The sequence below is a fragment of the Pseudidiomarina atlantica genome, assembly GCF_000753735.1.
Taxonomy (GTDB): Bacteria; Pseudomonadota; Gammaproteobacteria; order Enterobacterales; family Alteromonadaceae; genus Pseudidiomarina; species Pseudidiomarina atlantica.
In genome coordinates, this window is sequence record NZ_JPIN01000001.1 from 113,160 (window position 1) to 170,830 (window position 57,671).

The following is a 57,671-nucleotide window of genomic DNA, read 5'->3' on the forward strand; positions in this document are numbered from 1 at the left end:
ACGTACTGGCGGCCCGCAAATGGCAATTCGGTTGCGCAAGTATGTCGATCGCATTGGCTGGGCGCTAGTTGGAGTGGCGGTAATAGCTTATGTATGGACGCAAGTTTAGCGTTATCGGAACAGTCATCTTGGTGTTTGCGTTGGTCGGCTGTGCACAGCGCCAAGCGCCGGCACCAGTCGAACGCGTCTATCGCGGACCAACCATTCATGACTTTGAGGCAAATAGTTTAAGTGGCGATCGTTATACCGTTCAGCGGGGCGACACACTCTACTCCATCGCATTTCGTGCCAATATCGATGTGCGTACACTCGCACGCCTCAATAGCCTCGGCGAACCTTATACTATTTATCCCGGTCAATCATTGCGCTTGCGTGCAACAACGCGCCAAACAACTGGCGCAACCAGCACGACAAGCGTTGATTCTGGCAGCAAGAAAGGGTATGTTGAGGATAAAAGTAAAGAAAAGGTTACGAGAAGGTCAACTGAACCAGCACCCGAACGCCGTACGACAACGGCAACCGTAATACCTCCGCAACCACGTGAGGTGTTTCCGGCAAGCAATGCGATCAACTGGCGTTGGCCAAGCAAGAATCAGGTCATTAGAGGTTTCTCAACTGCTGTCGCGGGTAATAAAGGGCTTGATTTCGGTGGTAGCAAAGGCGATCCAGTTTATGCTGCAGCAGCAGGCAAAGTAGTATATGCAGGTAATGCGTTAAAGGGGTATGGTAATTTAATTATCCTGAAACATAACGATGATTATATAACTGCGTACGCCCATAATGACCGTTTACTAGTAAGTGAACAGCAGTGGGTCAGCGCAGGGGATGAAATAGCCGTAATGGGTGATACCGATGCCGAGCAAGTTAAGTTGCATTTCGAAGTGCGCTTCCGCGGCAAATCGGTAAATCCACGGCATTATTTACCACGGGGGTCACAATGAGTCGGACACATGACGTAGACGACATCGATGAACAAGAATTGATGTCGGAAATGGAAAAATCTGCGACGACCACTGATAGCAATGACGATGCAGAGTTTGAAGAAATTCTGGCGAATCGGGCGAAATATCAGAAAAAAATGGACGCGACTCAGATGTATCTCAGCGAGATTGGGTTTTCACCCTTGTTAACCGCTGAAGAGGAAGTCCATTTTTCACGCTTAGCGCTGAAAGGTGATAAGGCTGCTCGTTGTCGGATGATCGAGAGTAACTTACGCTTGGTGGTCAAAATAGCACGCCGCTATACCAATCGTGGTCTGGCACTTTTAGACTTGGTCGAAGAGGGCAACTTAGGCTTGATTCGGGCGGTCGAGAAGTTTGACCCCGAGCGCGGTTTTCGTTTTTCGACCTATGCTACTTGGTGGATACGTCAAACAATCGAACGCGCGATAATGAACCAAACACGGACGATTCGCCTGCCGATTCACGTGGTAAAAGAACTCAACAGTTACCTCCGCGCTTCACGCGATCTCGCTCACAAACTCGATCATGAACCTACCGCCGAGGATATCGCCGAGGAACTCGATGTTTCGGTGGCTGATGTCAGTCGTATGCTGCGGCTCAATGAGCGCATTGCATCGGTTGATACGCCATTGGGAGGAGATAACGACAAAGCTTTGGTCGATTTACTCACCGACGAGAGTGATCATGGCCCTGAAGGTGTGTTGCAAGATAACGATTTAAAAGAGCACATCGTTGAATGGTTAGCGAGTTTAAATTCCAAGCAACGCGAGGTCCTCGCACGCCGTTTTGGTTTGATGGGCTATGAACCCGCGACATTGGAAGATGTGGGGCGTGAGATTGGTTTGACGCGTGAACGCGTGCGACAAATCCAAGTGGAAGCCCTGCGTCGCTTACGAGATATGTTGCGACAGCAAGGCTTAAGTTTGGACGCCTTATTTCAGGCAGATTAATTGTACTTGCTATTGATTTAGCTTGCTCTGCCAGCGTGCGAGCCATTGCAATGCTTCAAGCGGTGTCAGATGATTAACTTCTAACGCCGCCAGCTCGTCAAGTAACGGATGAGGTGCTGGCGCTGTAGGTTCCGCAGTCGTTGCAACCGTTAAACCAAGCTCAGTTTGCGGCATTTCATTATCCTGACGTTCGAGTTGCTGCAAAATATTTTGTGCACGTTTTACTACCGTATTCGGTAGCCCTGCGAGTTTTGCCACCTGCACGCCAAAACTGCGATTCGCTGCGCCCTCAACCACACGATGTTCAAAAACAATGGTATCGTCATGTTCCGTGGCTTCTACATGCACATTACGACAGCCTGGCAGGCTGCCAATCGTCTGCGTGAGCTCAAAATAATGGGTAGCGAAGAGGGTAAGGGCACGATTGCGTTGCAATAGCGCTTCGGCACATGCCCAAGCGAGTGCTAAACCATCATAGGTTGAGGTCCCTCGACCAATCTCGTCCATCAGCACTAAACTGTGTTCCGTCGCATTGTGCAAAATAGTCGCGGCCTCTGTCATCTCGACCATAAAGGTTGAACGCCCCGAGGCGAGATCATCAGATGCGCCAATACGAGTAAATATTCGATCGATAGGGCCAAATACCGCGCGATCTGCAGGCACAAAGCTGCCACAGTGGGCCATGATGGCGCACAACGCTGCTTGCCGCATATAGGTCGATTTACCCCCCATATTGGGACCGGTAATGAGTAACATGGTTTGCTCAGCATCTAAGCGAACGTCATTGGCGATAAAGGGTGTTTCTAGTTGTACTTCAATCACAGGATGTCGTGCGCCAGTCAGCTCAAAGCCATGAGCCTGACGCAATTCAGGCTGGCAATAATTATAGGCAATAGCCGATACGGCAAAGCTATGCAGTACATCAAGCTCAGCCACAGCATTCGCCATGCGTTGCAAGGTGGTCAGCTCAACGGCAATGGCGTCGAGTAAATTTTCGTATAACCATTTCTCGCGCACTAGCGCGCGCGATTGCGCTTGCAGTACTTTATCTTCGTAGGTTTTCAGCTCTGGAATGATATAACGTTCAACGTTTTTAAGCGTTTGTCGACGTTGATAATCGGCTGGAATCTGGGCGGCCGCAGCGCGGCTTGCCTCAAGGTAATAGCCGTGAACTTTGTTGTAGCCGACTTTTAACGTTTGAATACCAGTGCGTTGGCGTTCGCGCAGTTCGATTTGCTGTAAAAAATCAGTCGCACCGGCCGCTAGCCGCCGCTGTTCATCAAGTTCTTCATCAAAACCATCGGCGATAACGCCACCATCTCGGATCAATAAGGGGGGCTGCTCAACCAGCGCTTGTTCGAGGGTGGCACAGATTTCTGGCAGCTCATGTAAATCCTGCTGCCAACTTGCTAATTCTTGCGCTTCTGTCAGTTCTTTTTTAAGCCTTGGCAGTGCTTGCAATGCACTACGGAGTCGCGTCAAGTCACGCGGGCGGGCACTGCGTAGTGCCACACGTGAAAGAATTCGCTCAAGATCACCTATTTGCTTCAATTGCTTATGCAGACTCTCGAGATCATAGGATTGCAAGAGCGCTACGGCACGGTAACGATGCGTGAGTTGCTGCGCATCGCGCAACGGGCGTTGCAACCAGCGCCGAAGGAGACGGCCCCCCATTGCCGTTGCGGTACGATTCAAAGTAGCAAACAGTGAGGTGGGCGCGCCACTCATTGATTGCACTAGTTCAAGATTGCGCTGGGTTGCTGCATCGAGCTGAATTGCATTGTCGGTGTGTTCCGCATGAATACTTTGAATATGCGGTAACGCCGCCCGCTGGGTAAGTTTGACATAGTTTAGAATGGCACCGGCAGCGCCGAGTGCGCGAGACAGGTGCGAAATGCCAAAACCATCCAGATGCTGTACTTGGAATTGTCGGCAGAGCAGGGCTTCAGCACTATCACTCGCAAACTCCCAATCAGGACGCGGGCGTACACAGCCGCTGGCAAACCATTGCTTTTGCCATTGCATGGTATCGGGATGCAATAGTTCGGCGGGTTGTAATCGCTGTAGCTCTGCTTGCAAAGTGGTTTCATCGGCACATTCGAACACGCTAAAACGACCGCTTGCCAGATCTAAACAAGCCACGCCGAAATGCTGCTGGTAACACACTGCCACGAGTAAATTTTCGCGCTGCTCCGATAACAGTGCCTCATCAGTAACCGTGCCTGGTGTCAGTACGCGAATCACTTTTCGTTCGACAGGGCCTTTACTGGTTGCCGGGTCGCCCACCTGTTCACAGATAGCGACTGATTCACCCATTTGCAGTAGCCGTGCTAAATAATTTTCGGCAGCGTGGTAGGGCACACCGGCCATTGGAATTGGCTTACCGTTGCTAGCGCCGCGTTGAGTCAGCGAAATATCTAACAACTCAGCTGCTTTGCGCGCGTCGTCATAAAAGAGTTCGTAAAAGTCACCCATACGATAGAACAAAAGCGTATCAGCATGTTCTGCCTTGATGCGTAAGTATTGTTGCATCATCGGTGTATGTGCAGAAAAATCGAGAGAAGCAGTTGTCGCGGTCGGCATGCCTGATAGAATCCGTATAGTCGTTATTTTTAGTGGAGCTAGTAACGAAAATGGTAACACAAACTCAGTTCGAACTGGCACAACAAATCGGTCAGTGGTTGCAAGCCCGCAATTGGCATATCGCGACAGCAGAGTCCTGCACCGCGGGAGGAATCGGTTATGCTTTAAGTGCAGTTGCTGGCAGCTCGGCATGGCTTGAAGGTGGCTTTATTACCTACAGCAATGCGTTGAAAATGCGAATTCTTGGCGTTTCTGAGGCGACGTTAACGCAATTTGGCGCAGTATCGGCCGAGACCGCCGAAGCGATGGCCTTAGGTGCACAACAACTGGCACAAACCGAGTTAGCGATTGCCGTTACTGGGGTAGCTGGTCCAACTGGCGGCACTGCGAGCAAGCCGGTGGGTTTGGTCTGGTTTGGATTGGCGCATCCGCAGGGGGTACTAAGCTGGCGTCAGAAGTTTAGCGGTGATCGAGCAGCGGTTCGCGCGGCGACGATAAGCGCAGCACTTTGCAGTTATAAAAAAATACTTGATACTGTATAAAAACACAGTATACTCATTTTCAACGCTTTCAACAGAACGGACATCATTATGAGCAACGACAAGCAAAAAGCACTCGATGCGGCACTCGGTCAAATCGAACGTCAATTCGGTAAAGGTTCTATTATGCGTTTGGGTGATAACCAAACGATGGACATAGAGTCAGTTTCTACGGGATCTCTAGGTCTTGATATTGCCCTTGGTATTGGCGGCTTGCCTTTCGGTCGTGTCGTTGAGATCTATGGTCCAGAATCAAGTGGTAAAACCACTCTGACACTACAGGTTATTGCTGAAGCACAGAAAGCAGGTAAAACCTGTGCTTTTGTCGATGCTGAGCATGCACTTGATCCAGTCTATGCTGAAAAACTTGGTGTCAATGTCGATGATCTGCTTGTCTCACAACCCGATACTGGTGAACAAGCACTGGAGATTTGTGACATGTTAGTCCGTTCAGGCGCGGTTGATGTGGTCATTGTCGACTCAGTTGCAGCACTCACTCCGAAGGCGGAAATTGAGGGTGAGATGGGCGATAGCCATGTTGGTTTACAAGCACGTTTGATGTCCCAAGCTTTGCGTAAACTGACTGCGAACATCAAGAAATCGAATAGCTTATGTATTTTCATTAACCAGATTCGAATGAAAATTGGGGTCATGTTTGGTAACCCAGAAACCACTACAGGTGGTAATGCGTTGAAGTTTTACTCTTCTGTGCGTTTGGATATTCGTCGTACAGGTGCCGTGAAAGAAGGCGACGAAGTCGTGGGTAACGAAACTCGCGTAAAAGTTGTGAAAAACAAAGTTGCACCGCCATTCAAGCAAGCAGAGTTCCAGATCATGTACGGTGCTGGTATTTCCAAACAAGGCGAGCTCATTGATTTGGGTGTGAAACAAAAAATTGTCGATAAAGCTGGTGCTTGGTACAGCTACAAAGGCGATAAAATCGGTCAAGGTAAAGCCAATGCTATTAAATTCCTGACCGAGAATGTTGAAATCGCTGATGAAATTGAAAAGCAGATTCGTGAGCAGTTGCTAGCCAAGCCGGTCAAAGCGAGCAAGCAAGGTAGAGATGCCGCTGCAGTTGCCGATAACGCGGAAATCATGGATGATGACTTGGTATAAGGTTGTTATCGAAGGAATGAAGTAATGAGTTACGTGCAAGTTGCGCTCGCTTTAGGGTCCGGAGCGGCTCGGGGTTGGTCTCACATTGGGGTGATCAACGCTTTGCAGGAAATGGGCGTAGAAATCAATATGGTTGCAGGCACATCAATCGGCTCCCTTGTGGGGGCCGGTTTTGCTTCTGGCCGTATCGCCGAAGTGGAAGAGTGGGTGCGCGATATGGGCCGTTGGCAGGTGTTTAACTTGCTTGATTTCGGTCTCAGTCATGGCGGTATCATTCAGGGCGAAAAAGTCTTCAGTCATGCACGAGAACGGTTTGGTGCAGTCTCGATTGAGGATTTACCTATTATCTATGGTGCTGTCGCGACTGACCTCTACACCGGTCGCGAGGTATGGCTCCGTAAAGGTGATATTTATCATGCGTCGCGTTCTTCGTGTGCGATGCCGGGGTTGTTAGCTCCCGCCGCGCACAATGGTCGCTGGCTGGTAGATGGCGGACTCGTGAATCCGGTTCCAGTGTCATTGTGTCGCGCGCTCGGTGCCGATTTTGTCATTGGTGTGCATTTGAACTCGCAATTGAATACCGCTGCTATCGAAGCTCGGGGTAAATTCCAGCCACCAGAACCTCACCCACAAGCAGATGTGCACAAACTGTCGAAATCGGAAACAACAGCGGTTGATACCGGCAAGCAGAGCGAAACCTCTGATTTAGTGGGTAATGAAGAGCAGGACGACGAAGGATTTTTCAAGAATTTTTTGAGTGCCTCTGGGCAATACTGGGACTCGATGAAAGAACGCTTTACTGGACAATCACATAAAGCGCCAGGTATGTTCGGTGTGATGGCAGGTTCTATCGATATCATGCAAGAGCGTATTACGAAGGCACGTTTAGCCGGTGATCCGCCCGATATCCTTATCCAACCTAAGCTCGGTCATATTGGTTTGCTGGAATTTGAACGCGGTAATGAAGCCATTGATTTGGGGTATGAAACCACGATGCGAATGAAAGATTACATTATGAGTGAACTCGAAATGTATGCCGAGCGTCGCGGTGGTGTGGGTTAGTCAGCAACTGATAAGTTAAATAAAAAAACCGCAGGTTTTTACACCTGCGGTTTTTTAATGCTTTTAGCAGCCAAACGGCACACTTGAATGAGGTGATTAAACCTCATCCATGCGTTTTTCCATTTGCTCGAAGGTATTGGTTAGATTCGTTGCCGGTGCTTCGGTCAGCAAGCTCACGACGATAATCGCAACCGTACAGAGAATGAACCCTGGGATGATTTCATAGACCACGCTACTTAGCGCCGCTCCATCTTCAAGTACAGGAGCATAGATCCAGAACAACACGGTTGCCGCACCCACTAACATACCTGATAGAGCACCTTGTAGGTTCATCCGTTTCCAGAACAAGCTGAGAATGATTACCGGACCAAAGGCAGCGCCGAAGCCAGCCCATGCGTTAGCAACGAGACCCAAAATGGTATTTTCAGGATTCCAGGCAAGGGCAATCGCAACCAGTGACACGATAAGCACTGAGATACGGCCGACTAAGACCAGCTCTTTTTGACTTGCATCGCGGCGCAAGAAAGCTTTATAGAAGTCTTCTGTCAATGAGCTAGAGGTCACCAATAATTGCGATGAAATGGTACTCATGATGGCTGCCAATATTGCAGCGAGTAAGAAGCCAGCAATCAGCGGGTGGAACAAGAACTGGGAGAAAATAATGAAAATGGTCTCAGCATCATTGAGCGTCATTTTAGTTTCGGCAACATAAGCAATACCAACGAAACCGGTTATCATGGCACCGATGATAGAAACCGTCATCCACGTGATACCAATACGACGTGCTGCAGGGATGTCTTTAACCGAACGAATCGCCATAAACCGCACGATAATGTGTGGTTGACCAAAGTAGCCCAAGCCCCACGCTAACAGTGAAATAATCCCTAAAAATGAGAGCTGATTCACGGTTGAGTCGGCGATTGACCCATCGCGGAAGAAATCAAGGAAATCCGGATTCATGGTACGAACTTGATCCGTCACCGAAGCCACACCGCCGAGATCAAAGATTGCGACAATCGGCACCAGCACAAGTGCGAGGAACATGATACAGCCTTGCACAAAGTCGGTCATGCTTACTGCTAAGAAGCCACCGAACAAGGTGTAAGCACAGACTACACCGGCCGTTACCCAGAGACCCAAACTGTAGTCCAAACCAAATGCCGAGCTGGCAAACAGCTTACCGCCAGCGACGAGGCTTGCAGAGGTGTAAAGGGTGAAAAAGACGATGATGACCACTGATGAAAAAACGCGTAACAGACGCGCTTTGTCATTGAAGCGGTTGGCAAAGTAATCAGGAATCGTGATGGAATCGTTAGCGACCTCAGTATACATGCGCAGACGGGGCGCAACGATGATGTAGTTGAGGTAAGCGCCTACGACCAAACCCACTGCGATCCATAGCTGCGAAACACCAGACATATAAATCGCACCGGGTAAACCCATAAGCATCCAACCGCTCATATCTGACGCACCGGCTGAAAGGGCAGTTACACCAGGGCCTAAACGACGGCCTCCCAACATGTAACCCGATACATCATCCGTGGATTTTTTGTACGCATACAAGCCAATCCCCAGCATTGCAATGAAATAAAGCGCTAATGAAATAAGCGTACCTGTTTCCAAAGCATTACTCCTTCGTTGTTGAGTGTAAAGGCACTTTATAGTTATTGTCCGCTTGCAACAGAGTGGCAGTTAAACTCTCTTGCGGATCGGTTATCAGTGCCTGTGTCGTTCCAAACTCGATCATTTTACCACGATGCATTATTAAGATCTTGTCTGAAACATGTTTCACGATCTCCGGCGAATGAGTGACGAAAATAAAAGAAATACCCATATCTTGTTGAAGATCAAGGATAAGATTAATGATTTGAGCTCTAATCGATGGGTCGAGTGCGGCAAAGGCTTCATCGGCGACGATGATTTGCGGTTCCAAAACAATGGCGCGCGCAATACAAACCCGCTGTTGCTGTCCACTTGAGAGCATGTGCGGGTAAAAGTGATAATGCTCTGGTAGCAAGCCAACTTTGCGTAGGGTTTCAAACACTCGCTTTTTGCGCTCCTCAAGACTCCTCCCGTCATGATTAAATAGCAATGGCTCAAGCAATTGCTTACCAACGGTAATCTGCGGGTTCAATGAGCGTAAGCTGTCTTGAAATATCATGCGTACGTAACGGCAACGTTGTTGGTCGGCCATTTTGTCGAGCGCCTGACCATTGATGAACAATTCACCGCTGCTTGGTTTCTCTGCACCTGCAATAATTTTCGCAATGGTCGATTTGCCGGAGCCCGTTTCGCCCATAATGGCGAGAGTTTCGCCACGTTCCAAACTAAAACTCAAAGGTTCAAGTGCACAAATACGGCGCCCCGGCAACCAACCGTCTTTGTGGGTGTAATACTTGCTGATGTTCCTCACTTCTAGCAGTTTACTCATGGTCATCTCCATCACGCAGCGGATAATGACAGGCGAATTGCTGGCTTTTAATTTTGCGTAATGCCGGCTGTTGCACACAGGCTTTTCGTGCATAGGGGCAGCGTGGACCGAGGCGGCATCCAATCGGCATATGTTGCAAAGTGGGAATCGCACCCGTTAGGGTAGGCAAACGCGATTTCGGCTCGCTCTGCTGATGATACAAGCTCATATTCAGCATGGCTTCGGTATAGGGATGGGCCGGCGTACTCATAAGCTGCTCGGTGGGGCCGGTTTCCATCAGTTGACCACAGTAGATGAGCGACATCTGTTTACTTTCTGGAATCACCGCGGTTAAATCTTGCGTGATCATCAGAATAGACATGCCTTGGCTGGCACTGAGCTTCGTCAACAAGCGGTAAATTTGCGCCCGGGTATTGGGTTCCATTGCGGTGGTCGGCTCGTCAGCAATCAGCAATTTAGGATTGTGCGCAATTGCCATAGCAATACTGATTTTTTGCGCCAATCCCTCTGATAATTCGTGCGGATAGGCATCCATTACTTCTTCAGTGTTTTTAATCCCGACACGATGCAAGAGTCGCTCGGCACGTGTTTGCCGGTCGGCACGGCGTTTTAAATAGATACCCGACAACTCACCCCGTGGAATACTTTCACGGAGTTGGGCGCCGACTTTATCGTTGGGGTCGAGGTAACTACTCGGGTCCTGAAAAATCATCGCCATATCGCGGCCAGTGATAATGCGCCGCGCAGCTGGATTTAAATTCAACAAATCGTATTGTCGCCACCACAAACGATCGGCAGTAATTTTCCATTTGGGATTAATAAAACCAAGAATAGCTTTGGCGAGCAAACTCTTGCCCGAGCCCGATTCGCCAACCAAGGTGTGAATTTCGCCCTCAGCCAGTTGCAAGCTAAAGCGATCGAGTACACGTACTAAGCCTGCGTCTGTCTCTAGTTCAATGGTTAGGTTGCGAATATCGAGAATATTCATGATTGACGCACCCGTTCGGCAATGGCTGCACGGACGCTATCGCCGAGAATGTTAATTGACAAAATGGTGATAAACAGAGCGAGGCCTGGCAAGATCATCATCCAAGGTGATACATAAACTTGATCAAGACTACGGGCGAGCATAGTGCCCCACTCAGGTGCAGGTGCTTGTACACCAAGACCTAGGAAGCCGAGTGCAGCAATATCGAGAATAGCAGTCGACAGGGCAAAAGTGGTTTGCATCACCAAGCGACTGGTAATATTCGGAAAGATAACCCGGCTAAACATGTACCAGCGACTCACACCATTAAGGCGCGATGCGGTGACATATTCCTTGTAACGCTCATCGTAAATCGCATTGTGAACTTCATGAATAAATTGCGGTATCAAGACTAAGGTAATAGCAAACATCACGTTAAGAAGTGATGGTCCAAGAATGGCGATAATGACCAAAGCCAAAAGCAATGAGGGAATGGATAAAATCACATCAAGAAAATGGTTTAGCGTCGAAGATTGCACCCCGCGTGACATTCCCGCCCAAGCGCCTATGCTGATACCAATAACAGCGGCAATCAATACCGCTAAAAGTGGATAGCCGAGGCTATAAACAGAACCAGCAATAATCCGCGACAGCACATCGCGACCAAGGTCATCGGTACCAAATAAAAAACGAATCTCACCCTGATCGCTCCAGCTAGGTGGTTGCAGGATAGCGTCTGCAAATTGGCTATCAGGCGCGTAGGGAACTAACCACGGCGAGAAAATCATAATCAGCAAGGCTGCGCAGAGAAAATAGAAAGCTGCAACGGCGAATGGATTGGCGTTTAAATGCAACCAGATTTGCCGCAGGGGCGAAGGTTCACGATGCTGAAAGTAAATATTAGCGTTCTGCATAGAGTTCCTTCCGTACTTGCGGATAACGCCAGGCATGATAGAGCTCGACCAGCACATTCACTAATAAAATCAATGCGGCAAAGGTAAAAAGACCAGCCTGCATAACAGGATAATCGCGCTCATAAATACTTTTTACCAGCCAACTTCCGAGCCCCGGCCAATTAAAGATTACTTCAGTGATAATGATATTACTCATCAAAATACTGAACATCAGGCCCAACTGCCTTACCACCGGCTGCATAGTATTGGGCATCACGTGCCGCCATAGAATGCGCCGGTCACTTAAACCACGGGCCCGTGCCGAACGAATATAGTTCTGTTGCATTACCTCAAGCATGCTATTACGGGTCACCCGCATCAACATGGTGGCAGGCATCATGGCCAACACCAGCACCGGTAACCACAAATGGCTGATGGCATCGGCAAAGGCAGCGCTGCGATAAGGACTGTCGCTCAAACCAATATCCAACAAAATAGCCCCGCTACTCACCTCGATATCGAACAATGGATTGATTTGTCCTGAGATAGGCGTCCATCCCAGTTTTACCGCGAACAATAAAATGAGTAACTGCGCGAGCCAAAACACGGGAATCGAGTAGGCACTCAGGCTCAGCCCCATGACGAGGCGGTCAAGTGCACCACGTCGCTGTCCTGCGGCGTACAAGCCTAGCGGTGCACCAATAACCATGGCCACAATCATTGCCAGCAGTGAAAGCTCGACGGTCGCGCCAAGGAGCGGCAGTAGTTCCTGAAAAACTGGCTGTTGGGTGCTCAACGATTGGCCCCATTCGCCACGTAAAAGATGTCCAAGGAAATTGCTGTATTGCGCGAGAATACCTTGGTCAAAAGCACGCGTGGCAGTGGCCAGTTGATAGTTCAGCGCATCACTGGCACGGACTCCACTCATATTGGTCAGCGGATCACCAGGGAAGAAGTAGTTAAGTGAAAATATGAAGACGGTAAGTAACCATAGCGTAATAAGCAGCAGCATCATCCGTCGTAGGGTGTAGCGAATCATGGCTGTACTCCGGCTGATTCGGTCGCGGCCGTATCGACATGGCGTGCGAAGCGAAAATTGACGCCGCCATAGGCGGGTACTTCAACGCCTTGAATATCTCCACGGTAGGCTTGAAAACGCATTGAGTTAGCGATAGGAATCAAGGGAACCTCGCGGTAAACCCAATTTTCGACCTCTTGATACAGCTGTTTACGTTTAGCGTTTTCTTGCTCACGAATGGCTTCAGCGAGTAATTCATCAAACTCAGCGTTACACCAGTTGGCGCGGTTGGTCCCCACAGCCTTAGCATTACAACTAAGCAGTGGCCGGAAAAAATTATCTGGGTCAGCATTGTCGGCGATCCAGCCAATCAGCACACTATCGTGTTCATCGCGTGCCAAACGCCGACGAAACGCGTTCCATTCATAGCTCACGATTTCCGCGCGCACGCCAATTTGTGCCAAGTCAGCTTGGATCAACTCAGCCATGCGCTGGGCATTGGGGTTGTAGGCACGTTGGACCGGCATTGCCCACAATTCAAAATCGAAACCGTCCGCATAGCCGGCCTCGGCTAGCAGCTCCTTCGCATAAGCAGGGTCGTAGCCGTGGGTTTGGTCAACTGGACTGAACGCCCACGAAGTTTCCGGCAAAATACCTGTCGCTAGGCGTGCATTGCCGTTATAGACATTTTGGATAATGGCTGGACGATTAATGGCATAGGCGAGCGCGCGTCGCACTCTGACATCGTCAAAGGGCGGATGCTGGGTATTAAACGCCCAGAACGCGCTATTGGGGTTGACGGTACCGCTGATACGAATCTCATCTTCGGTATCAAGTAATGCCAATTCTTCGACTAACGGGTACGGAATTACATCACATTCACCGGTAATCAGTTTTAGCATGCGCTTGTTGGCGTTTGGAGTAATGCTATAGACCAGTTGTTCGATGTGTGCCGGCGTGCGCCAGTAATTGGTGTTACGTGCGTAGCGAATCAACAAGTCTTTGCGAAATTCATCAAACACGAACGGCCCTGTGCCAACTGGCTGCTGGTCTATCAAACCTGGCGTTCCACGTTCGAGTAAAGTAGCGCCGTACTCGGCTGAAAGGATAATCGCAAAATCGGTGGCGAGATTTGCTAAAAACGAGCTGTCGCTGCGGCTCAAATAGAAATCAACGGTTTGCGGATCGACTGCAACAACGCGTTCAATCAATCGATTGAGGCCACTGGCGGTAAAGAACGGATAATTGCCGCCGTTGATATCATGATACGGATGCCCTTCGTCAAGCCAACGGCGAAAACTAAACACGATGTCTTCAGCATTGAGCGGGCGGGTTGGCGTGAACCAGGGTGTCTGGTGAAAGGCGACATCTTCACGCAACTCAAAGCGATAGCGCGTCCCGTCATCGAGTGTCTGCCATGCTGTTGCTAGGGCAGGAATAAAGTCTTGCTGGTCTTCGTCATAATCGAGCAGACGATCATAAAGTTGTGCTGAGGTCGCATCTATCGTCGTGCCTGACGTACCCAGCTGCGGATTGAAGCTCTCCGGATTTCCCTCAGAACAATAAATGAGACCTTCTTTCAGGGGCTCTACCTGATTACCTGCCGGACTGCAGGCTTGCAGCAGCAACAAAGGGGTGAGCCAAGTCAGTCGCCAGAGCGTCATTTAATTCGTCGATCCATCCAATAGGGAATATTTTTTTAAGTAACCACGTAATTGATGATAGGTCAGACCCAGCAATTCTGCGGTTTTCTTTTGATTGAATTGTGCATGTTGCAGTGCTTGTTGTAAAACCTCAGTTTCGAATTGTGCGGTAACTTCTTTGAAGTCGATCGGACCACAATCAAAATTGACGGTTTTCAAGACATTTTCAGTGTCTTGCTGCGGTTGTTGCTCGTCGCTATTAGCAGGCTTGGTTCCAACTGTATTTGCTGCGCTTGCTTTACGATGGGCTGCAGCTGCCGGCCGCCATGGACTGGCGAAGGGATCAAGGGTGATCTGATCGAGCGGAATGGCACCACTGCCAAGCCGATAAACGGAGCGTTCAACGACATTCTTAAGTTCACGAATGTTACCTGGCCAGTCGTATTCGAGCAGCGCGTTACGTGCACGCTCGGTAAAGCCACTGAATAATTCATAGCCGAGTTCGCGCGCCATTTGAATCGCGAAATGTTCGGCTAAAATTAAAATGTCGTCACGGCGTTCACGCAGTGGTGGAAGGGTAATGACGTCGAACGCCAGCCGATCAAGAAGATCGGCGCGGAATTCGCCGCGCTCGGCGAGTGCGGGTAAATCTTCGTTAGTTGCTGCAATTAAGCGGACATCAACTGAGACAGTCTTACTGCCGCCAACGCGCTCAAATTCACCGTATTCAATCACGCGGAGGATTTTTTCTTGAACTAGGGCTGAGGTGTTCGCGAGCTCGTCAAGAAACAACGTGCCTTGGTCGGCGCGCTCGAAACGTCCCTCGTGGCGTTTTTGTGCGCCAGTAAAGGCACCGGCTTCGTGACCAAATAATTCACTTTCGAGCAAACTCTCGCTAAGGGCTGCGCAATTAAGTTTTACGTAATTTTGTTGCCAACGCTGCGATAAGAAGTGCAAACGCGCCGCGATGAGTTCTTTACCGGTGCCCCGTTCGCCAATAATAAGCACTGGTTTATTGAGCGGGGCGATTTGTGAAACCTGCTCGAGCACGGCAAGGAAACTATTGGCTTGACCGATTAAATTATCAGCCTCACGAGGGCGATTCATGGCAGCGTTCCTCTATTTATTATTGTACAACTGCTGAGATTGGCGAATTTCGCTAATAATTAGTGTATTTGATAACCGCTAGCATTCAAATAAAAATTTGCAATCAGTCGTAAATGAATGAAATTCAGCAGTTTATGTAGGTTTTGAAAAGTTGGCATGGTATCTGCATTAATTTCGATGACCGTAACAGTAACAGTTTTTAAAACATAAGATGAGGACACGAACATGGGTATCTTTTCACGTTTTACTGATATCGTAAATTCGAACATCAATGCCATTTTGGATAAAGCTGAAGATCCAGAGAAAATGGTGCGCTTAATTATTCAAGAAATGGAAGATACATTGGTAGAAGTGCGTTCAACATCAGCGCGCTTGATTGCCGAGAAAAAAGACACTGAGCGTCAAATGTCACGCTACGAACTTGAAGTTGCTGAGTGGGAAAAGAAAGCTGAGCTGGCTTTAAGTAAAGATCGTGACGACTTAGCGCGCTTGGCTTTGGTTGAGAAACGTAAAGCCGCCGATGCAGTGACTAGCTTGCAGACGGATGTTGAACGTATTAATGAGCATCTGAACCGCATGAACGAAGAGGTGGGTCAGTTGCAAGAGAAATTGGCGGATGCAAAAGCACGGCAGAAAACCATTATCATGCGTCAACGCGCTGCCAGTAGCCGTTTAGAAGTGAAAAAACGTATTGATAGCGGCAAAATCGACGATGCAATGTTGCGCTTCGAGCGTTATGAGTCAAAAATTGATGACTTAGAATCGCAAGTTGAAGCCTATGACATGGGCAAAAAATCACTACGTGATGAATTCGCTGAACTTGAAGGCGAAGATAAAATCAACGACGAGTTAGAAGCTTTAAAAGCTCGCGTTAAAAAAGACACTAAAGACACCAAAGCTGAATAAGCGATGCGGCAGCAGGGTATCACCCGCGCTTGCGGGTGACAGCCAAGCCGACAAACTTAAAGGGAACAAAAGCAATGGCAGACATACTTGTACCGATGATCGCAGTGCCACTGATTCTATTCATGATTTTTGTGGCACCCATTTGGGTCATCATGCATTACCGGAGTAAGCGCAAGATTGGCCAAGGGTTATCGGCCGACGAGTTGCAAAACCTGCAGCAACTTGCGCAGCAAGCAGAACAAATGCGCGAACGTATTAAAACCCTAGAATCTATTCTGGATGCGGACGCGCCGACTTGGAGGGACCGCAAATGAGTTACAGCGACGATCCAAAACCACGACGTCAGTTGCTCCGCGATAAGCAAAACGCAAAAATCGCGGGCGTCTGTGCCGGCATAGCGAATTACTTCAATATCGAAGCTTGGCTGGTACGGATCATTGTCGTCACTGCGGTCATCTTTGGTCATGGCTTTGTGATTATTTTGTATATCGCCGCGTGGATGATCCTAGATGAGAAGCCGCTAACCGATGCACAAGGCAAAACAGAACATAAACCGATTGGCCTCAAAACCAAGGTCTATGAAGCGGGTGAACCGCCGCGTCGAGCCTTTCATGAAATCGACCATGAGTTCCGTGAACTGGAATCACGCTTACAGGCGATGGAACGCTATGTGACCTCAAACGCTTATCAAGTCGACCGCGAATTGAAGAACCTTTAATTTGTCCGAGCGCAAGTTTTTAGTGGAAAATTTGCGTTACACCTGCCACGCAACTCTGTCATTCTGACAAGTTGCGTTGCGCATGGGCAGCATGCACTCTTGAGAGCAACTACAGGAGGACATACTGCCAATGCGCGATAACCCTAATAACAAATCGCAATGGCAGCCAGCAACCATGACCATCCACGCGGGAAAGCACGCGGATGAGCATGGTGCTTTGGTTGCACCGCTTTATCAAACCGCCACCTTTGCTTTTGCAAATACGGCGCAGGGCTCTGCGCGTTTTGCCGGCGAAGAGGACGGCTACATCTACAGTCGACTCGGCAACCCCACCATTGCTCAACTCGAACAACGGGTTGCCGCTCTCGAAGGCTATCCGGCAGCGGCAGCAAGTGCGACGGGTATGGGGGCTGTCTCAGCGGCGATGCTCGCATTCTTGCAGCAAGGCGATCACGTGGTGGTGGCTGACGCCATTTACGGCTGTAGCTTTGCCTTGTTTTCGCATCTATTCCGCAAGTTTGGCATCAGCGTTGATTTTGTTGACATGACCGACCCGGCCAACGTGCAAGCGGCGATGCGAGCCAACACCAAAATGGTATTTATTGAAACGCCAGCGAATCCGCATTTAAAAGTGATTGATATTGCAGCCGTTAGTGCTATTGCAAAACAACGACAAGCACGGGTGATTGTCGACAACACTTTCATGACCCCGCTACTGCAACAGCCACGCAAACAGGGCGCGGATATTGTCATTCACAGTGCGACCAAATATTTAAATGGGCATGGCGATGTCGTCGCTGGCGTTATTTGTGCGAGCCAAGAAGATATCGAGCTGATCAAAGCAACGACGTTAAAGGACATGGGGGCTACCATGAGTCCGCATGATGCTTGGTTGATTTTACGTGGTTTAAAAACCCTCGATGTGCGAATGGAACGCCATTGCAAGAACGCGCAAGTGATCGCCGAGTTCTTGCAGCAGCACCCGCGCGTGCGTGAAGTCTATTACCCTGGCTTGCCGGGACATCCAGCGCAAGCTTTGTTGGGCACACAAATGCAAGGAGCGGGCGCAGTGATTGCGTTTGAACTAGACGGCACTATCGATGACGCTCGCAATATGCTCGATAGTCTACAATTAATAACTATAGCAGTGAGTCTTGGCGATGCCGAAACTCTGATTCAACATCCAGCGTCGATGACGCATTCGCCGTATACGCCTGAAGCACGCGCTAAAGCTGGTATCAGCGATACCTTGATTCGCATTGCCGTTGGGCTAGAAGCGGTCACAGATATTCAAAATGATTTGGCGCAAGCGCTTGAGCGTACTTTTGCGGCCACTACTAATACAGAACAACAAGGGGAAACTTTGACTTATGGGTAAACAAAGCCAATACGTTTCACGCCAGCCAGACGAACATGGCATTATCGCCTGGAGTGACGAAGACAACGCAGTATGGCGCGATTTGGTTGCTCGCCAGTTAAAACATATTCCGGGCAAAGCCTGTGACGAATATATGCATGGTCTTGAACTGTTAGACTTACCGCAGGATCGCATTCCACAACTGCATGAAATCAATCGGGTATTAGAAAGTACCACCGGTTGGCAAGTTGCACAGGTTCCAGCATTAATTCCATTTGACGAATTCTTTCGGCTATTGGCCAACAAACAATTTCCAGTGGCGACTTTTATTCGCACCCGAGAAGAGTTCGATTACTTGCAAGAACCCGATATTTTTCACGAAATATTCGGCCATTGCCCATTGTTGACCAATCCTGCGTTTGCGCACTTTACCCATCAGTACGGTAAATTAGGCCTCAATGCGACACCCAAAGAGCGGGTGTATTTGGCGCGTCTGTACTGGTTCACCGTCGAATTTGGTTTATTGAATACCAAAGATGGATTACGTATTTACGGCGGCGGTATCTTATCGTCCCCAGGCGAGACAGAGTATGCGATTCACAGTGACAAGCCTGAGCGTAAGCCATTGGTGCCACTTGATGCACTGCGTACGCCGTATCGGATTGATATCATGCAACCGATATACTACACCCTAGAATCGACCGAACAATTATTTGAAATTGCCGACTTAGACATTATGGCGCTCGTTCGCGAGGCCATGGAACTCGGCTTATTCGAACCTAAATTTCCACCCAAAAATGCAGCTTAAAAGTAGTTGGAGTAATGAATGAGTGATTTAAAACAGCAGAAATGCGAAGCCTGTAATGCCGATGCGCCAAAAGTGAGTGATGAAGAACTGGCGGAACTGATGCGCGAAATTCCAGAGTGGACACCTGTTGCACGCGATGGCGTGATGCAACTCGAGCGCGTTTTTAAGTTTAAAAACTTCAAGCAAGCGCTCGCGTTTACCAACCGTGTGGGTGAAGTTGCGGAAGCTGAGTTCCACCATCCAACTTTGGTAACCGAGTGGGGGAAAGTGACCGTCACTTGGTGGACCCATGCCATTAATGGCCTGCACAAAAATGACTTCATCATGGCTGCGCGCACGGACGACGTGCTCGACGCGGAGTGATCTAGAAACGCCGCCAATTGCGTAACTAAAGCGATGAAATGAGCCTCTGTTGGGATGACTCACAGAGGCTTTTTTATGTATACTTATGTTTACATTTTAGTCAACGATAAGAAGTTGCCATGCGCTTAGAGATCACCTGTGACGATCGCCTCGGTCTAGCCCAAGATGTGCTGCAGATCCTGCGCGATCGTGAAATTGATTTACGCGGTATTGAAGTTGACCCGAAAGGTAAAATCTTTCTCAATTTCCCCGAAATGGAATTTACAGAATTCCAGCATTTAATGCCGGAAATTCGCCGTATTCCGAACGTCAAAGACGTCAAAACCGTTGCCTTTATGCCATCCGAGCGAGAGCACTACGAGTTTAGTTTGCTGCTCAACAAATTACCTGATCCGGTGTTATCGATAGATGCGCGTGGGCAAATCGATATCGTTAATGAAGCTGCGCACCTGTTGTTATCTGATACGCGTGAACCCTTGTCAGGAACGGCGATTGCTCACTGGGTCAGTGGCTTTAACGTGACGCGCTGGCTTGAACGGCAGCCGACAGAACCCCACACGCACCAAGTAACTATCAACGGCGCCAAGTATTTTGCCGAGTTGATGCCGATTTGGGTGGCCGGTGAAGAGAGTAATGACAGCTTTGCTGGCGCGGTTTTGACCTGTAAACCGCAGCCACTGAGTGGGCAATGGCAACGCGGTGGGCAACATGACGCATTTACCCAGATACTGGGTGAGCATGCCAGTATGAAGCGGGTAATCAACGAAGCGCGGCGGGTGGCAGAATTGAGCGTGCCGCTGCTAATCACCGGAGAAACTGGGGTGGGTAAGGAATTATTAGCGCGTGCTTGTCATCAAGCCAGTCAACGTGCCAGCCAGCCCTTTTTAGCGGTGAATTGCGCCGCACTACCGGATAACGTTGCCGAAAGTGAGCTCTTTGGTCACGGCAAAGGTAGTCTTGGTCCCCATACCGAAGCTAAGAAAGGTATCTTTGAGCAAGCCAACGGCGGCACCGTGCTGTTGGATGCAGTCGGGGAAATGTCAAATAGCTTACAAGCGAAACTACTGCGGTTCATTCAAGACGGTAAATTCCGCCGCATTGGTGAAGAGCAAGAAGTTGCTGTTGATGTGCGAATTATTTGTTCGGCCCGTGATGATTTACTTGAACGAGTTGATGCCGGTGTATTTCGAGAAGACCTCTATTACCGACTCAATGTTTTGAGTCTGCAGTTACCACCTCTGCGCGAGCGCAAAGCGGATATCCATTTACTCGCGGAACACTTTTGTTTGCAGGCATGCCAACGCTTGGGCCGTAGTTTGGTGTTGTTGACCCGTGATTGTCGCGACTTATTGCAGCGCTATCAATGGCCGGGCAACGTGCGGCAACTAGAGAACGTGCTCTTTCGCTCAATCTCCATGCTTGAGGGCGACCGCCTCACTGCCAGTGATATTTATCTGCCAGAGACCGAGGCTTTGCAAGAGAACCTTGCTGTGGACTTAGAAGAAGGAAGTTTGGACGAAGCCGTGAAAAAATTCGAAGCAACCATTCTGCGACGCTTGTATCCAAGTTATCCCAGTACTCGGCAACTCGCCAAAAAGCTAGGCCTTTCACACACTGCGGTAGCGAATAAGCTGCGCGAGTATGGGATTGGTAAGCAGCGCAAAAAGCCTCGTGTAACCACGGTGAGTAAATAAAAGTTTACACTATAACTCGTTGTTGTATGCAAAACGCTACAACAACGAGCCGCTAACGCCACAAATCTTGATCTGTATCAAATTCTTTACGATTTGCTTTGTTTTTCACCATCCCGTTGAATAGTGGGCGCCTCTAGCCGAATCTGCAGCCGCATAGTAGAACTATGGTAAGCATTGTTCTAACTACAGCAGCAAAGGATCTGATAACTATGACTGACATCAACTACAACCCATTACAAACCAACGGCTTTGAATTCGTTGAGTACACAGCTCCGAATGCCGAGGGTATTGCGGCACTCAAAGACTTGTTTGTGAAGTTAGGCTTTACTGAAGTAGCCAAGCACAAGAGCAAGGAAGTTTGGCTTTATAAGCAAAATGATATCAACTTTATCGTTAATGCCGAAGTTGGCGGTCACGCTGAAGAGTTTGCTAAAACGCATGGTGCGAGTGTCTGCGGTATGGCTTGGCGCGTTAAGGATGCGAAGCATGCATTCAATCACGCGGTAGAAAATGGTGCGAAGCCGTTCGAGCGTAAGCTAGGTGCTGGCGAGGCTGATTTTCCAGCCGTTTACGGTATTGGTGAGAGCGTGTTGTACTTCGTTGATAACTACGAAGGTCTTGGCGTTTACGCACAGGATTTTAACTTTTACGATGACTGGCAAGCAAAAATGAAAGATCATGCTGCGGGCCTCTATGAAGTCGATCATCTGACTCACAATGTCTTCCGTGGCAATATGGATACCTGGGCAGGCTTTTACGAACGTATCGGTAACTTCCGCGAAATTCGCTATTTCGATATCGAAGGCAAGCTAACTGGTTTGTTAAGCCGCGCAATGACAGGTCCATGTGGCAAAATTCGTATTCCGATCAATGAATCGCACGATGACAAATCACAAATCGAAGAATATTTACGCGAATACAACGGTGAAGGTATTCAGCATATCGCCTTGACCACTGACAATATTTACAAAACCGTCCGTGATTTGCGCGCCATCGGTATGGACTTTATGCCGACACCAGATACTTACTACGCGAAAGTTAACGAGCGTGTTGAAGGCCACGAAGAAAATTTGGACGAACTTAAAGAGCTACAGATTTTGATTGATGGCGCCCCAATGAAAGACGGTATTTTGCTGCAAATTTTCACTCAGACCGTAATTGGCCCAGTATTCTTTGAAATTATTCAGCGTAAAGGCAATGAAGGCTTCGGTGAGGGCAATTTCAAAGCCTTGTTTGAATCAATAGAAGAAGATCAAATCCGTCGAGGAGTTCTCAGCGATGCGTAAATGGATTAGCTTTCCGAAGCAAGTCGGTGTGACCTCAAAGCAGGCACATGCAGATTTTCCGGAGCAGGCGATCTATGAGCGCGAAGTTGGGCGTAGTGGTTTTTTTGGCCCAGCGACGCATTTTCATCATCGTCATGCGCCCACTGGTTGGAGTGAATGGGAGGGCGATTTACGTCCGCGTAACTTTGACTTCAATAAACTCGATAATGTTGCCACGGTATCACCGTGGCAAGTGCCATTGTTATTGCATAATGCACAATGCAAGTTTCGCATTTGGCATTGCCGTGAAAAAATGGATTTCTTGGTGCGTAACGCCGATGGTGATGAACTGCTGTTTATTCACGAAGGCCGTACCGAGTTATTCTGTGATTATGGCCATATCACCCTCGAAAAAGGTGATTATTTTAGCATTCCACGCTCCACATCGTGGCGTTTAGAGCCTCTGGAACCGCTTCAAATCGTAATGATTGAAGCGACCAATAGCGCTTATCAGTTACCGGAAAAGGGACTGGTGGGTAATCACGCGATTTTCGACCCAGCCTGCTTAGATACCCCAGATATTGACGCTGCATTTCAGGCGCAATACAGCGAAGAGCAGTGGGTGGTTGAAGTGAAACGGCACGGTAAAGTGTCGCGCATTACTTATCCATTCAACCCGCTTGACGCTGTGGGCTGGCATGGTGATTTGGCACCGGTGCGGATCAACTGGCGTGACATCCGCCCACTGATGAGCCATCGTTATCACTTGCCACCATCGGCGCACACGACCTTTGTGGCGGATGGTTTTGTGGTTTGTACTTTTGTGCCACGGCCCATTGAATCGGACCCCGGCGCACTGAAAGTACCCTTCTATCACAACAACGATGACTACGATGAGGTGTTGTTCTACCATGAAGGTGACTTCTTCAGTCGCGACAATATCGACAAAGGCATGGTAACCTTTCATCCGGCAGGATTTACCCACGGGCCACATCCAAAAGCCTTTCAGGCAGGCCGTGAATACAAGAAAAAATTCACTGACGAAGTTGCCGTGATGCTCGACACTCGCAACGCGCTGACCATGGGTGAGGTGTGTGCAAGTGTTGAAAATCCAGACTATGTGTATAGCTGGCAACCGAAAGATTAAAAGGCGAACTGATTTATGAAATTTGCGACGTATCGAAATGGAACCCGAGACGGCCAATTGATGGTTGTCAGCCGCGACTTAAAACAAGCGGTTGCTGTACCTGCATTGGCAGAAACCTTGCAGGAAGTATTGGATGACTGGGACGGCATCGCTCCGGAGCTCGAGAAAGTTTACGCGGCACTTAATAGCGGTGAACTGGATGATGCGGAAGCGTTCGATGAAAGTCTCTGTGAATCACCGCTCCCACGCGCATATCAATGGGCTGATGGCAGTGCCTATGTGAATCACGTGGAATTGGTACGAAAAGCGCGTAATGCGGAAATGCCACCGAGCTTTTGGACCGACCCGCTGATGTATCAGGGGGGCTCTGATGATTTCCTTGGGCCGAAAGATGCCATCGCGATGGCAGATACCGCTTGGGGCATCGACTTTGAAGGCGAAATCGCTGTTGTTACCGACGATGTCCCGATGGGTGTGAGCGCTGACGAAGCGGGGCAGTATATTCGTTTATTGATGTTGGTTAACGACGTCTCGCTGCGCGGTTTGATTCCAAATGAATTAGGTAAGGGGTTCGGCTTTTTCCAATCCAAGCCATCGTCGGCATTTTCGCCAGTCGCCGTGACACCGGATGAGTTGGGCGCAAAATGGCAGGACAACAAGGTGCATTTGCCACTTCTGAGCTATTATAACGGCAAGCCATTTGGCAAACCGAATGCTGGCGAAGATATGACTTTTGATTTTGCCCAACTCGTTGCCCACGCTGCCAAGACGCGTCACTTAGGTGCAGGCGCCATTATTGGCTCGGGCACGGTGTCGAACAAGCAAGGTACCGACCACGGCAGTGCGATTGCAGAAGGTGGTGTGGGTTACAGCTGTATTGCTGAAGTGCGAATGATTGAAACCATTCGCGATGGCAAACCAAAAACCGGTTTTATGCAGTTCGGCGATACCATAAAAATCGAAATGGTAGACGAAACAGGGGCAAGTATTTTCGGCAGCATTGATCAGAAGGTGGTGGAGTACCACCTTGAACAAGATTAGTCCTGCGGAGTCGGTTATGGAGTTATACGGATACTGGCGCTCAAGCGCCAGTTATCGGGCGCGCATTGCCCTTAATTACAAACAGCTTGATTACAATTATATCCCGGTACATTTATTGAGGGACGGCGGTCAGCAACATCAGCAAGCGTATCGGCAATTGAATCCCAATGGGCTGGTTCCTACCTTGGTCGATGGTCAAGTCATCTTGCACCAATCGCTCGCGATTATTGAATATCTTGAGGAAAAATATCCAACGCCTAGTCTTTTGCCTGGAGCGCCTCGACAACGTGGCGCGATACGGGCTATCGCTTTAGACTTGGCGAGTGAATTACAACCACTGATCAATTTACGCGTGCAACAGTATTTAAAGCAGGAGCTGCAGGTCAGCGATGCCCAAAAACAAGCATGGCTTGATCATTGGTTCCAACAGAGTTTTACCGCGCTCGAAAAAAATCTTGAAGAAGTGTCAGGCACTTATTGTGTGGGTGATGAATTTTCTCTTGCCGACGTGTGTTTGGTACCGCAAGTGTTCTCGGCCGAGCGTTTTGGTATCGATTTAGGCGGTTATCCATTGCTGCAAAAAATTTATAAGGGGTTGCTCGAATTACCCTGGGTCGCGGCTGCGCATCCCACTCAGCAACCGGATGCCGAAGCCTGATCGCAAGAAAGTTTAATTTCATCGCAAGCGTTGCATGCCCAGCTCGAATAGTGCTGGGCATTTTGTTTTAATAACAAAGTACTTTACAACTAGGAAGCATAAGAATGACAACAAAATTTACTGTTTCTTTGCTTGCCGCATTGGTCGCTGCTTCATGTGCTGCAACTACAGCGCCGATGGCAAACCAGGCACAGCAAAACGTGACGCCTCAGGTGCTTGAATTAAATGTGGCAAGTAGTTCTGACACTCAGGGAGAAAGTTCAGAACTGACCATTAAGCAAATAATGGCAGACCAGGATTGGGTTGCTCGCTCGCCCGCAAACGCCTACTGGATGCTGGACGGTAGCGGGGTGCTTTATCAGCAAAAACGCGCCGGTAGCGTCATTAGCGACTGGTATCATCAGCCATTAGATAAAGACGCACACCAAGTACCTCTCGAGCGCATGCATCACTATGCCTATAGTGACGGTGTCTACAATGCTAACCGTGAAATGCTGGCCTATACCTTTGAAGGTAATGTTTTTGTGCGCGATCTGACCAGCGGTAACATCAAGCAATTGACGCGGGACGAAGCGCGACAATCGCAGCTGATGTTTTTAACGGACGGGCAGCTTGCTTATCGGCAAGGGAACGATTTTTTCAAAGTGGACCCAGTCACTGGCATCACGCAGCAAATTGCCTCGTTAGCCAATGCTGACAAACCTGAAGCAGTCACCGCACCAAAAGATTTTATCGCTCAAGAGCAAGTTGATCTGATTGAGTTCGTACAAAAAGAGCGTCGTGACCGGCAAGAGCGCGCTGATTATCAAGAACAGTTGCAAGCGGAAAATCCAACTTTGGCGCCGCAATCCTTCTATTTAGGTAAAAATACCCAAGTAGTTGCCGCTAGCTTATCGCCAGCCGGCGACAAAATGTTGGTGGCGATCAGCGAGCCGGCTAGCTGGCGCGACGACGGTGACATTATGCCAAATTATGTCGCCGAAGATGGCCGGGTGAAAGCTGAATCAGTGCGCCGCCGCGTCGCTGACGCTAAGCCAGTCTCGCATCGCTTAATGATGCTTGATTTGACCACGGGTCAGCAGTCGGAATTCACCTACAACACTCTACCGGGTTGGAATGAGGACGTGCTTGCTAAGGTAAAAGCCGAAAACCATGAAGCGCAGGGTAAAACCTACGAATCAAAAGAAGCACCACGTGCTATCACCTTAATGCAAGATTGGGGCTGGCAAGAAGGTGCAATTCGCTGGTCGGACAATGGTGAAAATGCGGTTGTGATGCTCGAAGCTTGGGACAACAAAGATCGCTGGATCGCCAGTGTCGACTTCGCCGGCAAGCAATTAGTGAACGAGCATCGTTTGCATGACGAAGCATGGATTAACTACACCCACAATGAATTCGACTTTGTGCCGAATAGTGCTGATCGGATTTGGTTTCAAAGCGAAGAAGATGGCTATGCCCACTTGTATACCAAACAACTCGGTGGCGAGCAGCAACAGTTAACGGCTGGAAAGTTTGTTACTGAAAGTCCAACTGTGGATGCTCAAACCGGCCATTTGTACTTCACAGCAAATGAAGATCATCCAGGAATTTATGAGCTGTATCGGGTGAGTTTAGCGGGCGGTGAAGTTGAGCAATTAACTGACCTTGACGGTATTGTTGCTGGCTTTAAAGTGAGTCCACAAGGCGATAAAGTTTTGCTGGAATACTCGAATGCCTTACAGCCGAACGAAATCTACGTGCAAGACCTTGCCGAGAATGCGACTGCACAGCGCTTAACCCATACGGTGACTGAACAGTGGCAAGCAATAGATTGGACGGTTCCAGAAATTGTGCCAGTGCCTTCAAGCCATGTGGATGATCCGATTTATACCCGTGTTTACTACCCAGAAGACTATGATCCGCAGCGCGCGGAGAAGTATCCGGCCGTGGTATTCATTCACGGTGCGGGTTATCTGCAAAATGCACATGCTGGGTGGTCCGGTTATCAGCGCGAGTTTATGTTCCATACCTTCTTAAATCGTCAAGGCTATGTTGTCTTCGATCTTGATTATCGTGGGTCAAAAGGCTACGGCCGTGATTGGCGTACGGCGATTTATCGTCAAATGGGTACACCAGAGGTTGAAGACTTGGTTGACGTCGTGAAGTGGGCTGGTGCGAACACCAACGTTGATACCGAGCGTATGGGTACCTATGGCGGTTCTTATGGTGGCTTCCTTACCTTCATGGCGTTGTTCAACGAACCGGGTTTGTTCAAAGCCGGTGCAGCGCTACGACCAGTCTCTGATTGGGCTCATTACAACACCGGTTATACGTCGAACATCCTGAATCTGCCAGATGATGATCCTATTGCCTATCGCCGTAGTTCGCCGATTTACTTTACCGAAGGTTTAGAAGACGCGCTTTTAATCAACTCGCCGATGGTGGATGATAACGTGTTCTTCCAAGACAGCGTGCGTTTAGTTCAGCGTCTGATCGAACACGAAAAAGAAGATTTCGAAACTGCGATCTTTCCAGTTGAGCCGCACGGTTTTCGCCAGCCTTCAAGCTGGCTCGATGAATACCGTCGTATCTTCGAATTGTTTGAGGAAAACCTTAAGTAAGATTATCGAGCAGGTAATAAAAAACCGTAGTCAGATGTACTGACTACGGTTTTTTTATGTACTCTTCTAGCGTTATGTTAGCTAGTCGGCGTGCACTTAGTCATTGTTGATTGCGTCTGCGCTCGCGCCTGCGTCAAACTTGCAACGCTGGTTGCCTTGTTAAACGGCTTACGCGCATCATCACTGGCGGCATGCAATGCTTGAAACGCATCAGTGCGCGGTTGTGCAGCAGCTTTCGCCATAGGTGCAGAAATCGCTACGCCAACTGTTTTACGCTGCTTGGGTGCGGCCGCAACAGTTGTTTTTGGCGTAGTATCCGCAACCGGTTGTTCGGTTTTAACTGCTGCTGTCGGTGCAGTTTCAACTGCAACCTCACTTTCCGCCTCAGCTTTCACCGGAGCTTCAGGCTCTTCAGCTGCTGGTTCAGCTTTGTCGGCTTCAGATTTTGGTTCATCGGCTTCAACTGCAGCTGCAGGTGCTTCTACTTGCTCTATCGGTGCTGTTGGTGAAGCTTGCTCCTCCACTGGCGTTTCAGCCGCTGAAGCTTCAGCTTCGATTGGCATTTCCAACTGACCCTGCGCTGCATCCGGTTCAGACTCAGCTTCAGCCTCGGCTTTGCGGCGTTGGCCGGCGGCTCGTTGATGGCGCGGACTGCGGCGCGAACGATTACGACCACGTTTTTCTTTTCCAGCGTCGGTTGCTTCGTCAGTGGCCTCGTTATCGGCACCTTCGGTTGCTTCAGGCACCGTTGGTTCAGTCGCAGTTGTTTCCGCTGCGGCTGAATCTGTTGCCTGCGGCGCGCTGGCTTCGACCGTTTCAGTTTGCTTCACTTCAGCTTCAGCAACATCTGTTGGTTTTGCCTCAGCATCAGCTGCCACCGGCTTGTTTGTTTCACTTGCTTTATCGCTGCTGATCCGTACTGATTTTTCGAGCTTACGACGCTGACGACGCGGCTTCGGCGTTGCACTCTTGGTCTCAGTCTTAGTTTCAGCTGAGGCCTTGTCATCAGCTGTCACTTCCGCAGCAGTGTTAGTCTCTTTTGCGGTGTCTTTCGCAGCAGAACGATTACGGCCACGACCACCACGACGGCTACCACCGCGTTCAGACTTTTTCTCGTTTGGCTTATTATTGCTGGTATCTTGCTGCTCAGCGTCTGGCTTATCTGTCTTCGCTTTTTGCTCATCGTCAGGCTTACGGCCACGATTGTTATTGCGACGACGTGAGTTGCCACGAGGATTGCGATTGCCGCGACGTTGGTTGTTATCGCGATTTTGCGATGAGCGACGTTGGTTTTGTTGTTGCTTTTGCTTCTCACTTTCGTCTTCATCACTGCCGAATAGACCGGCCAACCATTTACCAATGCGGGCAAAGAGTGAGGGAGCATCAGCCTTTGCTTTCTCAGCCGGTGATGGGGCTGGAGCAGGCGCTGCTGGAGCTTGCAAACCTTTCAATGCAGGTTCTTCAAATCCAGGCTTGTTTTTATTCAAGACAATCTCGGTACTGGTATCTTCTGGTTTCTCGATCAGGGTAAAGCTGTTTGCTTGTTCAAGTTCATCGTTACGCAAACGCTTGACATCGAAGTGCGGCGTTTCTAAATGTTGGTTTGGAATCACCAACACGGAAACAGAATGACGCTTTTCGATTTCAGCAATGGAGGCACGTTTTTCGTTGAGCAAATAGGTGGCAACCGTGACTGGAACCTGCGCTTGTATTTGAATCGTATTATCTTTGAGCGCTTCTTCTTCAATGAGACGCAGAATAGACAAGGCGAGTGATTCGGCAGAACGAATGGTGCCTTGACCGCTACAACGCGGGCAAACATGGTTCGATGACTCGCCTAACGACGGACGTAAACGCTGACGTGACATTTCCAGTAGGCCAAAGCGAGAAATACGCGTAACTTGAATGCGCGCGCGGTCTTGTTTCAAACTATCGCGCAGACGATTCTCAACTTCACGCTGGTGCTTCGCTGGAGTCATGTCGATAAAGTCGATGACCACCAAGCCGCCGACGTCACGTAAACGCAATTGACGGGCGATTTCTTCGGCTGCTTCTAAGTTGGTTTGGAATGCAGTTTCTTCGATATCGCCACCTTTGGTTGCGCGGGCAGAGTTGATATCGATAGAGGTCAGTGCTTCAGTAGGGTCGATAACAATCGAGCCTCCTGATGGCAACCGCACCTCACGTTGAAACGCCGATTCGATTTGGCTTTCAATTTGATAATGGTTAAACAGTGGAACATCGCCTTGATAAACTTTGACGCGATTGACAAAGTCAGGGCGAATCAATTGCACGTGGTCGCGAATCTGTTCGAATAAACTTGGATTATCGATCAGCACCTCACCAATATCACGACGCAAATAATCGCGAATGGCACGAAATACCACGTTGCTTTCTTGGTGAATGAGAAACGGAGCAGGGCGTTGCGCAGCAGCTTTCTCGATCGCTTGCCAATGATGGACAAGAACGTTCAAGTCCCATTCGAGTTCTTCCGCTGATTTACCTACGCCAGCAGTACGAACGATGAGTCCCATGCCATCTGGAATTTGTAGATCGCTCATGGCGTCTTTCAATTCGGTTCGTTCATCCCCTTCGATACGGCGTGAAATACCACCAGCACGTGGGTTATTTGGCATTAGCACTAAATAGCTACCCGCTAAAGAAATGAAGGTGGTAAGGGCGGCGCCTTTTTGACCACGTTCTTCTTTATCGATTTGGACAATAACTTCCTGTCCTTCTTTGACCACGTCTTTAATGTTCGGACGGCCCGAGAAAGTATAGTTAGCAGGGAAATAGGTTTTAGCGATTTCTTTGAGGGGGAGAAAACCATGACGCTCAGCGCCATAGTCAACAAATGCAGCCTCAAGGCTAGGTTCGATACGGGTGATTTTACCCTTGTAAATATTTGCTTTCTTTTGTTCGTGGCCTGGGCTTTCGATGTCTAAATCGTAAAGTTTTTGCCCGTCGACCAAAGCAACACGTAGCTCTTCTTGCTGCGTTGCATTGATTAACATTCTTTTCATGGTTGTGACTCTTTATCTGGTTTGCCACAACACAGTACGAAGGCGTTTGCGCCATCGCTATTTCGAGTTTGAATTGTCGTCTGCCATCGCGCTATCGCAGCGTGTGATATGGCCTCCCGTCAGTGAACTGCTGTGACGTGAAGCATGCAATAGGTTACCAAGCCGAAATACGCTTGTGTTCGTACCGTGTCGCAGCCTTATGCTTTGACTTTTATGTAACTTGGCTCGTTCTGGTTCCATGCTTTCAGTATCTCAACGTTTTGTTCGTTGTATACTGAAGTGGATGAGGTGGCGATAATGTGCACACCTGATACCAAGTTACTTCGCTAATCTGTTTGCTTTCATTTTTCGCACAGCCTGCGCTCTAATGCTGCAGCTGTGTACCGCTCTCAATGTCACCGGTGCGGCTTTTTCCGGCGGGTCATTATCCCACGAATAGGTAACTCGGCACAAGCTAAAATAAAACTGCAAATTTGCAGCGCAAAAAAACGGAAAATGGTAAACTGCGCGCCATGAGTGAACAAATTCAACAACAAGTGCGCTGGGTCACAATCGAACCTGATTATGCCGACCAGCGTATTGATAACTTTCTACTTGCGCAATTGCGAGGCGTACCCAAGTCAATGGTGTACCGCATCTTGCGCAAAGGTGAAGTGCGCGTGAACAAAAAACGCGCAAAACCAGATTACCGCTTACAAGCTGGCGATGAAGTGCGGATCCCACCGGTCCGAGTGGCCGAGAAAAATCCGCTACCATCGGCAAACTTAAGTGCAGTACAAGCGCTGAACGACCATATTTTGTACGAAGACGATGTCTTACTGGTATTAAATAAACCAGCTGGTTTGGCGGTTCATGGCGGTTCGAACTTGCAGTTTGGCTTAATCGAAAGCCTGCGTGCACTGCGTCCTGATGCCAAACATTTAGAGTTGGTGCATCGGCTTGACCGTGAGACCAGTGGTTGTATTTTGGTTTCGAAGCGCCGCTCAGCATTACGCTCATTACACGAACAGTTGCGTGAAAAAACCATGGATAAGCGTTATTTAGCGCTGGTACGTGGGCATTGGCAAGCACATGTGAAGTTCATTGCCGCGCCGTTACTCAAGAATACCTTGCAGTCAGGTGAGCGGATGGTGCGCGTCGATGCGGCGGGTAAACCTTCTGAAACGCGATTTCGCGTACAACGCGTGTTTGCCAATTGTAGTTTAGTCGAAGCTTCACCGATTACCGGGCGCACCCATCAAATTCGCGTACATGCGCTGCATGCTGGGCACCCGATTGCCGGTGATCCGAAATATGGTGATCAAGTGTTTGATCAAGCCATGCGTGACTTAGGCTTGAATCGTTTGTTCTTGCATGCGCATGAATTAAGGTTTGCACACCCGCAAACTGGCAAACCAATTCATGTCACTGCGCCACTTGATGCCGAGTTACGTGACACGCTGAAAAAGTTAGAAAAGGTTGAGTAGTGAAAAAGCCGTATCAGCTTATTATTTTCGATTGGGATGGAACCCTGATGGATTCGGTAGGACGCATCGTTTCCTCAATGCAGGCGACCGCGCAAGAATTACAATTACCGGTGCCAACGGAAGTTGCCGTACGCGATATTATCGGGTTAAGCCTGCAGCCAGCGATTGAACGTTTATTTGGTCGGCTCGATGAAGCCCAGCATACGCAGTTTCTGGACGTCTATCGCGATCAATATGTGCAGCTAGATCCAACGCCGACGCCTTTATTTCCGCATGTTCCAGAAATGCTAGTTAAGTTAAAAGAGCAGGGCGTGCGATTGGCCGTCGCTACCGGTAAGGCGCGCCGTGGTCTTGACCGTGTCTGGCAAGAAACGGGGATTGGTGATCTGTTTGATTATTCACGCTGCGCCGATGAGACAGAATCCAAGCCAAGTCCCAAAATGTTATTCGAGTTAGTTGAAGAGGCCGGTTGTCAGGTGCAGGATGCACTGATGATCGGTGACTCAATTCATGATTTGCGTATGGCGCAAGCGGCGCAAATGGACCGTATGGGCGTTGATTTTGGCGTTCATTCAGCCGCACAGTTGCAGGTATTCGAACCTTTGCAAGTTCTCTCTAGCTGGCAATCATTTGCCGAACAGGTAAAAGCGGTCAGAGCACAAGCAATTCATTGGAGTAAAGGAGAGCATGCATGAAACCTATCGTCCTTGCTTCGACTTCACCTTATCGCCGCATGTTGCTCGAGCGGGTCTTATCGGACTTCATGACCGCCGCTCCGCAAGTTGACGAAACGCCACTTGCGAACGAAACTGCACAAGCACTGGTCGAGCGCTTAGCTATCGCCAAAGCACAAGCCTTGAGTGAGCAATTTCCGAAGCATGTATTGATTGGCTCGGATCAAGTCGCCGTAGTTGGCGACAAAATATTGGGCAAACCGGGCAGTGTTGCCAATGCGATCAGTCAATTACAAGCGGCAAACGGTCAAACTGTGATGTTTTACACTGGACTTGCCGTTTATGATAGCGAAACTCAGGCGTTGCAGTCTTGTGTTGAACCCTTTGCAGTGCAGTTCCGACAGTTGAGCGATGTCGAAATTAAAGGTTATGTCGAGCTCGAACAGCCATTAAGTTGTGCGGGCAGCTTTAAAAGTGAAGGTTTAGGTATTAGCCTCTTTGAAAAGATGCAGGGAGATGACCCGAACAGCTTGATCGGCTTACCTTTGATTAAACTTTTAGCGATGTTGCGCAAGTGGCACATCAACCCATTAGTTATTCGAAAATAACTTGTTTTCACACTCTGATTCCTATAAGATTCGCGCCCTATGCAGAAGGTTCGTATACCCATTTCGGTTGATCCGGTAAAAAGTGCCAGTAAACAGTTGAGCTACGTTGGCTTAGTGCCAGGACAGAACTTAACGCGTTTACAGGAATTATTAGTCGAGCCCTGTGCTGATGTTGACGTCGAGCTTGCTTTTGCAATCGACGCGCAAGGCATCAAGCACATCAAGGGGCAGGCGAATGTTGGCGTAACTGTTGCGTGTGAACGCTGTGGCGACCCCATGGCAGTTGAGCTTGCGAGTGAGTTCATTTATGCGCCAGTAACGCGTCGACAAACGGCCACCGATATGCCGAGTGAGTATGAGCCGTTTGAGTTAGACGAGCTTGGCGAAGTCAACCTGCATCGAATTGTCGAAGATGAACTGATATTGGCAATGCCTGTTGTGGTCAAACATGATGAGCGCGAATGTCGGATTGATAGTAACGCAATGCAGTGGGGCGACATTGATGACGCGCCACAAGAAAAGGATAATCCTTTCGCGGTATTGCAAGAATTAAAGCGTAAATAAACTTAGGAGATAGCGTAAATGGCTGTACAACAGAATCGGAAAAGTCGTTCGAAGCGCGACATGCGTCGTTCTCACGATGCACTGAGCGGCCCTACACTGTCGGTTGACTCTACCTCTGGTGAAACACATCGTCGTCACCATGTAACAGCTGACGGTTTCTACAAAGGCCGTAAAGTCGTTAACAAGTAAACCAGATTTCGGAAGTGAGGCTATGGCCGCACTGACACTGGCACTTGATGCAATGGGGGGCGATCATGGCCCCTCAATTGTTATTGCTGCACTGAAAAGTGCGTTAAGCGAGTTTGCTGAAGTTCACTTTATTGTTGTCGGTGATGAAGCAGAGCTATTGCCATTGCTGCAACAACAGCAGCTTGATACCCATCCTCGTATTACCCTGAAACACGCAAGCCAAACGGTTGCCATGACCGACAAGCCAGGTTATTCCTTGCGTGCCAAACCAGATTCTTCGATGCGCATCGCGCTTGATTTAGTTGCCAGTGGTGATGCTGCTGCGTGCGTGAGTGCGGGTAACACCGGTGCGCTCATGACCAAAGCTTATTTTGCGCTGAAAACATTACCTGGTGTATTGCGCCCAGCATTGATGTCGGCGATCCCTCAGGCTTCAGGAAAAAGCTCATTTTTATTGGACTTAGGTGCGAATCCAGTTTGTGATTCCGACACCTTATTCCAATTTGGTGTCATGGGTTCACAAGCGGCGCGGCATGTTCTGCATATCGAGCAGCCGCGAGTTGCGTTGTTAAACATGGGCGAAGAAGATATCAAAGGCAATGATGTGGTTAAAGCGACCGCGCAGTTATTGCTGAATTCTCCTTCAGTGAACTATATCGGTTTTATTGAAGGCGATGACTTATTTGCGGATAAAGCTGACGTTATCGTCTGTGACGGTTTTGTTGGCAATATCGCACTGAAGAGCTGCGAAGGTCTTGCCGATTTATTGTTGAATAACATTCGTGCCAATATCAATGCACATTGGATGACACGTTGGTTTGTAAAATTGTTCTATAGTCGGTTGCAACGTTCGTGGGATTGGTTGAAGCCCGACCACTATAATGGTGCAAGTTTGATAGGATTGCGTGGCGTCGTGATAAAAAGTCACGGTGATGCGAACGCCAAAGCCTTTTTGAGTGCGATCGCACAAGCCGTAGAAGAGGCGCAACAGGATCTGCCGACGCGCATTCGCGACCAGGTAGAACACGTACTCCTAGAACAAGAATAAAGGTTCTTATGTTTGCAAGCATCGCAGGCACCGGTCATTATTTGCCGGAAACTTGCCTGACTAACGCCATGCTGGAACAACGCGTGGAAACATCCCATGAATGGATTGTTGAGCGCACCGGTATTCATCAACGACATATCGCAGGGCCGAGCGAAAACGCCGCTTCAATGGGGGTGGTTGCTGCGCGGCGCGCATTAGAACAAGCCAATCTACAAGCGCATGAACTCGATCTTATTGTCGTGGCGACCACTTCGAACGAGCGCGCATTTCCAAGTGTTGCTTGTGAAATTCAAGCAGCGCTCACCGATAAAAATATTCCAGCCTTTGATGTAGCGGCAGCCTGTTCTGGCTTTATTTTTGCGCTGAGCGTCGCCGATCAATACATTCGCAGCGGTACCTACCGTCACGTTCTGGTGATCGGCACCGATGTGCTGTCACGCTTGTGTCGACCAGACGATCGCAATACCATTGTGTTATTCGGCGATGGTGCCGGAGCTGTCGTGGTCAGTGCCAATGAAAGACCAGGTATTTTGTCGACACATTTAAACAGTGCTGGCGAGTTTGCGGATTTACTCGGGGTGCAACATCCGCAACGTCATAGCCAACAAGCACCTGAAGCGCTCAGTGAAGCCTGGATGTACATGAAAGGCAATGAGGTGTTTAAAGTTGCAGTGAGTAAATTAAGCGAGCTGGTTACCGAGACGCTGCGCGCCAATGACATGCAGGCGGAAGATTTAGATTGGCTGGTGCCACATCAGGCTAATTTACGAATTATTAAAGCAACTGCGAAAAAGTTAAAAATGCCAATGACGCAGGTGGTCACAACGCTGGCTGATACGGGAAACACTTCAGCAGCATCAGTCCCTATTGCACTGGATGTGGCCGTGCGTGATGGCAGAATTCAACGCGGACAAAGTGTATTATTGGAAGCCTTTGGCGGTGGTTTTGCTTGGGGCTCAGCACTGGTTCGCTATTAAAAAAAGGATTGAAGTATGCGTGCTTATGTATTTCCTGGACAAGGTTCACAGGCGGTTGGAATGCTCGCTGATGTAGCGGCTTCTTACCCACAAGTAGAGGCGACATTTGCCGAAGCCAGTGCGGTTCTCGGTTATGATTTGTGGGAACTGGTGCAAGCAGGTCCGGCAGAAAAATTAAACGAAACCCATCGCACGCAACCAGCTCTGTTAGCAGCCAGTGTTGCGCTTTACCGAGTACTTGAAGCGCAGGGCGTTGTTGCGCCTGAGTGGATGGCCGGTCATAGTTTAGGAGAGTATTCGGCTCTCGTTTGTAGTGGCTGCATGGAGTTTACCGACGCCGTAGCTTTAGTGGCGAAACGCGGTGAGTTTATGCAGCAAGCTGTGCCTGCCGGGGTAGGCGCGATGGCCGCTATTATTGGTCTCGACGATGCTTTAGTTGAAGAGGCGTGCGCGGCGGCTGCCGGTGACCAAGTGGTGAGTGCGGTCAACTACAATTCGCCTGGCCAAGTTGTCATCGCTGGGCATGCAGAGGCGGTTCAGCGGGCGGGTGACGCATGTAAAGAACGCGGTGCAAAGCGGGCCTTACCGTTACCGGTCAGCGTGCCATCGCATTGCGCTTTGATGCAGCCAGCAGCGCAACAACTCGCGGTTGAGTTGGGCAAAATTACGCTTCGAACACCGAATATTCCAGTGGTCAATAATGTTGACGTAAAAGAAGAGCGCGACAGTGATGCCATTCGTGATGCACTGGTGCGCCAGCTATACTCACCGGTGCGCTGGACTGAAACGGTGCAGCATTTGGTGAAGCAAGGCGTTACCGAGATTTATGAAATTGGTCCGGGTAAAGTATTAACGGGCTTAAACAAACGTATTGATAAGTCACTTGAGGGTGATGCGATCAATACGGTTGACGCAATTCAAGCAAGGGTTTAATTATGACAACGATGCAAGGACAAGTCGCCCTAGTCACCGGTGCTAGCCGTGGGATTGGTAAAGCTATCGCTGAGCAGCTTGCTGCGCAAGGCGTAAAGGTGATCGGTACTGCAACTAGCGACAACGGCGCTGCAGCAATTTCGGCGTACCTCGATGGCAATGGCGAAGGTATGCGTCTAGATGTAACGGACGCAGATAGCGTGGCCGCTGTGTTAAAAGCGGTCGATGACAATTATGGTCAGCTCGATATTTTGGTGAATAACGCAGGTATTACCAAAGATAATTTGTTGATGCGCATGAAGGACGACGATTGGGACGTGGTGCTAGATACCAACCTAAAATCGGTTTTTCGCTTAAGCAAAGCGGTGTTGCGTGGCATGATGAAACGTCGCTTCGGTCGTATCATTAATATTTCATCAGTGGTCGGTACCACGGGGAACCCCGGGCAAACCAACTATTGCGCAGCCAAGGCTGGTCTAAGTGGCTTTAGCAAAGCATTAGCGCAAGAAGTGGCTGGGCGTGGCATCACGGTAAACTGTGTTGCACCAGGTTTTATCGATACCGATATGACCAAAGCGCTGACTGAAGAGCAAAAACAAACTATTTTTGCGAATATCCCAGCAGCACGGCTTGGGCGACCAGAAGAGATAGCTGCCGCGGTGGTATTTTTAGCATCTCCAGGGGCGGCGTACATTACTGGCGAAACCATTCACGTAAATGGTGGTCTAGCAATGGTGTAAGCGGTTTGTGTAAGAAGGGGTATGACCTCTAGTGGATAGGCAATTTTTTCCTTTATTAATGCAGCCGCATTCACTACACTAAGCGCAATTTCGAACTCGATATCTAAATGAAGGGACATTGTAAAAATGAGTACTATTGAAGAACGCGTTAAAAAAATCATCGTTGAACAGTTAGGCGTTAAAGAAGAAGAAGTGAAGCCAGAAGCTTCATTTGAAAACGACCTAGGTGCTGATTCTCTTGATACTGTTGAACTCGTCATGGCGCTGGAAGAAGAATTCGAAACTGAAATTCCAGACGAAGAAGCAGAGAAAATCAAAACTGTTCAATCAGCTATCGATTACGTGACTAATCACGCTAACGACTAAACAAAGCTTAATGAAAGGCGGGATCTTTGATTCCGCCTTTTTTATATGTGGCTGAACGGTAGTTACTCTCCTGATTCTCCCCTCGATCGTGGCCTACAATTTGGTGACGGTCATTTTACTACATGTCTTGTTATTGACGGACAACCACACTGCTGGGACGCCCATTGGCAACGTCTGCAATGTGCTTCTGAGCGACTCAAACTAGGGCTTCCTCAGGCGTCGGAACTGCGCCATTGCCTTGCGCAATTTCCACTCGGCGTGTGGATCGCAAAAATCATCATCACTCGCGGCTCGGGCGGTCGCGGTTATGGTCTCTCTGACAAGCGATCCTGCAACTGGTATATCACTCAGCATTCTTATACGGCGCCGGCTGAGTCCCAAGTGCCACTCAAGGTTGACATCGCCGACATACGCTTAGGTCGTAATCCTTTTTTTGCTGGTCTAAAAACACTTAATCGCCTCGAACAAGTGATGCTCAGTGCAGAAAAAACGGAACGCCAGCTTGATGAATTAGTGGTATGTGATAGTGAGGGCTATGTGGTTGAGTGCGTTTCAAGCAATTTGTTCGCCCGTTATGGACAGCATTGGTACACCCCAAAATTAGATCAAGCTGGTATTCGCGGCGTGGTACGTGAGCTGATTATCGCGCAACAGCCGCTTGGTCAAGTCAGCGAAGTCGCAGTCAAACCAGAGAAATTGCTGCAAGCTGAGCAAGTTTTTCTCTGCAACTCGGTTTTAGGCTTGCGCCCCGTTGGTCAAATAGGCGAACATAAGTTATCTGAAGTAAGCCTTCCTAAGGCAATCAATGACTGGTGGCGCGTATTATCCGTAAACTAATTGTCTCGATAATCCTGTTCGCAACACTGGCTGGTGCAGCGCTGGCGTATTGGAGCTATGCGATAGCGCATCAGCCGCTGCAGATCAGCAAGTCTGACACTTTGTTTGAAGTGGAGCGAGGCATGCACATGAAGTCCGTCATCCGTAAGTTGCAGCAACAACATATGTTGCAGGGGGAGGTCGAGGTTGTGTACTTTGCCAGTCGCGTTTGGAGTCAGCCACAACAATTACAAGCGGGTGTCTATGCCATCCAACCTGGAATGCGACTGACAGATTTGTGGTCGTTATTCGCAAGTGGTGAGCAGCACAAGTTTCAGATTACTTTGGTCGAAGGACAAACGTTGGCTCAGTGGCTCCAGCAACTGAATGCTCATCCGTATTTGAAACCTATAAGTGATGCAGCTTGGCAGCAGTTGGAACAGCGCTTGAAACCGGAACAGTGGCCCTCTTTAGAGGGCGCGCTGGCACCGGATACCTACAGCTTTTACGCTGGCAGCAAAGTTGAGACTATTATTGAAATGGCATTTTTGGTACAACAAAAATGGCTTGAGAATGCTTGGTCACAGCGCTCAGAGCGTGTACCTCTGAAAGACCCCTATGAATTGCTGATTATGGCGTCGATGATTGAAAAAGAAACCGGCATGAAAGCGGAGCGCGAACTGGTGAGTTCGGTGTTTGTCAATCGATTGCATGCCGGTATGCGCTTGCAATCAGACCCGACGACAATTTATGGCATTAAGAATTTTGATGGTAATTTGACGCGTGCGCATTTACGTGAGCTGACCCCCTATAACACTTACCGTATTGACGGGTTACCACCCACACCTATTGCGATGCCGAGTGCGGCGAGCCTGTATGCAGCAGCGCAGCCAGCAGTGTCACCTTACTACTATTTTGTCGCTGATGGCTCAGGCGGCCATGTATTCTCCGAAACATTAGAACAACATAATCGTGCGGTAAACCGCTATCAGCGAGGAATAAGCAATTAATATGCAGGGCAAATTCATAGTCGTTGAAGGCTTAGAGGGCGCTGGAAAAAGCTCAGCCATAGCGAGTATTGTCAATCACTTGCAGGCTAAGCACATTCCGACCACCACAGTGCGTGAGCCCGGCGGAACGCCGCTGGCCGAAGCATTGCGCGACTTGGTTAAGCAGCAATGGCAAGAGCAAATTTCGCCAGAAACTGAATTGCTACTGATGTACGCTAGCCGCGTGCAGCTGGTCAATAATGTGATTCGGCCAGCGCTAGACAAAGGTATTTGGGTGGTAGCTGATCGTCACGATCTCTCCTCCCGCGCGTATCAAGGTGGTGGTCGTGAACTCGGAGATGCTAAGTTGCAGCAACTCAAACAATTAGTGCTTGGTGATTTTGTGCCTGATTTGACCCTGTTACTTGATTTAGATCCTGAAATTGGATTACAACGGGCGCAAGCACGTGGCGAGCTCGATCGTATTGAACAAGAGGCGCTTGCCTTTTTTCAACGCACGCGCGCGCGCTATCTTGAAATCGCTGCCGCGGATTCGAGTATACGCGTCATCGATGCCGAACAAAGCATGCCACAAGTACACCGAGCGCTCTTAGCGGCGCTTGAGCAGGCGCTCTTTGCTCGAGGTGCCGACACATGAGCTTACCTTGGCTGCGCGAACCATGGCGGCAAATAAGTCGTGACTATCAACAAGGTAGCTTAGCGCACGCGCATTGTTTGCCTTGGCAAGCTGATTTAGGCATTGCCCAATTCGTTGAAGAATGGATCAAACTGCTACTCTGTAATGAGCCCAATGGCAGGGCTTGTGGTAAGTGTAAAAGTTGCTTGTTATATCAAGCGAAGACGCATCCAGATTATTATCAAGTGGCGAGCATTGATGGCAAAGCAATCAGTGTTGATCAGATTCGAGAATTATTGACGAAGTTACAACAGACGCCAAATCAGGCCGGCGCGAAAGTGGTGTGGCTGCACGATGCCGAGAAGATGTCCGTAACGGCCGCGAACGCTCTGTTAAAAACACTCGAAGAGCCGACGCAATCCACTTACTTTATCGTTACACCAGAGCGCAGCGAGCGGCTGCTGCCGACATTGCGCAGTCGTATGCGCCTGCATCGCTTACCACAACCCGATGCAGAATTATTGGAGCAATGGTTGGCGCAACAGTTACAGCGCGTCTTGCGTGCAGATGAGCAACAATTGATACGCAACTATCCGCAGCGGCCTTTGGCGTTGCTTAAGTGGTTGCAAAGTGGTGAGTATCCAACCCACCAACTCAGCGAATTAGCGCAAGCTTTATTGGGCCAACAAGCCTGGCCAACCTTGGCAAAAGACAACTGGCAGAGCTGGTTGCTCGCGTCAGAACAGCTGCTCCAAGAACTAATGCGAGTGTGGCAAAATCTACCGCAGGAACATTTATTGCTCGCAAACCAACAACAAGCGTTGCAAGATTGGCTGCGACAACATAATCTCTGTATGACTAAATTAAACGAACAGTTGCATTTGTGTTACGCTATGCGTCAGCAGGTAGCTGAACAGAGCGGCTTAAATGGGCCTCTGTTATTACAAGAATTATGGATGAGGTGGCACTAGCCATGGCAGCAAAGCGCATTCACTTAAAATCAGAAGAACAACTCCGCCGCTTGTACATGCCGTTTATTAAAAGTGGCGCCTTGTTTATTGCTACAGATGAACCTTATGCCATTGGGGATGAACTCGCTTTACTGGTACAATTACCCGGCGACGCAGAAGAAACACTGGTAAAAGGTAAAGTGGTGTGGTTAGCACCGCTGCGGCCAGGGCGCGCAGACCAACGCGGCGTTGGGGTGCAGTTCATTGAAGATAAATCGCATTTACGCAACCGTATTGAGACTTTACTCGGTCACTTAGGTGAATCGAGCGCACCTACCGCCACAATGTAAACCGACACGACGTTAAGGAGTCGCTGTGTTTGTCGATTCTCATTGTCATCTTGATAAACTTGATCTCGCCGAATTTGATGGCTCTCTTGAGCGCGTCCTTGAGCGTGCGCGACAAGCAAAAGTTCAACAATTACTGTGTATTGGCGTTACTCTTGAAGACTTCCCGCGCATGCAAGAGCTTGTTGCGCCGTTCCCTCAAGTCGCTATTTCTTGTGGCGTACATCCGCTTTACATCGCTAAGCATCCACTGCAAAGTGAAACTCTCGAAGCGTATGTAAAAACCGACACTGTGGTCGCGGTCGGTGAAACTGGCCTCGATTACTATTACGATGCTGGGAGTCATTCGGTACAGCAAGAAAGCTTTGCCTTTCATGTCGAACTCGCCAACAAATATCAAAAGCCCTTAATTATCCATACCCGCGATGCGCGTGATGATACCTTGGCTATTTTGAAAAATGGCCAGGCGCAGAACTGTGGTGGGGTGCTTCATTGCTTTACCGAGTCGTACGAAATGGCCAAGCAAGCCATTGATGAACTTGATTTCTTTATTTCAATTTCCGGCATCGCAAGCTTCCGCAACGCGAGTGAGCTACGTGACGTGGTCAAACGTTTGCCATTAGAAAAATTATTGATTGAAACGGACAGTCCTTGGCTAGCACCAGTGCCTCATCGTGGCCAACAAAACCAACCTGCTTATGTTGCCGATGTCGCGAAATGTGTGGCTGATATCAAAGGCATCACACTGGCTCAAGTTGCGGCGCAAACAACAGCGAATTTCTACCAATTATTTAACCGTGTGCGACAACCTGAGGTCTTATCCTGAGGTAAATGCGAAAACTTCGTAAAAAAATTTAGCAAAAAATTTTTTGTTGACTACACTCAATTTTACCTTCGAATTTTATCGAGTTAGCGCACGGCTCAATCCCTTGAGCCATTCCCCTAGGCTCGGGACTCATCTCTTGGTCCCGAGCGTTTTTTTATGCTATAAAAATCAATCAATTAAGCTGCGGAGGGTAGGCGCATGTCAAGTCATGCAGAACGCCAGTACGATAGCGAAATTCAAGCCATTGCCGACTATGTCCTCAATTATGAAGTTGAGAGCGAACTTGCTTGGCAGACCGCCCGTCATTGCCTGAATGATAGTTTAGGCTGTGCCATGTTGGCGCTGCGCTATCCAGAATGCACCAAACATCTAGGTCCTCTGGTTTCCGGTACACAAGTACCGCATGGTGCACGAGTGCCGGGTACGCAATTTTGTCTTGAGCCACACAAAGCTGCGTGGGATATCGGTTGTTGCATTCGTTGGTTAGATTTTAATGACACTTGGCTGGCAGCTGAGTGGGGACATCCCTCGGATAATATCGGCAGCATTCTGGCGGTAGCTGATTATGTATCGCAACAACGTATGGCTGTTGGCCGTGCACCATTGAAAATGGCGCGTGTGCTCGAAGCTATGATTAAAGCACATGAAATCCAAGGTGTACTGGCACTTGAGAATAGCTTTAATCGCGTAGGCCTTGATCACGTGGTGCTGGTGAAGGTGGCATCGACAGCGGTTGCTACTTGGCTGCTCGGTGGTAATCGTGAGCAGATTATGGCGGCGATTTCGCACGCCTGGGTGGATGGTCAAGCGCTGCGTACCTATCGGCACGCGCCTGATACTGGTTCACGAAAATCTTGGGCTGCGGGCGATGCGTGTGGTCGAGCGGTGCGTCTGGCGGATATTGCGCTGCGAGGCGAAATGGGCATTCCTGCCGCGCTAAGCGCTGAAACCTGGGGGTTTTGTGACGTTAGTATGGGGGGAAAACCGCTCAAACGTGAGCAGTCTTACGCAAGTTACGTAATGGAAAATATTTTGTTCAAATTATCGTTTCCCGCCGAATTTCACGCCCAAACAGCAGTTGAAGCAGCGTTGCAATTACATCAAGAATACTCTGAACGCGCGGCAGAAATCGAGAAAGTGGTGATCACTACGCATGAATCAGCACTGCGGATTATTGCCAAAGAAGGCGAGTTAACGAATCCTGCTGACCGCGATCATTGTTTACAGTATATGGTGGCGATTGGACTATTGTTTGGCAGTCTTGACGCTGATCATTACGAGGATGAATTTCATCGCGCCCACCCAGAAATTGACAGCTTGCGAGCGCAAATGGAAGTCATCGAAGATAAGCAATTCAGCGCTGATTATCTCGATCCTAACAAACGTTCTATCGCTAATGCATTACAGTTGGTTTATCGCGATGGCACGACCAGTGACAAGATCACTGTGCATTATCCGATCGGTCATCGACAACGTCGCGATGAGGGTATTCCAGTATTGGAACACAAGTATCAGACGAACCTACGTAGCCGTTTTCCGCTAGCGCGGGCGCAACAGTTATACACTTTGGGTACGGATCCACAACGACTGTTGCAGATGTCCGTACCCGAATTTATGACCCAATGGATGATTTAGCCGCGCCAGATGACCAACAAGATAAGAATCGGGCAGATAAATTTGACGTACCAAGGCCAAATTTTCCAGAACAGCGAAGACTCGATGTCTGGGGCGCCGTCTTGTAACGCTTTAAGTAAATAGTTTTGCCGTAAGATCCAGGTCAACATAAAGCCAAAGGTTAGCCCCATCAGCGGTTGCATGTAGACCGTAGTAACGGTGATCACCAAACCAAAGAGTGCATCGAAGTTATAGATGATGACGGCTGATACCCCGGCAATCAGGCCACCTACTATCCAAGCGGTTCGTGAACGCGGCTGTCCCGACTCTTCGCGTAAGGCGTTCACCGGCGCTTCAAGCATTGAGATAGAAGAGGTGATAGCGGCAATCACCATGAGTGCGAAAAATGCCAAGGCCACCCACAAACCGGCGGCACCCATTGAATCGAACATCGCCGGTAGCACATTAAAGACTAGGGTATCTGCAGAAAGTAAGCTACCATCGGCGGCATAAATTTCTACTCCCAATTGTTGTGCGGCAAACATGGCTGGCAGGATCAATAAGCCCGCTAAAAATGCCACTGAAGTATCCAGACCTGCAACCCAACCGGCTGTTCTAGGCAGGTTTTCGTGTTTTGATAGGTAAGCGCCGTAGGTCATCATGCAGGCTGCACCAATGGACAAAGAAAAGAACGCTTGCCCCATCGCGCGGACGATGAGGTTCGGGTCAAGAACACGGTCAAAATCTGGGGTCAGATACATGCGCAAACCATCGCTGGCACCTGGCAAAGTCAGAATATAAATCACCATGCCCAGCAAAAGCACAAACAACAAAGGCATCAAACGTGTTGACCAACGTTCGATGCCCTTGGTGACACCCGAACGAATGACATGAATGGTCAGCAGCATAAACAGCACCATCATTACCAGGTTACGCTCAACACTGAAGCCGGTGAGCCATCTTGCAGCGGCTGGGAAGCCGAGTAACTCGGCTAAAGGCGCTAACATATAAGCTAGCAACCAGCCTGAGACAATAGCGTAAAAACTCAAAATGAGCGACAGCACTATGAGTGCGACAACCCCGGTGGTGGCACCAAACAGTCGCCAGAATGGTTTTTCACTGAGCGCTCTAAGTGCCTCAATGGGATTCTGCTGACGCATACGGCCTATCGTTAGCTCGGCAACCAGCATTGGATAAGCGAGCGCTAAGATCATCACTAGATAGACTAGTAAGAATGCGCCACCGCCATTGCTAGCAGCTTGGGTAGGGAAGCCCCAAATGTTACCAACGCCTACCGCAGAACCTGCGGCGGCCAGAATAAAGCCAATACGTGATGAAAATGCTGGAGATGATGCAGCCATAGTGTTTGTTCTTATTATCGTTTTAGTTGCTTACGCGGAAAGCTCGCCGCGTAGATCCGTTTGTAATTGTCGTTCCAGTTCGCTGCGCGATAAATCTTGCGCCAGCAAATAATGCAATTTCGTGAGTGCTGCCTCAATGGTCATGTCATAACCACTGACGACGCCAATTTCGGCCAAGGCATTGCCGGTCGCATAGCCTCCCATATTGACCTTGCCTTTGAAGCACTGCGTGCAGTTTAACACTGTCACGCCAGCGTCGATACCTCGTTTAATGCTTGCCAATAACTGGGCGTTTTGGGCGGCATTGCCAACTCCATAGCTTTGCATAATGAGGGCGCGTACCGGCTGTTGCAACAGTTGATCAAACAATACCGGTGCAATGCCAGGATACAAGGTAATGACACCAATTGCTTGCGCTGATACCCCGCGAACGCGAAGCGGCGTTTGCTCAATCGCTTTGATGGTACCAGCCTTAACGCTGATCTGAATACCAGCCTCGAGTAGCGGACGAAAGTTGGGAGAGTCGAAGGCATTAAAGCCATTGGCATCAGCTTTTGTGGCACGGTTACCGCGGAAGAGTTTGTTATTGAAAAACAAACCTACTTCATGAATTGGATAATTCGCCGCAATATAAAGCGCATTGAGAAGATTGGTTTGGCCATCTGAGCGCAATGCCGCCAGCGGTATCTGTGAACCGGTGATGATAACCGGCTTGCCAAGGTTCTCGAACATGAATGACAGTGCCGATGCGGTATAGGCCATGGTATCGGTACCGTGCAAAATGACAAAACCATCGTAGTCAGCGTAGTTTGCTTGAATATCATCAGCGATACGTTGCCAGTCTTCTGGTGACATATCCGATGAATCCATCAAAGGTGCGTATTCATGGATAGTGAAAAGTGGCATTTCTTCACGGAAGAATTCTGGCATGCGATTGACGCATTGGGTTAAAAAACCAGGCGCAGGGACATAGCCCTGCGCCGATTTTTGCATGCCAATGGTACCGCCAGTGTAGGCGACATAGATACGCTTACGCGTGGTTGTGGTCATCGTGATTCCTTAACTAAGTTCGCGCTAACGGACTTAGGGCATCGGGCACGTTTCGCACAACAAGTAGACACCTTGCGGGTCGTTGAAATTCGACAGTACTTGCGCTTCACGCCAGACACCCATGAGCTGCTGCTTAATCGGGTCGATGGTACGTTGAGTCGCGCTATCAGGCAAGAGAACCTGTGCTTGTCCGAACAGATCTTGCAAGAATAATTCACGCGCGCTCATATCTGGAGTGACTGTGCGCACGTCATAGTTTTCAATTTTCGCCGCCGCTGCTGCTGCTGCAACAGCTTCATCAAAGTCGCCTAGGGCGTCAACTAGACCCAGCTCTTGCGCTTTGGCACCGGTCCAGACACGACCTTGCGCTACTTCATGAACTTGTTCGTAAGTCATGTTGCGACTCTCGGCAACCATAGTTACGAAGTCACGATAGAACTTTTCGATCGAGGTTTGCACGATCAACTTACCTTCATCCGTTAACGGACGGGTAATGTCCATTAGTGGCATTTCTGTGGTGTGATAACCGTCGCTGTAGACACCAACGTGGGCAAGGGCATCTTCAATCGTGAAGAACATGCCGAACACGCCTATCGAACCTGTAATCGTCGTCGGTGTGGCCCAAATCTCATCCGCGCTGGCCGCGATCCAATAACCGCCAGAAGCGGCTACTGATGACATTGAAGCGATTACTGGAATACCTGCGGCTTGCAGCTCGAGCACTTCTTGGCGGATCACCTCAGACGCAAAACCGCTACCGCCGGGGCTATCAATTCGCAAGACTACCGCACGTGTGTCGTCGTCTAAACGTGCTTTACGTAGCAGGGCAGCAGTGCTATCACCACCGATAATGCCTTGGCGTTGGAAGCCGTCCACGATCATGCCACGAGCAACGACCACAGCGATAGTGCCATCACTATCTGCTTGATCTTCTTCTACGTTGACGAGACCGGCGTCAAGGTAGTCTTGATGATAGATTTTGCGCCAGCTGGTTTCGTCATCGTCTAAGCCGGTAATATTGATAAGCTGCGTGCGGAACGCTTCGCGGGTCAGAAGGTCATCGACCAAACCACCGTTTTTCGCCAATAACGCCATGTCTTCTTGGCTTTCGCTCAGTGCAGCTTTGAAGTCCTCCATTTTGCCACTTAGCAAACGGGCATCAACGTCGCGGAGTTGTTCAATGGTGGCAATATAAGCTTGCCAAAGTGCATCATAAAGCTGCGCGTTTGCTTCTTTCGCTTCACTCGACATATCGGTGCGTGTATAGGGTTCTACCGCTGATTTATACGCGCCCACTTTAAATACATGGGTGCTAATTTTTAATTTTTCGAGCAATTCTTTGAAGTACAGTTGATAGCCACCCATGCCTTCAAACATCATCGCACCGAGCGGGTTGAGGTAGACTTCATCACCATGTGCGGCAAGGTAATACTGTGACTGCGTATAATAGTCGGCGTAGCTGTATACAGGCTTGCCAGTTTCGCGAAAAGCGAGCAGGGCATCGCCTACTAACTTCATTTTGTTCATACCACCGCCAGCAAAGCCACTAAGATCGAGGTAGATACCACTAATGCGGTCATCGGTGGCGGCGCGCTCGATACTTTCGATGACATCACTTAATAAAGTTTCGGGCGCATTGCTGCCGGCACCAAAGGCTTCATTGATAAAGCGGTCGGTAGGATCCACCCAAGTTTCTTCTTCAACCAATGCGCCATTCAATTGCAGCACCAGCATGCTATTGTCAGGCACTACAATGGGCTCGTCTTCCGCAACCATCACCCCAATTACAATGAACAGTAACAAGAAGAAAATGACATTTAGAATAAGCTTGCGAATGTTATTGATTAGCCCGAACAGCTTTTTAAATACGTTGACGATACCGCTCATCGGTTGGAGTCCTTTTTACAATCTTACTTTAGCTAAGTTTGAAGAATACTGAAGATTTATTGAAGAAACTAGTCCGACAATGTAACAGAGCGTGATCATTTGCTAAGCTAGCAGCGTTATTGAATTGTCTTTCACTGGCGAATAGTAGGAGCCTCATGGACGCCATCGAATTACTTACCACCCGCTCGTCAATGCCGCGTCTGGTTGCGCCAGGGCCAACAGTTGAACAATTTGCACTAATGCAGCAAGCAGCAACGCGAGCGCCCGATCACATGGAATTGATGCCCTATCGATTTGTGACATTTGCAGGGGCCGGTTTAACCCGACTCGCTGAGATCTTTGTGGCAGCGGCACGTGCGCGTGGCGATGATGCGCTGCAGCTTGAGCGTGCGGCGCAATTACCGCTGCGAGCGCCGATGGTGATTGCGTGCCTAATGGACTATCAAGCCCATGATAAAGTGCCCAGAGATGAACAATTCGCCAGTGCCGCTTGTGCGACTTTGTTACTGCAGCAAGCTGCCTTTGCGCAAGGGCTAGGAGCGATTTGGCGCACCGGATGGTTTGCCGAAGATGCTGGAGTATTAGCGGCACTCGGGGGCAAGCGAGAGGACGCGATCGTCGGCTTTTTATATGTCGGCACACCGGTGGTGCCAACGCCGATTAAACCGAACAAAGCCATCGGCAACAAATTTACCGATGGCTAAGCGTTCAACGGGTTAGAAATCAAGGGTTTTTGGCGCCCGTGGGAAGGGGATGACATCACGGATATTGGTCATGCCCGTCACATAGGTGACTAGGCGTTCAAAACCTAAGCCAAATCCAGCATGCGGCACGGTACCGTAACGACGTAAGTCGCGGTACCAGCTGTAGTGCTCAGCATCTAGACCCATCTCTGCCATGCGCGCGTCTAGCAGATCAAGACGTTCTTCGCGTGCACTACCACCGATGATCTCACCAATGCCTGGTGCTAAGATATCCATCGCTGCCACCGTTTTACCATCGTCATTTTGGCGCATGTAGAAGGCTTTAATGTCTTTTGGATAGTTCTTCATGACGATCGGTGCGCCGACGTGCTCTTCGGCCAAGTAGCGCTCGTGCTCTGATTGCAAGTCAGTGCCCCAACTGACTGGGTATTCGAACTTCTTGCCACAGTTTTGCAGGATCTCAATGGCGTCACTGTAATCCATGTGCACGAATTTGTTGCTTGCCACTTTTTCCAGACGTTCTATTACGCTGTTGTCAATGCGTTGTTGGAAGAATGCCATATCATCGGCGCGCTCAGTCAGCACGGCATTGATACAGTACTTGAGCATGTCTTCGGCAAGATAAGCAATGTCGTTGAGATCGGCGAAGGCAACTTCAGGCTCGACCATCCAAAATTCTGCCAAATGGCGACTGGTGTTCGAGTTCTCGGCACGGAAGGTTGGGCCGAAGGTGTAAACCTTTGACAATGCGCAGGCATAGGTTTCAACGTTTAACTGCCCAGAGACCGTCAAAAATGATTCTTTACCAAAGAAATCTTTACTGAAATCAACATCACCTTTATCAGTACGCGGCAAGTTCATCAGATCCAATGTTGAGACGCGGAACATCTCACCGGCGCCTTCAGCATCTGAAGCAGTAAGTATAGGGGTTGCCACCCATAAGTAGCCACGCTCATAGAAAAAGCGATGCAAGGCTTGTGCGAGACAGTTGCGCACCCGCATGACCGCACCAGTAACGTTGGTGCGCGCACGCAAGTGAGCGAACTCACGCAAGTATTCCATTGAATGAGGTTTTGGCGACATCGGATAGGTATCAGGATCTTCGACGAAGCCATAGACTTCAACTTTTATTGCTTGTAGTTCGAACGCTTGACCTTTGCCTGCCGACTCAGCGACAGTGCCAGTGATGGCTACACTGGCGCCAGTGGTGAGTTTTAACACTTCGCTATCGTAGTTATCGAGTTCATTGGGTACGACAGCTTGAATAGCATCAAAGCATGAACCGTCATGGATGTTAATGAATGAGATACCGGCTTTAGAGTCACGCCGAGTACGCACCCAACCACGAACGGTGGCTTGCTCACCAACAGCGATTTTTCCCGCTAAAACGTCGACTACTGTTGCGAAGGGCATAGGTGTTAAAACTCCCTGTTAAAATCAAAGGTCAAAAAGTGCGTCTATGTTACCTTGCTTTGCCTAAGACTCAAGCGAAAATCACGCCTGGCGGGCAAGATCCGCAATCGCATCAGTCAATTTTGTCAGTTGCGCGGCGGTAATAATGTACGGAGGCATCAGATAGACCAATTTACCGAACGGGCGGATCCATACGTCGGCCTCGACAAATGCCTGCTGAGCTTTCGCCACATCTACGGGCGCGTGCATTTCGACCACGCCAATCGCACCAAAACATCGCACGTCTGCCACTGTCGGCAATGACTGTAAAGGCATGAGTTCGGCTACTAACTGTTGGTGGATAGTCTGCACTTGTTGTTGCCATTGATTTTGCTCCAGCAACTGCAAGCTTGCGTTGGCCACTGCACAGGCAAGTGGATTGCCCATAAAAGTTGGACCATGCATAAAGGTACCACCGGCGGGCCCCTGACTAATCACTGCGCCGACCTCGGCGCTGCAGAGTACTGCGGCTTGGGTCATGTAGCCGCCAGTGAGGGCTTTGCCAACACAAAGAATGTCTGGCGCGACCTGTGCGTGTTCACAGGCGAACCAGGTCCCAGTGCGACCGAAGCCGGTGGCGATTTCATCGGCTATTAGTAATACCTTATACTCGCGACACAGTGCAGCGGCACCAGCGAGATAGTGGGGATGGTAAAAGCGCATACCGCCGGCACCTTGCACTATGGGTTCTAGAATTAATGCTGCAAGTTCATGGTGATGGCGCTCTAGCAACTGTGCTAGCGGTTCGAGTGCGCGCGGATCCCAGTCATCGTTAGGCGTAAGCTGCGGAATGGGGGCAAACAATTGCTCTCTAAGACTGCCTTGAAACAGTGCATGCATGCCATTGACTGGATCACACACCGACATTGCGGCAAAAGTATCACCGTGATAACCGCCGCGAATGGTCGCCAACCGGTTTTTGCTAGGGTGATCTTGCGCATACCAATACTGCACCGCCATCTTAATCGCAACTTCTACACTGACGGAGCCTGAGTCAGCTAAAAACACATGTTGCAGATTGTCTGGCGCATGCTTAAGCAAGCGTCGACATAAATCGACGGCTGGTTGGTGGGTGATTCCGCCAAACATCACGTGACTCATGTGTTGCAGTTGCCTTTGGAGTGCCCCGTTTAAATGCGGGTGATTATAGCCATGCACGGCAGCCCACCAGGAAGACATGCCGTCGACTAAACGTCGTCCATCCGCCAAGATCAACTCACAGCCTTCAGCCGCCGCAACGGGGTAGACAGGAAGTGGTTCCTTGAGAGAGGTGTACGGATGCCAAATGTGTTCACGGTCAAATTGCAAATCAGTTAATTGCATAAAAAGTAACCAAACGTAAGATATAAGACCTGTTAAAAGTTGACAGTGTAGCGGATCAAAGTATCCTTTCCGAGCATAAAATCACTTAAAACAAGAGAACTCAGATGAGCAAGCAACCCATCCGTCATGATTGGCAGCGTGAAGAAATTGAAGCCTTATTTGCACAACCACTGAATGATTTGTTGTTTACTGCACAGCAGGTTCATCGCACGCATTTTGATCCGAATAAGGTTCAGGTGAGCACCTTACTCTCGATTAAAACTGGGGCTTGTCCAGAAGATTGCAAGTACTGCCCACAAAGTGCGCATTACCGAACTGATGTCGACCGTGAGCGCCTCATGGCAGTTGAAAAAGTACTGGCAGAAGCCGAAGCGGCGAAACAACAGGGCGCCTCAAGATTTTGTATGGGAGCGGCGTGGCGTAATCCAAAAGACCGTGACATGCCCTATGTGATTGAAATGATCAAAGGCGTGAAGGCGTTGGGACTTGAGACTTGTATGACCTTAGGCATGCTTAGCGCTGAACAAGCCAAGGTTCTTCAGCAGGCAGGGTTAGATTACTACAATCACAACCTTGATACGTCGCCGGAGTTCTATGGTGAAATTATTAGTACTCGCACCTATCAAGATCGCCTAGATACTCTGAGTAACGTCCGCGATGCGGGCATGAAAGTTTGTGCTGGCGGTATTGTTGGCATGGGCGAAACCCGTCATGACCGCGCTGGATTGCTGCAACAACTGGCGAATTTGCCACAGCATCCTGAAAGTGTACCGGTGAATATGCTGGTAAAAGTCAAAGGCACGCCTTTTGCCGAGCTTGACGATTTGGACCCATTAGAGTTTGTGCGCACTATTGCTGTGGCGCGTATTCTGATGCCACAGTCGTTTGTGCGGCTTTCCGCTGGACGGGAAACCATGACCGATGAGTTGCAGGCGATGTGTTTCTTCGCCGGGGCGAATTCGATTTTCTACGGTGAGCGTTTGTTGACTACTCCAAACCCAGAAGCCAACAAAGATCGGCAATTGTTCGCGCGACTCGGCATCACACCCTTGGCGCACGAGGGCTATGCCGATGAAGTGCATGAAGCAGTCCTTGAAGACGCGGTGCACGAGCAGCAAAGTGCGCCGCTGTACTATGAGGCGCGCTAGGGGAAGCTGGTGCAGGCAAAAGTTCAAGCGCAAATACAGGCGCAGCTAGCCAGTCGTCAACAACGACAACGCTGTCGACAGCTGACAACTGTCACCAGCACTGCCAGTGAACTGCAACTCGCAGGGCAGCGTTATCTGCATTTCTCCAGCAACGACTATTTGGGCTTGAGTTCGCATCCGGCGGTGCGTGCTGCTTGGTGTTCGTTAGCAACGGTCGGTAGTCGTGCCTCACCGCTAGTGACCGGTTATCAAACCGAGCATGCGCGGCTCAGCGCGCAATTAGCGGAATTCCTCGGCTATGAGGCGGTGATGTTGTTTGGTTCGGCATTCGCGGCCAATAGTGGTGGGCTAGCCACGCTAGGGCGTTTGTATGACAAACTCTGGCTAGATCGTTTAGCTCATGCCTCACTATTGGCTGGTGCGCAACAGAGCGGGCAGCCCTGGCGGCGCTTTCGTCACAATCAATTACTGGCGATAACACCAGCGGCGACGGAAAACTCTGAACTGCTGGTGACCGAGTCAGTATTTAGTATGGATGGTGATCAATTGCCGCTAACCGATTATGCACGGCTACATCGTCATCGTCCTCGTGCTGATTGGTGGCTTGATGACGCGCATGGTTTTGGTGTGCTGGGCAAGGACGGCCGCGGGGTAGTCGAACTGGTGCAGCAAGCACCGGAATATCTGGTGCTGGCGTTTGGCAAAGCTTGTGGAGTTGCCGGTGGTGCCATTGCCTGTAGCGCGGACGCCGCAAGCTATTTAAGCAATTATTGTCCGGAACTCATTTATTCAACCGCAATGCCTGCGGCGCAAGCTGCCGCTATTACGGCGGCGGTTGAGGTGATTGCTGGTGCCGAAGGCCAACAGTTGCGGTCGCGCTTAGCCGCGAATATCAGTTTGTTTCGTGAACTGGCGCAGCAGCGAGAACTCCCATTGAGTGAAAGCCAACACGCTATCCAAACACTGATCCTGGGTACCGATGCTCGCGCACTAGGGGTAAGCGCTAAGCTCCGTGCACAGGATATTTGGTGTGCTGCGATACGCCCACCGACGGTGCCAGAAGGCACCGCTCGATTGCGTTTAACGCTTACGGCAGAACATAGCGATGCGCACATTCGTCAACTTGTCGATGCCCTAGCGAGTGCCTTAGATGCTGCATAGCCATTACGATAAAACGCGAGTCGCCCGTCATTTTGCGCGTGCTGCGTACAGTTATACCCAGCATGACGGCCTGCAAAGACAGATTGCTGAACTTTTAATAACGCAGCTAAAGCCTACTCGCGGAGTACTGCTTGATGTCGGTTGCGGACCCGCACATCACGCACCGGCTCTGCAGCGCCTTGCGGATCGTTATGTGGGGCTTGATATTGCGCCAACCATGCTAGAGGTTGCGCAACAGTCGCAGACAGGTGACTGGCTTTTAGCCGATATGGAACGTTTACCTCTAGCGAACGAAAGCGTGGCCTGTCTGCACTCGAACCTGGCGATGCAGTGGGCGAATGACACTGCTGCTTTATTACGAGAGTGGCACCGCGTATTAGCGGCGAATGGGCAGTTGTTCGCTTCGACGGTGTTAGCGGGCTCAATGTGGCCATTGAATGAGTGTTTTGCTGAAGTTGACGGCGCGGTGCGTCATAACCGTTGGCTCACACAAGATACGCTCCAGCAACAACTTGAACTACTGTCGTGGCAGGCTTCATGTGTCGTACTGCAGGTTACGCAAGCTTATCCTTCGGTGACCGCTATGCTGCGCGATCTGAAAGGCATCGGCGCCAACTACACGGCACGTGCGCAAGCAAGCTATCTCGGTCGACAACGCTTAGCGCAGTTAGAGCAGGTTATGGAACAGTACCGCAACGACACCGGAATGCTGCCATTGCGCTGGCAAATTGGCCTCGTGCGCGCGCAAAGAACAGTATAAATAGATTGAGGAAAATGCAAGATGACATGTGTTTTTGTTGCTGGTACAGATACCGATGCTGGCAAGACGATTGCTGCTGCAGCGTTGCTTTATCGCTTGGCAGAGGGTGCTGTGAGGACACTCGCAATGAAGCCAGTTGCGGCTGGCGCAGTGGCTACAGCAAGTGGCTTGCGCAACAGTGATGCATTGCAACTTGAGCTTGCTATGAACGCACGTAATGTTAGTTATGCGGAAGTGAATCCTATCTGTTTAGCCGCGCCGATTGCACCTCATATCGCAGCTGAGCAAGCGGGCATCAAGTTAAGCGTTGCTGAGTTGCTGCGCCATCAACAACGTCTGGCGCAACATCCGCACGATCTGTTGCTCATCGAAGGTGCCGGTGGTTGGTTAGTCCCGCTCAACGAGGCGGAAACCCTAGCGGATTTTGCGGTCGCGGTGGGGGCCAAGGTGGTCTTGGTTGTGGGGCTGAAACTCGGTTGTTTAAATCATGCGCTGCTCACTGCGGCAGCTATTCAACAAAGTGGTGCCGAGTTAGTTGGCTGGATCGGCAATCAACCACAAGCATCCGTCATGAGTTATCAACAAGAAAATATAGAATACTTAAAGGCTAAACTGCCAGCGCCGTGTTTGGGCATTTTACCTTTTGAACCCAGCGCTGACAGTGCCAAGCTTGCTGGCTATTTACTTGAAAGCCAGGCGCTAATGTCACTATTTGCCGGCAATTGATGTTTATCATTGCCAAGAAACAGCACCCCGGGAGCATCGCCACACAATTTCACTGTGTCGCCATCAACCCATAAGGCGGAACCTTCGCGTAAACCAATCACCGCTGTGCTTGGTGCGACGGTAGTAAACTCCGCCAGCCGCTGATCACGGGTTTCCCCATGAAAGCCTGGAGGGTGGCTGTCAATATAATGCGGATTCAACTGGCAAGGCAAAAAGCTTAGCGCGCTGAAGGATTGCGGTTCGACAATCGGCATATCGTTGGTCGTGCGAATCGATAAGCCGGCGATGTTCGAGCCTGCACTCCAACCAATGTACGGAGTGCCTGCTTGCACAGTTGATTGTAACGGTGTCACGAGTCCCCGTTGTTGCAGCTCGTTCAGCAAGTGAAAGGTGTTGCCACCGCCGACTAAGATGGCGTCCACCGCCACTAAGGTTGCCACTGCGTCGTCCTGAGCAGCCAAGTTGATAATGTCGTAACCCAGCGGTGCCAGCTTCTCAGCAACCCGCTGCGTGTATTCAGCGTAGCTCATGGTCACTCCTGCGAAAGGCACGAAGGCTATTGTTGCCGGAGCCGGCACTCGTTCGCATAACCAGGGTATTACGGGGGCTAGATAATCACTATCGCCAGCTTTAGAACTCGAGCAGAGAAGCAACTTTTGCATAGCAAGGGGTCCAACTTTTGAAAATTCATCACGATCGTTTTGGCACTCGGCATCGTAACAAAAAAAACCGCTGCTTAGCGATTGATATGCGGTACAATTGTACCCATATTTAACTCGTATCAATGGTCTTATGAGGTAACTTGATCATGCAACGTATCGTTCTCTTTCTTGCCACAAACTTAGCGATTCTGGTGGTGCTTGGGGTGGTCATGAACTTGGTCATGCCGGCGTTTGGACTCGATCCTTCCAGCTACACTGGGCTATTCGTATTTGCCGCGGTGTTTGGTTTTGGCGGTGCTTTTATTTCGCTGGCACTGTCGAAATGGTTGGCAAAACGAAGCGTCGGTGCACAGACTATTGAGACCCCGCGCAATGCAACCGAGCGCTGGTTACTGCAAACGGTTGCCCGCCAAGCGCAGCAAGCACGCATTCCGATGCCTGAGGTCGCTATCTATGATTCGCCTGAACCCAATGCGTTCGCCACGGGCGCGAGCCAGAAGAGTTCACTGGTTGCAGTAAGCACGGGTCTGCTGCGGCACATGAATGAAGACGAAGTCGAGGCCGTACTCGCACATGAAATCAGTCACATTGCCAACGGTGATATGGTGACTTTGACCCTGATTCAAGGGGTGGTGAATACCTTTGTAATTTTCTTCGCACGGGTCATTGCTGGAATTATTGATAATGCCACGCGGAGCAACTCGCAAGATGGCCGTGGTTTGGGTGGACTCGCTTATTTTGGCATTGTCATGGTGTTAGAGGTTGTTTTTGGTGTCCTAGCCAGTATTATCGTTATGTGGTTTTCGCGCCAGCGCGAATTCCGTGCGGATGAAGGTTCT

56 protein-coding genes (2 of these 56 cut by a window edge) are annotated in these 57,671 nt (G+C 49.6%); 41 read left to right on the forward strand and 15 right to left on the reverse strand.

Annotated elements, in window-relative coordinates; genetic code table 11:
• The 3 genes in view from IDAT_RS00585 to rpoS are tightly spaced (each overlapping or abutting the next) and all read left to right on the forward strand, a layout consistent with a single transcriptional unit that may run on beyond the window.
• Positions 1-109: the end of a YqaA family protein gene (locus IDAT_RS00585; RefSeq protein ID WP_034729181.1), read on the forward strand. 473 nt of this gene lie to the left of the window's left edge; 109 of the gene's 582 nt are visible here — the last part of the coding sequence; the start codon falls outside the window, past its left edge; its stop codon occupies positions 107-109.
• Positions 90-941 (forward strand): peptidoglycan DD-metalloendopeptidase family protein, encoded by an 852-nt coding sequence (locus IDAT_RS00590; RefSeq protein WP_034729184.1) that lies wholly within the window; start codon positions 90-92, stop codon positions 939-941. The genes IDAT_RS00585 and IDAT_RS00590 overlap by 20 nt, the downstream gene beginning before the upstream one ends.
• Positions 938-1,912 carry an RNA polymerase sigma factor RpoS gene (gene rpoS / locus IDAT_RS00595; protein WP_034729187.1) on the forward strand — a complete coding sequence of 325 codons (975 nt, stop codon included), beginning with the start codon at positions 938-940 and terminating at the stop codon, positions 1,910-1,912. The genes IDAT_RS00590 and rpoS overlap by 4 nt, the downstream gene beginning before the upstream one ends.
• A 9-nt stretch (positions 1,913-1,921) precedes the next feature.
• On the opposite strand, the gene mutS is transcribed toward rpoS, so the two are convergent.
• Positions 1,922-4,495: a DNA mismatch repair protein MutS gene (mutS, locus tag IDAT_RS00600; RefSeq protein WP_034729190.1), complete on the reverse strand. Its 2,574-nt coding sequence runs from the start codon at positions 4,493-4,495 to the stop codon at positions 1,922-1,924.
• Between the two features lie 50 nt (positions 4,496-4,545).
• Here mutS and IDAT_RS00605 point away from each other — a divergent pair, with 50 nt between their 5' ends.
• The 3 genes from IDAT_RS00605 to IDAT_RS00615 are packed head-to-tail and all read left to right on the forward strand — an operon-like array spanning position 4,546 to position 7,215.
• Positions 4,546-5,037, forward strand: coding sequence for a CinA family protein (locus IDAT_RS00605; protein WP_034729192.1), 492 nt, complete (start codon positions 4,546-4,548; stop codon positions 5,035-5,037).
• 48 nt (positions 5,038-5,085) lie between these two features.
• Positions 5,086-6,153, forward strand: coding sequence for a recombinase RecA (gene recA / locus IDAT_RS00610; protein ID WP_034729194.1), 1,068 nt, complete (start codon positions 5,086-5,088; stop codon positions 6,151-6,153).
• A 24-nt stretch (positions 6,154-6,177) separates the two neighbouring features.
• Positions 6,178-7,215, forward strand: a complete 1,038-nt coding sequence (locus IDAT_RS00615; protein ID WP_034729197.1) for a patatin-like phospholipase family protein — start codon at positions 6,178-6,180, stop codon at positions 7,213-7,215.
• Between the two features lie 96 nt (positions 7,216-7,311).
• On the opposite strand, the gene putP is transcribed toward IDAT_RS00615, so the two are convergent.
• From putP to pspF, 7 genes are read right to left on the reverse strand one after another with little or no spacing between them, the layout of a single operon-like run.
• Positions 7,312-8,838 carry a sodium/proline symporter PutP gene (putP, locus tag IDAT_RS00620; protein WP_034729200.1) on the reverse strand — a complete coding sequence of 509 codons (1,527 nt, stop codon included), beginning with the start codon at positions 8,836-8,838 and terminating at the stop codon, positions 7,312-7,314.
• Positions 8,839-8,842: 4 nt separating this feature from the next.
• Entirely contained in the window at positions 8,843-9,646 is an 804-nt protein-coding gene (locus IDAT_RS00625; RefSeq protein WP_034729202.1) for an ATP-binding cassette domain-containing protein, read from the reverse strand.
• Positions 9,639-10,634, reverse strand: coding sequence for an oligopeptide/dipeptide ABC transporter ATP-binding protein (locus IDAT_RS00630; protein WP_034729204.1), 996 nt, complete (start codon positions 10,632-10,634; stop codon positions 9,639-9,641). The genes IDAT_RS00625 and IDAT_RS00630 overlap by 8 nt, the downstream gene beginning before the upstream one ends.
• Positions 10,631-11,527: an ABC transporter permease subunit gene (locus tag IDAT_RS00635; RefSeq protein ID WP_034729207.1), complete on the reverse strand. Its 897-nt coding sequence runs from the start codon at positions 11,525-11,527 to the stop codon at positions 10,631-10,633. Before IDAT_RS00635 ends, IDAT_RS00630 begins: the two co-directional genes overlap by 4 nt.
• On the reverse strand, positions 11,514-12,545 hold the full coding sequence (locus tag IDAT_RS00640) for an ABC transporter permease (protein ID WP_034729209.1): 1,032 nt from the start codon (positions 12,543-12,545) through the stop codon (positions 11,514-11,516). Before IDAT_RS00640 ends, IDAT_RS00635 begins: the two co-directional genes overlap by 14 nt.
• Positions 12,542-14,188 carry an ABC transporter substrate-binding protein gene (locus IDAT_RS00645; protein WP_034729212.1) on the reverse strand — a complete coding sequence of 549 codons (1,647 nt, stop codon included), beginning with the start codon at positions 14,186-14,188 and terminating at the stop codon, positions 12,542-12,544. The genes IDAT_RS00640 and IDAT_RS00645 overlap by 4 nt, the downstream gene beginning before the upstream one ends.
• Positions 14,189-15,274, reverse strand: coding sequence for a phage shock protein operon transcriptional activator (gene pspF / locus IDAT_RS00650; protein WP_034729215.1), 1,086 nt, complete (start codon positions 15,272-15,274; stop codon positions 14,189-14,191).
• A gap of 225 nt (positions 15,275-15,499) precedes the next feature.
• On the opposite strand from pspF, the gene pspA reads away from it, so the two are divergent.
• The 12 genes from pspA to IDAT_RS00710 all read left to right on the forward strand — a co-directional run bounded on the left by pspA (position 15,500) and on the right by IDAT_RS00710 (position 27,831).
• Entirely contained in the window at positions 15,500-16,180 is a 681-nt protein-coding gene (pspA, locus tag IDAT_RS00655; RefSeq protein WP_034729216.1) for a phage shock protein PspA, read from the forward strand.
• Positions 16,181-16,254: 74 nt separating this feature from the next.
• Positions 16,255-16,494: an envelope stress response membrane protein PspB gene (gene pspB / locus IDAT_RS00660; protein WP_034729219.1), complete on the forward strand. Its 240-nt coding sequence runs from the start codon at positions 16,255-16,257 to the stop codon at positions 16,492-16,494.
• Entirely contained in the window at positions 16,491-16,898 is a 408-nt protein-coding gene (gene pspC, locus IDAT_RS00665) for an envelope stress response membrane protein PspC (protein ID WP_034729221.1), read from the forward strand. Before pspB ends, pspC begins: the two co-directional genes overlap by 4 nt.
• A 130-nt stretch (positions 16,899-17,028) precedes the next feature.
• Positions 17,029-18,276: a methionine gamma-lyase gene (gene megL / locus IDAT_RS00670; RefSeq protein ID WP_051986479.1), complete on the forward strand. Its 1,248-nt coding sequence runs from the start codon at positions 17,029-17,031 to the stop codon at positions 18,274-18,276.
• On the forward strand, positions 18,269-19,063 hold the full coding sequence (gene phhA, locus IDAT_RS00675; protein WP_034729223.1) for a phenylalanine 4-monooxygenase: 795 nt from the start codon (positions 18,269-18,271) through the stop codon (positions 19,061-19,063). Before megL ends, phhA begins: the two co-directional genes overlap by 8 nt.
• Before the next feature lie 18 nt (positions 19,064-19,081).
• Positions 19,082-19,426: a 4a-hydroxytetrahydrobiopterin dehydratase gene (locus IDAT_RS00680; RefSeq protein ID WP_034729225.1), complete on the forward strand. Its 345-nt coding sequence runs from the start codon at positions 19,082-19,084 to the stop codon at positions 19,424-19,426.
• Positions 19,427-19,545: 119 nt separating this feature from the next.
• Positions 19,546-21,120, forward strand: a complete 1,575-nt coding sequence (gene tyrR, locus IDAT_RS00685) for a transcriptional regulator TyrR (protein WP_034729228.1) — start codon at positions 19,546-19,548, stop codon at positions 21,118-21,120.
• Between the two features lie 209 nt (positions 21,121-21,329).
• The gene (gene hppD, locus IDAT_RS00690; RefSeq protein ID WP_034729230.1) at positions 21,330-22,406 is read left to right on the forward strand and encodes a 4-hydroxyphenylpyruvate dioxygenase; all 1,077 of its coding nucleotides are present in this window, start codon (positions 21,330-21,332) and stop codon (positions 22,404-22,406) included.
• Entirely contained in the window at positions 22,399-23,532 is a 1,134-nt protein-coding gene (locus tag IDAT_RS00695) for a homogentisate 1,2-dioxygenase (RefSeq protein WP_034729233.1), read from the forward strand. Before hppD ends, IDAT_RS00695 begins: the two co-directional genes overlap by 8 nt.
• Positions 23,533-23,547: 15 nt before the next feature.
• Complete coding sequence (locus tag IDAT_RS00700; protein ID WP_034729236.1) at positions 23,548-24,573, forward strand: fumarylacetoacetate hydrolase family protein; 1,026 nt, start codon at positions 23,548-23,550, stop codon at positions 24,571-24,573.
• A 16-nt stretch (positions 24,574-24,589) separates the two neighbouring features.
• A complete protein-coding gene (maiA, locus tag IDAT_RS00705; protein WP_034729239.1) occupies positions 24,590-25,231 on the forward strand; it encodes a maleylacetoacetate isomerase in 642 nt (213 codons plus the stop codon).
• Positions 25,232-25,335: 104 nt separating this feature from the next.
• Positions 25,336-27,831, forward strand: a complete 2,496-nt coding sequence (locus IDAT_RS00710) for a S9 family peptidase (protein WP_034729241.1) — start codon at positions 25,336-25,338, stop codon at positions 27,829-27,831.
• 77 nt (positions 27,832-27,908) lie between these two features.
• On the opposite strand, the gene rne is transcribed toward IDAT_RS00710, so the two are convergent.
• On the reverse strand, positions 27,909-30,854 hold the full coding sequence (gene rne, locus IDAT_RS00715; RefSeq protein WP_034729244.1) for a ribonuclease E: 2,946 nt from the start codon (positions 30,852-30,854) through the stop codon (positions 27,909-27,911).
• A 512-nt stretch (positions 30,855-31,366) separates the two neighbouring features.
• On the opposite strand from rne, the gene rluC reads away from it, so the two are divergent.
• The 17 genes from rluC to IDAT_RS00800 all read left to right on the forward strand — a co-directional run bounded on the left by rluC (position 31,367) and on the right by IDAT_RS00800 (position 44,619).
• The gene (gene rluC / locus IDAT_RS00720) at positions 31,367-32,320 is read left to right on the forward strand and encodes a 23S rRNA pseudouridine(955/2504/2580) synthase RluC (protein WP_051986517.1); all 954 of its coding nucleotides are present in this window, start codon (positions 31,367-31,369) and stop codon (positions 32,318-32,320) included.
• Positions 32,320-33,015, forward strand: a complete 696-nt coding sequence (locus tag IDAT_RS00725; RefSeq protein ID WP_034729250.1) for an HAD-IA family hydrolase — start codon at positions 32,320-32,322, stop codon at positions 33,013-33,015. The genes rluC and IDAT_RS00725 overlap by 1 nt, the downstream gene beginning before the upstream one ends.
• The gene (locus IDAT_RS00730; RefSeq protein WP_034729253.1) at positions 33,012-33,602 is read left to right on the forward strand and encodes a Maf family protein; all 591 of its coding nucleotides are present in this window, start codon (positions 33,012-33,014) and stop codon (positions 33,600-33,602) included. Before IDAT_RS00725 ends, IDAT_RS00730 begins: the two co-directional genes overlap by 4 nt.
• Before the next feature lie 39 nt (positions 33,603-33,641).
• Positions 33,642-34,166 (forward strand): 23S rRNA accumulation protein YceD, encoded by a 525-nt coding sequence (gene yceD, locus IDAT_RS00735; protein WP_034729256.1) that lies wholly within the window; start codon positions 33,642-33,644, stop codon positions 34,164-34,166.
• Between the two features lie 18 nt (positions 34,167-34,184).
• The gene (gene rpmF, locus IDAT_RS00740; RefSeq protein WP_034729259.1) at positions 34,185-34,355 is read left to right on the forward strand and encodes a 50S ribosomal protein L32; all 171 of its coding nucleotides are present in this window, start codon (positions 34,185-34,187) and stop codon (positions 34,353-34,355) included.
• 22 nt (positions 34,356-34,377) lie between these two features.
• Positions 34,378-35,403 (forward strand): phosphate acyltransferase PlsX, encoded by a 1,026-nt coding sequence (plsX, locus tag IDAT_RS00745; RefSeq protein WP_034729262.1) that lies wholly within the window; start codon positions 34,378-34,380, stop codon positions 35,401-35,403.
• Positions 35,404-35,411: 8 nt separating this feature from the next.
• The gene (locus IDAT_RS00750; RefSeq protein WP_034729265.1) at positions 35,412-36,380 is read left to right on the forward strand and encodes a beta-ketoacyl-ACP synthase III; all 969 of its coding nucleotides are present in this window, start codon (positions 35,412-35,414) and stop codon (positions 36,378-36,380) included.
• Between the two features lie 15 nt (positions 36,381-36,395).
• Positions 36,396-37,313, forward strand: coding sequence for an ACP S-malonyltransferase (fabD, locus tag IDAT_RS00755; RefSeq protein WP_034729268.1), 918 nt, complete (start codon positions 36,396-36,398; stop codon positions 37,311-37,313).
• 2 nt (positions 37,314-37,315) lie between these two features.
• The gene (gene fabG / locus IDAT_RS00760) at positions 37,316-38,053 is read left to right on the forward strand and encodes a 3-oxoacyl-ACP reductase FabG (RefSeq protein ID WP_034729270.1); all 738 of its coding nucleotides are present in this window, start codon (positions 37,316-37,318) and stop codon (positions 38,051-38,053) included.
• 126 nt (positions 38,054-38,179) lie between these two features.
• Positions 38,180-38,419, forward strand: coding sequence for an acyl carrier protein (gene acpP, locus IDAT_RS00765; protein WP_034729271.1), 240 nt, complete (start codon positions 38,180-38,182; stop codon positions 38,417-38,419).
• Positions 38,420-38,464: 45 nt separating this feature from the next.
• A complete protein-coding gene (pabC, locus tag IDAT_RS00770) occupies positions 38,465-39,256 on the forward strand; it encodes an aminodeoxychorismate lyase (RefSeq protein WP_051986481.1) in 792 nt (263 codons plus the stop codon).
• Positions 39,232-40,245 (forward strand): endolytic transglycosylase MltG, encoded by a 1,014-nt coding sequence (mltG, locus tag IDAT_RS00775; RefSeq protein WP_051986482.1) that lies wholly within the window; start codon positions 39,232-39,234, stop codon positions 40,243-40,245. The genes pabC and mltG overlap by 25 nt, the downstream gene beginning before the upstream one ends.
• A gap of 1 nt (position 40,246) precedes the next feature.
• Positions 40,247-40,882 carry a dTMP kinase gene (tmk, locus tag IDAT_RS00780; RefSeq protein ID WP_034729274.1) on the forward strand — a complete coding sequence of 212 codons (636 nt, stop codon included), beginning with the start codon at positions 40,247-40,249 and terminating at the stop codon, positions 40,880-40,882.
• Positions 40,879-41,832 carry a DNA polymerase III subunit delta' gene (locus IDAT_RS00785; protein WP_034729275.1) on the forward strand — a complete coding sequence of 318 codons (954 nt, stop codon included), beginning with the start codon at positions 40,879-40,881 and terminating at the stop codon, positions 41,830-41,832. Before tmk ends, IDAT_RS00785 begins: the two co-directional genes overlap by 4 nt.
• A gap of 2 nt (positions 41,833-41,834) precedes the next feature.
• Positions 41,835-42,161, forward strand: a complete 327-nt coding sequence (locus tag IDAT_RS00790) for a PilZ domain-containing protein (protein WP_034729277.1) — start codon at positions 41,835-41,837, stop codon at positions 42,159-42,161.
• Between the two features lie 25 nt (positions 42,162-42,186).
• Complete coding sequence (locus tag IDAT_RS00795) at positions 42,187-42,984, forward strand: TatD family hydrolase (RefSeq protein WP_034729279.1); 798 nt, start codon at positions 42,187-42,189, stop codon at positions 42,982-42,984.
• A gap of 198 nt (positions 42,985-43,182) precedes the next feature.
• Positions 43,183-44,619 carry a bifunctional 2-methylcitrate dehydratase/aconitate hydratase gene (locus IDAT_RS00800; RefSeq protein WP_034729281.1) on the forward strand — a complete coding sequence of 479 codons (1,437 nt, stop codon included), beginning with the start codon at positions 43,183-43,185 and terminating at the stop codon, positions 44,617-44,619.
• Here IDAT_RS00800 and IDAT_RS00805 read toward each other — a convergent pair.
• The 3 genes from IDAT_RS00805 to sppA are packed head-to-tail and all read right to left on the reverse strand — an operon-like array spanning position 44,616 to position 48,896.
• Positions 44,616-45,959: a sodium-dependent transporter gene (locus tag IDAT_RS00805; RefSeq protein ID WP_034729283.1), complete on the reverse strand. Its 1,344-nt coding sequence runs from the start codon at positions 45,957-45,959 to the stop codon at positions 44,616-44,618. The two genes, IDAT_RS00800 and IDAT_RS00805, sit on opposite strands and share 4 nt — an antisense overlap.
• Before the next feature lie 30 nt (positions 45,960-45,989).
• The gene (ansA, locus tag IDAT_RS00810; RefSeq protein WP_034729286.1) at positions 45,990-47,009 is read right to left on the reverse strand and encodes an asparaginase; all 1,020 of its coding nucleotides are present in this window, start codon (positions 47,007-47,009) and stop codon (positions 45,990-45,992) included.
• A 33-nt stretch (positions 47,010-47,042) separates the two neighbouring features.
• Complete coding sequence (gene sppA, locus IDAT_RS00815; RefSeq protein ID WP_034729293.1) at positions 47,043-48,896, reverse strand: signal peptide peptidase SppA; 1,854 nt, start codon at positions 48,894-48,896, stop codon at positions 47,043-47,045.
• 155 nt (positions 48,897-49,051) lie between these two features.
• On the opposite strand from sppA, the gene IDAT_RS00820 reads away from it, so the two are divergent.
• Positions 49,052-49,600, forward strand: a complete 549-nt coding sequence (locus tag IDAT_RS00820) for a nitroreductase family protein (RefSeq protein WP_034729295.1) — start codon at positions 49,052-49,054, stop codon at positions 49,598-49,600.
• A gap of 12 nt (positions 49,601-49,612) precedes the next feature.
• Here the strand turns inward: IDAT_RS00820 and asnS are convergent, their stop codons facing one another.
• Both asnS and bioA read right to left on the reverse strand, forming a co-directional pair.
• A complete protein-coding gene (gene asnS, locus IDAT_RS00825) occupies positions 49,613-51,013 on the reverse strand; it encodes an asparagine--tRNA ligase (protein ID WP_034729298.1) in 1,401 nt (466 codons plus the stop codon).
• A gap of 81 nt (positions 51,014-51,094) precedes the next feature.
• A complete protein-coding gene (gene bioA, locus IDAT_RS00830) occupies positions 51,095-52,375 on the reverse strand; it encodes an adenosylmethionine--8-amino-7-oxononanoate transaminase (protein ID WP_034729300.1) in 1,281 nt (426 codons plus the stop codon).
• Between the two features lie 104 nt (positions 52,376-52,479).
• Between bioA and bioB the strand changes: the two genes are divergently transcribed.
• The 4 genes from bioB to bioD are packed head-to-tail and all read left to right on the forward strand — an operon-like array spanning position 52,480 to position 56,170.
• Positions 52,480-53,523, forward strand: a complete 1,044-nt coding sequence (gene bioB / locus IDAT_RS00835; RefSeq protein ID WP_034729301.1) for a biotin synthase BioB — start codon at positions 52,480-52,482, stop codon at positions 53,521-53,523.
• A gap of 9 nt (positions 53,524-53,532) precedes the next feature.
• Entirely contained in the window at positions 53,533-54,684 is a 1,152-nt protein-coding gene (locus IDAT_RS00840) for an aminotransferase class I/II-fold pyridoxal phosphate-dependent enzyme (RefSeq protein WP_034729306.1), read from the forward strand.
• Positions 54,674-55,444, forward strand: coding sequence for a methyltransferase domain-containing protein (locus IDAT_RS00845; RefSeq protein ID WP_051986483.1), 771 nt, complete (start codon positions 54,674-54,676; stop codon positions 55,442-55,444). Before IDAT_RS00840 ends, IDAT_RS00845 begins: the two co-directional genes overlap by 11 nt.
• A gap of 21 nt (positions 55,445-55,465) precedes the next feature.
• Complete coding sequence (bioD, locus tag IDAT_RS00850; protein WP_034729308.1) at positions 55,466-56,170, forward strand: dethiobiotin synthase; 705 nt, start codon at positions 55,466-55,468, stop codon at positions 56,168-56,170.
• Here the strand turns inward: bioD and pepE are convergent.
• Positions 56,122-56,832, reverse strand: a complete 711-nt coding sequence (pepE, locus tag IDAT_RS00855; protein WP_034729311.1) for a dipeptidase PepE — start codon at positions 56,830-56,832, stop codon at positions 56,122-56,124. The genes bioD and pepE overlap by 49 nt on opposite strands.
• 146 nt (positions 56,833-56,978) lie before the next feature.
• On the opposite strand from pepE, the gene htpX reads away from it, so the two are divergent.
• Positions 56,979-57,671, forward strand: partial view of a protease HtpX gene (gene htpX, locus IDAT_RS00860; protein ID WP_034729314.1) — the 5' portion only. The gene runs 186 nt beyond the window's last position; 693 of the gene's 879 nt are visible here — the first part of the coding sequence; it begins with the start codon at positions 56,979-56,981; the stop codon falls past the right edge of the window.

Bases quoted from the DNA above. Each gene is read 5' to 3' on its own strand.
- IDAT_RS00590 (WP_034729184.1), top strand. From the start codon at position 90: ATGTATGGACGCAAGTTTAGCGTTATCGGAACAGTCATCTTGGTGTTT.
- rpoS (WP_034729187.1), top strand. From the start codon at position 938: ATGAGTCGGACACATGACGTAGACGACATCGATGAACAAGAATTGATG.
- mutS (WP_034729190.1), bottom strand. From the start codon at position 4,495: ATGCCGACCGCGACAACTGCTTCTCTCGATTTTTCTGCACATACACCG.
- IDAT_RS00605 (WP_034729192.1), top strand. From the start codon at position 4,546: ATGGTAACACAAACTCAGTTCGAACTGGCACAACAAATCGGTCAGTGG.
- recA (WP_034729194.1), top strand. From the start codon at position 5,086: ATGAGCAACGACAAGCAAAAAGCACTCGATGCGGCACTCGGTCAAATC.
- IDAT_RS00615 (WP_034729197.1), top strand. From the start codon at position 6,178: ATGAGTTACGTGCAAGTTGCGCTCGCTTTAGGGTCCGGAGCGGCTCGG.
- IDAT_RS00625 (WP_034729202.1), bottom strand. From the start codon at position 9,646: ATGAGTAAACTGCTAGAAGTGAGGAACATCAGCAAGTATTACACCCAC.
- IDAT_RS00630 (WP_034729204.1), bottom strand. From the start codon at position 10,634: ATGAATATTCTCGATATTCGCAACCTAACCATTGAACTAGAGACAGAC.
- IDAT_RS00635 (WP_034729207.1), bottom strand. From the start codon at position 11,527: ATGCAGAACGCTAATATTTACTTTCAGCATCGTGAACCTTCGCCCCTG.
- IDAT_RS00640 (WP_034729209.1), bottom strand. From the start codon at position 12,545: ATGATTCGCTACACCCTACGACGGATGATGCTGCTGCTTATTACGCTA.
- IDAT_RS00645 (WP_034729212.1), bottom strand. From the start codon at position 14,188: ATGACGCTCTGGCGACTGACTTGGCTCACCCCTTTGTTGCTGCTGCAA.
- pspF (WP_034729215.1), bottom strand. From the start codon at position 15,274: ATGAATCGCCCTCGTGAGGCTGATAATTTAATCGGTCAAGCCAATAGT.
- pspA (WP_034729216.1), top strand. From the start codon at position 15,500: ATGGGTATCTTTTCACGTTTTACTGATATCGTAAATTCGAACATCAAT.
- pspB (WP_034729219.1), top strand. From the start codon at position 16,255: ATGGCAGACATACTTGTACCGATGATCGCAGTGCCACTGATTCTATTC.
- pspC (WP_034729221.1), top strand. From the start codon at position 16,491: ATGAGTTACAGCGACGATCCAAAACCACGACGTCAGTTGCTCCGCGAT.
- megL (WP_051986479.1), top strand. From the start codon at position 17,029: ATGCGCGATAACCCTAATAACAAATCGCAATGGCAGCCAGCAACCATG.
- phhA (WP_034729223.1), top strand. From the start codon at position 18,269: ATGGGTAAACAAAGCCAATACGTTTCACGCCAGCCAGACGAACATGGC.
- IDAT_RS00680 (WP_034729225.1), top strand. From the start codon at position 19,082: ATGAGTGATTTAAAACAGCAGAAATGCGAAGCCTGTAATGCCGATGCG.
- tyrR (WP_034729228.1), top strand. From the start codon at position 19,546: ATGCGCTTAGAGATCACCTGTGACGATCGCCTCGGTCTAGCCCAAGAT.
- hppD (WP_034729230.1), top strand. From the start codon at position 21,330: ATGACTGACATCAACTACAACCCATTACAAACCAACGGCTTTGAATTC.
- IDAT_RS00695 (WP_034729233.1), top strand. From the start codon at position 22,399: ATGCGTAAATGGATTAGCTTTCCGAAGCAAGTCGGTGTGACCTCAAAG.
- IDAT_RS00700 (WP_034729236.1), top strand. From the start codon at position 23,548: ATGAAATTTGCGACGTATCGAAATGGAACCCGAGACGGCCAATTGATG.
- maiA (WP_034729239.1), top strand. From the start codon at position 24,590: ATGGAGTTATACGGATACTGGCGCTCAAGCGCCAGTTATCGGGCGCGC.
- IDAT_RS00710 (WP_034729241.1), top strand. From the start codon at position 25,336: ATGACAACAAAATTTACTGTTTCTTTGCTTGCCGCATTGGTCGCTGCT.
- rne (WP_034729244.1), bottom strand. From the start codon at position 30,854: ATGAAAAGAATGTTAATCAATGCAACGCAGCAAGAAGAGCTACGTGTT.
- rluC (WP_051986517.1), top strand. From the start codon at position 31,367: ATGAGTGAACAAATTCAACAACAAGTGCGCTGGGTCACAATCGAACCT.
- IDAT_RS00730 (WP_034729253.1), top strand. From the start codon at position 33,012: ATGAAACCTATCGTCCTTGCTTCGACTTCACCTTATCGCCGCATGTTG.
- yceD (WP_034729256.1), top strand. From the start codon at position 33,642: ATGCAGAAGGTTCGTATACCCATTTCGGTTGATCCGGTAAAAAGTGCC.
- rpmF (WP_034729259.1), top strand. From the start codon at position 34,185: ATGGCTGTACAACAGAATCGGAAAAGTCGTTCGAAGCGCGACATGCGT.
- plsX (WP_034729262.1), top strand. From the start codon at position 34,378: ATGGCCGCACTGACACTGGCACTTGATGCAATGGGGGGCGATCATGGC.
- IDAT_RS00750 (WP_034729265.1), top strand. From the start codon at position 35,412: ATGTTTGCAAGCATCGCAGGCACCGGTCATTATTTGCCGGAAACTTGC.
- fabD (WP_034729268.1), top strand. From the start codon at position 36,396: ATGCGTGCTTATGTATTTCCTGGACAAGGTTCACAGGCGGTTGGAATG.
- fabG (WP_034729270.1), top strand. From the start codon at position 37,316: ATGACAACGATGCAAGGACAAGTCGCCCTAGTCACCGGTGCTAGCCGT.
- acpP (WP_034729271.1), top strand. From the start codon at position 38,180: ATGAGTACTATTGAAGAACGCGTTAAAAAAATCATCGTTGAACAGTTA.
- pabC (WP_051986481.1), top strand. From the start codon at position 38,465: ATGTGGCTGAACGGTAGTTACTCTCCTGATTCTCCCCTCGATCGTGGC.
- tmk (WP_034729274.1), top strand. From the start codon at position 40,247: ATGCAGGGCAAATTCATAGTCGTTGAAGGCTTAGAGGGCGCTGGAAAA.
- IDAT_RS00785 (WP_034729275.1), top strand. From the start codon at position 40,879: ATGAGCTTACCTTGGCTGCGCGAACCATGGCGGCAAATAAGTCGTGAC.
- IDAT_RS00790 (WP_034729277.1), top strand. From the start codon at position 41,835: ATGGCAGCAAAGCGCATTCACTTAAAATCAGAAGAACAACTCCGCCGC.
- IDAT_RS00800 (WP_034729281.1), top strand. From the start codon at position 43,183: ATGTCAAGTCATGCAGAACGCCAGTACGATAGCGAAATTCAAGCCATT.
- IDAT_RS00805 (WP_034729283.1), bottom strand. From the start codon at position 45,959: ATGGCTGCATCATCTCCAGCATTTTCATCACGTATTGGCTTTATTCTG.
- ansA (WP_034729286.1), bottom strand. From the start codon at position 47,009: ATGACCACAACCACGCGTAAGCGTATCTATGTCGCCTACACTGGCGGT.
- sppA (WP_034729293.1), bottom strand. From the start codon at position 48,896: ATGAGCGGTATCGTCAACGTATTTAAAAAGCTGTTCGGGCTAATCAAT.
- IDAT_RS00820 (WP_034729295.1), top strand. From the start codon at position 49,052: ATGGACGCCATCGAATTACTTACCACCCGCTCGTCAATGCCGCGTCTG.
- asnS (WP_034729298.1), bottom strand. From the start codon at position 51,013: ATGCCCTTCGCAACAGTAGTCGACGTTTTAGCGGGAAAAATCGCTGTT.
- bioA (WP_034729300.1), bottom strand. From the start codon at position 52,375: ATGCAATTAACTGATTTGCAATTTGACCGTGAACACATTTGGCATCCG.
- bioB (WP_034729301.1), top strand. From the start codon at position 52,480: ATGAGCAAGCAACCCATCCGTCATGATTGGCAGCGTGAAGAAATTGAA.
- IDAT_RS00845 (WP_051986483.1), top strand. From the start codon at position 54,674: ATGCTGCATAGCCATTACGATAAAACGCGAGTCGCCCGTCATTTTGCG.
- bioD (WP_034729308.1), top strand. From the start codon at position 55,466: ATGACATGTGTTTTTGTTGCTGGTACAGATACCGATGCTGGCAAGACG.
- pepE (WP_034729311.1), bottom strand. From the start codon at position 56,832: ATGCAAAAGTTGCTTCTCTGCTCGAGTTCTAAAGCTGGCGATAGTGAT.